56 protein-coding genes and 1 pseudogene are annotated in these 54221 nt (G+C 72.0%); 42 read left to right on the top strand and 15 right to left on the bottom strand.

Annotated features, from left to right (window positions below):
- Positions 1–12: 12 nt before the first annotated feature.
- From DMH08_RS40965 to DMH08_RS13045, 4 genes are all read right to left on the bottom strand, one after another.
- Positions 13–1941, bottom strand: a complete 1929-nt coding sequence (locus DMH08_RS40965) for a serine/threonine-protein kinase (protein ID WP_233617560.1) — start codon at positions 1939–1941, stop codon at positions 13–15.
- Positions 1942–2008: 67 nt separating this feature from the next.
- Entirely contained in the window at positions 2009–2680 is a 672-nt protein-coding gene (locus DMH08_RS13055) for a response regulator (protein ID WP_026403298.1), read from the bottom strand.
- On the bottom strand, positions 2677–3906 hold the full coding sequence (locus tag DMH08_RS13050) for a sensor histidine kinase (protein ID WP_084550519.1): 1230 nt from the start codon (positions 3904–3906) through the stop codon (positions 2677–2679). The genes DMH08_RS13055 and DMH08_RS13050 overlap by 4 nt, the downstream gene beginning before the upstream one ends.
- Positions 3903–4913: a DUF418 domain-containing protein gene (locus DMH08_RS13045; RefSeq protein WP_199747765.1), complete on the bottom strand. Its 1011-nt coding sequence runs from the start codon at positions 4911–4913 to the stop codon at positions 3903–3905. Before DMH08_RS13045 ends, DMH08_RS13050 begins: the two co-directional genes overlap by 4 nt.
- A 339-nt stretch (positions 4914–5252) precedes the next feature.
- Between DMH08_RS13045 and DMH08_RS13040 the strand changes: the two genes are divergently transcribed.
- From DMH08_RS13040 to DMH08_RS13010, 7 genes are all read left to right on the top strand, one after another.
- The gene (locus tag DMH08_RS13040) at positions 5253–5891 is read left to right on the top strand and encodes a histidine phosphatase family protein (RefSeq protein WP_034518663.1); all 639 of its coding nucleotides are present in this window, start codon (positions 5253–5255) and stop codon (positions 5889–5891) included.
- A 49-nt stretch (positions 5892–5940) separates the two neighbouring features.
- Positions 5941–6525, top strand: coding sequence for a TlpA family protein disulfide reductase (locus tag DMH08_RS13035; RefSeq protein ID WP_233617559.1), 585 nt, complete (start codon positions 5941–5943; stop codon positions 6523–6525).
- A gap of 14 nt (positions 6526–6539) precedes the next feature.
- The gene (locus tag DMH08_RS13030) at positions 6540–7274 is read left to right on the top strand and encodes a cytochrome c biogenesis CcdA family protein (protein ID WP_034518779.1); all 735 of its coding nucleotides are present in this window, start codon (positions 6540–6542) and stop codon (positions 7272–7274) included.
- A 1-nt stretch (position 7275) separates the two neighbouring features.
- On the top strand, positions 7276–8973 hold the full coding sequence (gene resB / locus DMH08_RS13025) for a cytochrome c biogenesis protein ResB (RefSeq protein ID WP_125614079.1): 1698 nt from the start codon (positions 7276–7278) through the stop codon (positions 8971–8973).
- Between the two features lie 5 nt (positions 8974–8978).
- The gene (gene ccsB / locus DMH08_RS13020; protein WP_125614077.1) at positions 8979–9956 is read left to right on the top strand and encodes a c-type cytochrome biogenesis protein CcsB; all 978 of its coding nucleotides are present in this window, start codon (positions 8979–8981) and stop codon (positions 9954–9956) included.
- A 166-nt stretch (positions 9957–10122) separates the two neighbouring features.
- Positions 10123–11157, top strand: coding sequence for a hypothetical protein (locus DMH08_RS13015; protein WP_125614074.1), 1035 nt, complete (start codon positions 10123–10125; stop codon positions 11155–11157).
- A 60-nt stretch (positions 11158–11217) separates the two neighbouring features.
- A complete protein-coding gene (locus tag DMH08_RS13010; RefSeq protein WP_026403304.1) occupies positions 11218–11484 on the top strand; it encodes a hypothetical protein in 267 nt (88 codons plus the stop codon).
- A 186-nt stretch (positions 11485–11670) separates the two neighbouring features.
- On the opposite strand, the gene DMH08_RS13005 is transcribed toward DMH08_RS13010, so the two are convergent.
- Positions 11671–11874, bottom strand: coding sequence for a BldC family transcriptional regulator (locus DMH08_RS13005; protein ID WP_125614071.1), 204 nt, complete (start codon positions 11872–11874; stop codon positions 11671–11673).
- A 237-nt stretch (positions 11875–12111) separates the two neighbouring features.
- Between DMH08_RS13005 and DMH08_RS13000 the strand changes: the two genes are divergently transcribed.
- The 19 genes from DMH08_RS13000 to DMH08_RS12910 all read left to right on the top strand — a co-directional run bounded on the left by DMH08_RS13000 (position 12112) and on the right by DMH08_RS12910 (position 32657).
- A complete protein-coding gene (locus DMH08_RS13000; protein WP_026403306.1) occupies positions 12112–13077 on the top strand; it encodes a threonine ammonia-lyase in 966 nt (321 codons plus the stop codon).
- An 87-nt stretch (positions 13078–13164) separates the two neighbouring features.
- Entirely contained in the window at positions 13165–13392 is a 228-nt protein-coding gene (locus tag DMH08_RS12995) for a DUF4229 domain-containing protein (RefSeq protein WP_034518670.1), read from the top strand.
- A gap of 79 nt (positions 13393–13471) precedes the next feature.
- Positions 13472–14173 carry a demethylmenaquinone methyltransferase gene (locus DMH08_RS12990; protein WP_125614068.1) on the top strand — a complete coding sequence of 234 codons (702 nt, stop codon included), beginning with the start codon at positions 13472–13474 and terminating at the stop codon, positions 14171–14173.
- 140 nt (positions 14174–14313) lie between these two features.
- Positions 14314–15570, top strand: coding sequence for a geranylgeranyl reductase family protein (locus DMH08_RS12985; RefSeq protein WP_026403308.1), 1257 nt, complete (start codon positions 14314–14316; stop codon positions 15568–15570).
- A gap of 199 nt (positions 15571–15769) precedes the next feature.
- Entirely contained in the window at positions 15770–16129 is a 360-nt protein-coding gene (locus tag DMH08_RS12980) for an NADH-quinone oxidoreductase subunit A (protein WP_026403309.1), read from the top strand.
- Position 16130: 1 nt separating this feature from the next.
- The gene (locus DMH08_RS12975; protein WP_026403310.1) at positions 16131–16676 is read left to right on the top strand and encodes a NuoB/complex I 20 kDa subunit family protein; all 546 of its coding nucleotides are present in this window, start codon (positions 16131–16133) and stop codon (positions 16674–16676) included.
- 3 nt (positions 16677–16679) lie between these two features.
- Positions 16680–17426: an NADH-quinone oxidoreductase subunit C gene (locus tag DMH08_RS12970; protein ID WP_026403311.1), complete on the top strand. Its 747-nt coding sequence runs from the start codon at positions 16680–16682 to the stop codon at positions 17424–17426.
- Positions 17427–17494: 68 nt separating this feature from the next.
- Complete coding sequence (locus DMH08_RS12965; protein WP_199747766.1) at positions 17495–18769, top strand: NADH-quinone oxidoreductase subunit D; 1275 nt, start codon at positions 17495–17497, stop codon at positions 18767–18769.
- Positions 18766–19548, top strand: a complete 783-nt coding sequence (nuoE, locus tag DMH08_RS12960) for an NADH-quinone oxidoreductase subunit NuoE (protein ID WP_125614065.1) — start codon at positions 18766–18768, stop codon at positions 19546–19548. Before DMH08_RS12965 ends, nuoE begins: the two co-directional genes overlap by 4 nt.
- Positions 19545–20855, top strand: coding sequence for an NADH-quinone oxidoreductase subunit NuoF (gene nuoF, locus DMH08_RS12955; protein WP_026403313.1), 1311 nt, complete (start codon positions 19545–19547; stop codon positions 20853–20855). The genes nuoE and nuoF overlap by 4 nt, the downstream gene beginning before the upstream one ends.
- Positions 20855–23308 carry an NADH-quinone oxidoreductase subunit G gene (locus DMH08_RS12950; protein WP_125614063.1) on the top strand — a complete coding sequence of 818 codons (2454 nt, stop codon included), beginning with the start codon at positions 20855–20857 and terminating at the stop codon, positions 23306–23308. Before nuoF ends, DMH08_RS12950 begins: the two co-directional genes overlap by 1 nt.
- Positions 23305–24705 (top strand): NADH-quinone oxidoreductase subunit NuoH, encoded by a 1401-nt coding sequence (nuoH, locus tag DMH08_RS12945; RefSeq protein WP_026403315.1) that lies wholly within the window; start codon positions 23305–23307, stop codon positions 24703–24705. Before DMH08_RS12950 ends, nuoH begins: the two co-directional genes overlap by 4 nt.
- Complete coding sequence (nuoI, locus tag DMH08_RS12940) at positions 24692–25318, top strand: NADH-quinone oxidoreductase subunit NuoI (protein WP_026403316.1); 627 nt, start codon at positions 24692–24694, stop codon at positions 25316–25318. Before nuoH ends, nuoI begins: the two co-directional genes overlap by 14 nt.
- Positions 25315–26256: an NADH-quinone oxidoreductase subunit J gene (locus tag DMH08_RS12935; protein ID WP_026403317.1), complete on the top strand. Its 942-nt coding sequence runs from the start codon at positions 25315–25317 to the stop codon at positions 26254–26256. Before nuoI ends, DMH08_RS12935 begins: the two co-directional genes overlap by 4 nt.
- Positions 26253–26552: an NADH-quinone oxidoreductase subunit NuoK gene (nuoK, locus tag DMH08_RS12930; RefSeq protein WP_125614060.1), complete on the top strand. Its 300-nt coding sequence runs from the start codon at positions 26253–26255 to the stop codon at positions 26550–26552. Before DMH08_RS12935 ends, nuoK begins: the two co-directional genes overlap by 4 nt.
- A gap of 10 nt (positions 26553–26562) precedes the next feature.
- Positions 26563–28479, top strand: coding sequence for an NADH-quinone oxidoreductase subunit L (gene nuoL, locus DMH08_RS12925; RefSeq protein ID WP_026403319.1), 1917 nt, complete (start codon positions 26563–26565; stop codon positions 28477–28479).
- On the top strand, positions 28476–30044 hold the full coding sequence (locus tag DMH08_RS12920) for an NADH-quinone oxidoreductase subunit M (protein ID WP_026403320.1): 1569 nt from the start codon (positions 28476–28478) through the stop codon (positions 30042–30044). The genes nuoL and DMH08_RS12920 overlap by 4 nt, the downstream gene beginning before the upstream one ends.
- Positions 30041–31606: an NADH-quinone oxidoreductase subunit NuoN gene (gene nuoN / locus DMH08_RS12915; protein ID WP_026403321.1), complete on the top strand. Its 1566-nt coding sequence runs from the start codon at positions 30041–30043 to the stop codon at positions 31604–31606. Before DMH08_RS12920 ends, nuoN begins: the two co-directional genes overlap by 4 nt.
- A gap of 10 nt (positions 31607–31616) precedes the next feature.
- Entirely contained in the window at positions 31617–32657 is a 1041-nt protein-coding gene (locus tag DMH08_RS12910; RefSeq protein ID WP_442778636.1) for a polyprenyl synthetase family protein, read from the top strand.
- Between the two features lie 386 nt (positions 32658–33043).
- On the opposite strand, the gene DMH08_RS12905 is transcribed toward DMH08_RS12910, so the two are convergent.
- The 5 genes from DMH08_RS12905 to DMH08_RS12880 form a co-directional block, all read right to left on the bottom strand.
- Complete coding sequence (locus DMH08_RS12905) at positions 33044–33643, bottom strand: GTP-binding protein (RefSeq protein WP_034518675.1); 600 nt, start codon at positions 33641–33643, stop codon at positions 33044–33046.
- On the bottom strand, positions 33624–34046 hold the full coding sequence (locus DMH08_RS12900; RefSeq protein ID WP_125614057.1) for a DUF742 domain-containing protein: 423 nt from the start codon (positions 34044–34046) through the stop codon (positions 33624–33626). The genes DMH08_RS12905 and DMH08_RS12900 overlap by 20 nt, the downstream gene beginning before the upstream one ends.
- Complete coding sequence (locus DMH08_RS12895) at positions 34046–34465, bottom strand: roadblock/LC7 domain-containing protein (RefSeq protein ID WP_125614055.1); 420 nt, start codon at positions 34463–34465, stop codon at positions 34046–34048. The genes DMH08_RS12900 and DMH08_RS12895 overlap by 1 nt, the downstream gene beginning before the upstream one ends.
- Positions 34462–34737: a hypothetical protein gene (locus tag DMH08_RS12890; RefSeq protein ID WP_026403326.1), complete on the bottom strand. Its 276-nt coding sequence runs from the start codon at positions 34735–34737 to the stop codon at positions 34462–34464. Before DMH08_RS12890 ends, DMH08_RS12895 begins: the two co-directional genes overlap by 4 nt.
- A 569-nt stretch (positions 34738–35306) precedes the next feature.
- Entirely contained in the window at positions 35307–36962 is a 1656-nt protein-coding gene (locus tag DMH08_RS12880) for a prenyltransferase/squalene oxidase repeat-containing protein (RefSeq protein WP_233617558.1), read from the bottom strand.
- 1111 nt (positions 36963–38073) lie between these two features.
- Here DMH08_RS12880 and DMH08_RS12875 point away from each other — a divergent pair.
- The 3 genes from DMH08_RS12875 to DMH08_RS12865 all read left to right on the top strand — a co-directional run bounded on the left by DMH08_RS12875 (position 38074) and on the right by DMH08_RS12865 (position 43117).
- On the top strand, positions 38074–39378 hold the full coding sequence (locus DMH08_RS12875) for a cytochrome P450 (protein ID WP_233617561.1): 1305 nt from the start codon (positions 38074–38076) through the stop codon (positions 39376–39378).
- 34 nt (positions 39379–39412) lie between these two features.
- Positions 39413–40336 carry a terpene synthase family protein gene (locus DMH08_RS12870; RefSeq protein ID WP_125614047.1) on the top strand — a complete coding sequence of 308 codons (924 nt, stop codon included), beginning with the start codon at positions 39413–39415 and terminating at the stop codon, positions 40334–40336.
- A gap of 363 nt (positions 40337–40699) precedes the next feature.
- Entirely contained in the window at positions 40700–43117 is a 2418-nt protein-coding gene (locus DMH08_RS12865; RefSeq protein WP_125614044.1) for a sensor histidine kinase, read from the top strand.
- Positions 43118–43142: 25 nt separating this feature from the next.
- Here DMH08_RS12865 and DMH08_RS12860 read toward each other — a convergent pair whose 3' ends face one another.
- Positions 43143–43490, bottom strand: coding sequence for a hypothetical protein (locus DMH08_RS12860; RefSeq protein ID WP_125614041.1), 348 nt, complete (start codon positions 43488–43490; stop codon positions 43143–43145).
- Positions 43491–43600: 110 nt separating this feature from the next.
- Here DMH08_RS12860 and msrA point away from each other — a divergent pair, with 110 nt between their 5' ends.
- The 4 genes and pseudogenes from msrA to DMH08_RS41590 all read left to right on the top strand — a co-directional run.
- Positions 43601–44257, top strand: coding sequence for a peptide-methionine (S)-S-oxide reductase MsrA (gene msrA, locus DMH08_RS12855; RefSeq protein WP_125614038.1), 657 nt, complete (start codon positions 43601–43603; stop codon positions 44255–44257).
- A gap of 45 nt (positions 44258–44302) precedes the next feature.
- On the top strand, positions 44303–44614 hold the full coding sequence (locus DMH08_RS12850) for a hypothetical protein (protein WP_125614034.1): 312 nt from the start codon (positions 44303–44305) through the stop codon (positions 44612–44614).
- Positions 44611–45006, top strand: coding sequence for a PIN domain-containing protein (locus DMH08_RS12845; protein WP_199747763.1), 396 nt, complete (start codon positions 44611–44613; stop codon positions 45004–45006). The genes DMH08_RS12850 and DMH08_RS12845 overlap by 4 nt, the downstream gene beginning before the upstream one ends.
- Before the next feature lie 47 nt (positions 45007–45053).
- A pseudogene (locus DMH08_RS41590) lies at positions 45054–45155 on the top strand (peptide-methionine (S)-S-oxide reductase MsrA); the annotation flags it as partial.
- Between the two features lies 1 nt (position 45156).
- On the opposite strand, the gene DMH08_RS12835 reads toward DMH08_RS41590, so the two are convergent.
- A complete protein-coding gene (locus DMH08_RS12835; protein WP_125614022.1) occupies positions 45157–45633 on the bottom strand; it encodes a hypothetical protein in 477 nt (158 codons plus the stop codon).
- 11 nt (positions 45634–45644) lie between these two features.
- On the bottom strand, positions 45645–46907 hold the full coding sequence (locus tag DMH08_RS12830; RefSeq protein ID WP_125614019.1) for a helix-turn-helix domain-containing protein: 1263 nt from the start codon (positions 46905–46907) through the stop codon (positions 45645–45647).
- Positions 46908–47053: 146 nt separating this feature from the next.
- Here DMH08_RS12830 and DMH08_RS12825 point away from each other — a divergent pair, with 146 nt between their 5' ends.
- Both DMH08_RS12825 and DMH08_RS12820 read left to right on the top strand, forming a co-directional pair.
- A complete protein-coding gene (locus DMH08_RS12825; RefSeq protein WP_125614016.1) occupies positions 47054–47446 on the top strand; it encodes an ATP-binding protein in 393 nt (130 codons plus the stop codon).
- Entirely contained in the window at positions 47422–47799 is a 378-nt protein-coding gene (locus DMH08_RS12820; protein WP_026403337.1) for a hypothetical protein, read from the top strand. The genes DMH08_RS12825 and DMH08_RS12820 overlap by 25 nt, the downstream gene beginning before the upstream one ends.
- A 214-nt stretch (positions 47800–48013) precedes the next feature.
- Here DMH08_RS12820 and DMH08_RS12815 read toward each other — a convergent pair whose 3' ends face one another.
- Positions 48014–48451, bottom strand: a complete 438-nt coding sequence (locus DMH08_RS12815) for an iron chaperone (RefSeq protein WP_125614014.1) — start codon at positions 48449–48451, stop codon at positions 48014–48016.
- Between the two features lie 828 nt (positions 48452–49279).
- Between DMH08_RS12815 and DMH08_RS12810 the strand changes: the two genes are divergently transcribed.
- From DMH08_RS12810 to DMH08_RS12790, 5 genes are all read left to right on the top strand, one after another.
- Positions 49280–49666 (top strand): helix-turn-helix transcriptional regulator, encoded by a 387-nt coding sequence (locus tag DMH08_RS12810; RefSeq protein ID WP_051301165.1) that lies wholly within the window; start codon positions 49280–49282, stop codon positions 49664–49666.
- A gap of 21 nt (positions 49667–49687) precedes the next feature.
- Positions 49688–50098, top strand: coding sequence for a VOC family protein (locus tag DMH08_RS12805; RefSeq protein ID WP_026404286.1), 411 nt, complete (start codon positions 49688–49690; stop codon positions 50096–50098).
- 51 nt (positions 50099–50149) lie between these two features.
- Positions 50150–50941, top strand: a complete 792-nt coding sequence (locus DMH08_RS12800) for a VOC family protein (RefSeq protein WP_125614011.1) — start codon at positions 50150–50152, stop codon at positions 50939–50941.
- A gap of 250 nt (positions 50942–51191) precedes the next feature.
- Positions 51192–51467 (top strand): hypothetical protein, encoded by a 276-nt coding sequence (locus tag DMH08_RS12795; RefSeq protein ID WP_199747762.1) that lies wholly within the window; start codon positions 51192–51194, stop codon positions 51465–51467.
- Positions 51464–51928 (top strand): hypothetical protein, encoded by a 465-nt coding sequence (locus DMH08_RS12790; RefSeq protein WP_125614004.1) that lies wholly within the window; start codon positions 51464–51466, stop codon positions 51926–51928. The genes DMH08_RS12795 and DMH08_RS12790 overlap by 4 nt, the downstream gene beginning before the upstream one ends.
- A 6-nt stretch (positions 51929–51934) precedes the next feature.
- On the opposite strand, the gene DMH08_RS12785 is transcribed toward DMH08_RS12790, so the two are convergent.
- Positions 51935–52525: a TetR/AcrR family transcriptional regulator gene (locus DMH08_RS12785; protein WP_125614001.1), complete on the bottom strand. Its 591-nt coding sequence runs from the start codon at positions 52523–52525 to the stop codon at positions 51935–51937.
- Between the two features lie 71 nt (positions 52526–52596).
- On the opposite strand from DMH08_RS12785, the gene DMH08_RS12780 reads away from it, so the two are divergent.
- Both DMH08_RS12780 and DMH08_RS12775 read left to right on the top strand, forming a co-directional pair.
- Complete coding sequence (locus DMH08_RS12780) at positions 52597–53436, top strand: SDR family oxidoreductase (protein WP_125613998.1); 840 nt, start codon at positions 52597–52599, stop codon at positions 53434–53436.
- 21 nt (positions 53437–53457) lie between these two features.
- Positions 53458–54123 (top strand): hypothetical protein, encoded by a 666-nt coding sequence (locus DMH08_RS12775; RefSeq protein ID WP_125613995.1) that lies wholly within the window; start codon positions 53458–53460, stop codon positions 54121–54123.
- The last annotated feature ends 98 nt before the right edge of the window (positions 54124–54221 follow it).

The raw sequence follows: 54221 nt of genomic DNA, 5'->3' as shown, positions 1-54221 counted from the left end.
GACGGGGTGGGGTCAGCGGCGGATGGTTTCTGTGAAGGCGGCGATTTGGGTGGACGCCTGGTCCAGGGCTTCGGCGGGGGGCTTGGCGGCGGCCGTCTCGCGGACGAGCCAGTACGTGAGGGCCGCGTTGCAGATGCCGCGGCGCTCCCAGGGCATGACGCAGTCGATCACCTTGAAGGGGGCCTCGGCGCCCGGCAGCACCGCGAGCGAGACGGCGACGTAGGGCGACGGCGGCGCGTCCGTCCCCATCGCGACCCCGGACGTCACGGCGGCCCTGGCCCCGAGGCCGGTCAGCTCCCGGCGGTGCTGCACGTCGGCGTCGCACTGCGGGACGGCCGCGCGCCGCTCCGCCGCGCGTTCGGTGTCCGGGAAGTACCGGCAGTGCATGGCCCCGACCGTTTCGGTCGCCCAGTTGAACGACTCGAACACCCCGCCGCCCGCGAGCGGGTCGCCGATCCGGTGGAGGCCGCTCGACGCCCCGATCTGGCCGTCGCACTCGACGTCCGCCGGACCGATGATGTGCCCGTCGCCGACGTAGTACACGGCCGCGCCGTCCGGCATGTCGACCACCGCGGGCAGTTCGACGGTCGACGCGGGCGGGGGCTCGGTGATCGGCGCCATCCCGTCCGGATCGTTGGCGTTCGGCGCCATCCGGGTGCAGCCCTGCACCGCCGCGACCGTGACCGTCCGCGACGGCGACGGGCTCGCCGCCGCCTCCGGGCCCGTCCGTCCGGGGTCGTCCCCCTGCTGCATGGCGACCACGGCGCCGCCGCCGATCACCACGGCCGTCCCGCACGCCGCCGCGCCGATCCCGAGCATCGTCTTCAGCCCGCCGGCCCCCGCCTTGGCCGCCCCCGCCTTGGCTGCGGCGGTCTTGCCGGCGCCCCCGGCCACCGCCTGGCCTGCGGCTTCGCCGGTGGCGTGGGCCAGGGTCTCGGCTGTTGCCTGGCCTGCGGCTTCGCCGGTGCCGTGGGCGAGGGTCTCGGCGGCGGTTTGGCCTCCTGCTTGGGCGGTGGCTTCTGCGGTGCCGTAGGCGACGGCTTGGCTCGCGGCGCCGGGGAAGAAGGCGGCCGCGACCGGGAAGAGGGACGCCAGCGCGGCGGCGGAGGCGGCGAGGGCGCGGACGCCCGTGTGCTCCCAGCCGGGGCCGTAGGCCGCGACGGCGACGGCCTCCAGTTCCTCGACGAACGCGGACGCGGCGGCGGGACGGTCCGCGGGGGACTTCGCCATGCCGCGGGCGACGAGGGGGCGGAGGGGTTCGGGGACGGCGCCGAGGGGGATCTCGCCCGTGCGGTGGGCGAGCATGAGCGCGGCGCGGTTCCCGGTGTACGGACGGCTGCCGGTGACGCACTCGACGAACACGCAGGTCGCGGCGTACACGTCGGTGGCGGGGGTGGCCGTGTGGCGGTCCCACTGCTCGGGCGCCATGTAGTACGGCGTGCCGGCGCCGCCCGCCTCCTGCCCGGCGGGGGCGGCGATGCCGAAGTCGACGAGGCGGCTCAGGCCGTCCGCGGGGACGACCACGTTCGCGGGCTTGTAGTCGCGGTGGACGACGCCCAGGGAGTGCGCGGCGGCGAGGCCGAGGAGGGAGCCCTTGAGGACGGCGAGGGACGCCTCGGGGCCGAGCGCGCCCTCGCGGGCGAGGATCTCCTTGAGCGCGACCCCGTCGATCGCCTCCATGATGATCGCGGCGCCGTCCGGTCCCTCGACGAGGCTGTAGAGGCGGGCGATGTGCGGGCTGTCCGCCCGGCCGAGCATCCGGGCCTCGTGCCGGAGCCGTTCACGGTCGGCCTCGTCCGCGCCGAGCAGGTACTTGATGGCCGCCGGGGCGCCCGACGCGTCGTGCCGCGCCAGGACGACCCGTCCCTGCGCGCCCGCGCCGAGTTCCCGAACCTCCGTGTAGCCGCTGACCGTCCACTCGGACACGTGCTCGCCTCCCACCAACGTGATCTTCGCTGGATTGGGACGACCGGAACCCGCCGCCGGTTCGGCCGCGGCGGCGGTGAGGTCACGGAGCCCCGCCGGGCTCGACCATTCCGTGCTCGTAGGCGTAGATGACGGCCTGCACCCGGTCCCGGCAGTCGATCTTCGCGAGCAGCCGGGCGACGTGGGTCTTCACCGTGGAGACGCTGAGGAACAGGGTCGCGGCGATCTCCGCGTTCGACAGCCCCCGCGCGATCAGCAGCAGCATGTCCCGCTCCCGTGCGGTGAGGTCGGGCACCGGGGGCGGGGCGGGCCGGGCCGCGCGGGACGCGCGGGCGTACTCCGCGATCAGCCGCCGGGTGACCGCCGGGGCGAGGAGCCCCTGGCCGGACACCACGACGCGGACGGCCTGCACCAGCTCGTCCGGCTCGATGTCCTTGAGCAGGAAGCCGCAGGCGCCGAAGCGGAGGGACTCGAAGACGTACTCGTCCAGGTCGAAGGTGGTGACGACGAGGACGGCGAGCGGGTCGTCGACGCCCGGGCCGGCCAGCCGCTCGGTCGCGGCGATGCCGTCCAGCACCGGCATCCGCACGTCCATCAGCACCAGGTCGGGCCGGTCCCGCCGGGCGAGCCGGACGGCGTCGGCGCCGTCCGCCGCCTCCCCGACGACCTCGATGTCGTCCTCGGCCTCCAGGATCGTGCGGAACCCGGCCCGGACGACGGCCTGGTCGTCGGCGATCAGGATGCGGATCGTCATCGCTCGCCCGCCTGGTCGAGGGGGAAGGTCGCGGCGACCTGCCAGCCGCCGTCGGGCCGCGGGCCCGTGCGCAGCTCCCCGCCCGCGTGCTGCACGCGCTCGCGCATCCCGAGGAGTCCGTGGCCGCGCCCGGGACCGGACGGGCCGGACGGGCGGTCGGGCTCGGCGTTGCGGACGGTGACGCGCAGCGAAGCGTCACCGAACGCCGTCTCCACGGTGACGGGCGCGCCCGGGGCGTGCTCCCGGGCGTTGGCCAGGGCTTCCTGGACGAGCCGGGAGACCGCCAGGTCGACGGTCAGGGGAAGGCGGCGCGGCGCGCCCGTCGTGCGGAACTCGACCGCCATCCCGGTGTCCCGGGACTGCCGGACGACCTCCTCCAGCCGGGCCGCCGTCGGCTGCGGCGCCCGGACGTCCGCGTCCCGATCGTGCTCGCGCATCAGGCCCACCATGGTGCGCAGGGCGGTCAGCGTGTCGCGGCCCTGCGCCCGGATGGACCGCAAGGTGGCGCGGACGGCCTCGGGGTCGCGGTCCAGCAGCCGGTCGGCGGCGCCCGCCTGGACCACGATCGCCGACAGGTCGTGCGCGGCGATGTCGTGCAGTTCCCGGGCGATCCTGGCGCGTTCCTCGGCGACCGCGGCCGCGGCCTGCTCCTCGCGGTCGCGCTCGATGCGGGCCGCGGTCTCGGCCCGGTGGACGCGGCGGGTCCGGACGGTCAGCCCCGCCATCGCGGGCACGAGGTACGCCGCGGCGGCCCCCGTCGCCATCGTCCAGGCGTCCCGGGGCGCGCCGCCCCAGAAGGCGACGAGGCCGTCCACCGAGCCGCCCGCGGCCACGGCGGCGAGCCCGCCCGCCAGGTGGGCCGCGCAGGCGGCGCCGACGATGGTCGCGGCCCGCGGCCAGGACGTCCGGACGGCGACGGTGTAGGCGCAGAACAGGATCCCGATGCCGATCAGCGCGGGCCGCACGGGCAGGGCGGCGGTCGCCAGGGGCGCCGCCGTCGCCGCGGCCAGGGCGGCCGCGGGATGGTACCGGCGCACCGCGATGGCCAGCAGGTCGACGCAGGCGAGCAGGTAGGCGAGCGCGATCGTCCAGTCCGGTTCCGCCGGGTGCAGCGACAGGACGTGGGGGATCCGTGCGAGGTTGGCGGACAGCAGCACGGCCGCGACGAGGACGTCGCCCCGCACCGCCGAGCGGAGCGGGACTTCGCGGCCTTCCCGTCCTGTCATGCCGTGCTGTGCTCTTCCCGGTCGCGGATCGGCAGCCACCGCCAGTAGGTGACGCAGCGCCAAGCCCACTCCAGCGGTCCGTAGCGGAAGCCCCGGAGCCACAGGTTACTGAACAGCGCCTGTGCGGCCAGGATCCCGAGCCCGAGCAGCGCCGCCGCCGTCCAGTCGGACGATCCCCGCAGGTCCATGGCCGCCCCGATCGGGACGAACAGCATCGCCGCGGTCATGTAGTTGGTGAGCGCCATGCGCCCCATGGGCCCCAGGACCCACGACAGCGCGGCCACGGCCGGCGTACGGAGCGCCAGCAGGAAGAGGACCACGTAGCCGGTGGCCATCGACAGCGAGAACATCAGCCCGAGCCGGATCTGGACGATGTCGTGCAGCTCCATCGCGATCAGCGTCCAGGCCAGCGATCCGGTCACGACCGCGGCGGCCCCGATCGCGACCAGCGCCCCCGCCGACCGCGTGAGCCTCGCGGGGACGTCCAGGTCGGCGAGCGCGAAGCCCAGCACGAACAGGCCCGGCAGGAGCCCGAGCCCTCCCACCCCGACCAGCACCCCGAGGACGGTCAGGACGCCGCCCGCCGTGAGCAGCGCCCGCCCCTCCAGGTAGCTGAACGGGAGCAGCACCAGCACGCCGGTCACGGCGAACGGCAGGAGCACCTCGCCGGGCTGGATCAGGTGGAGCAGCGCGCCCGCGAACCCCAGCGCCGCGAACCTCCGCAGGAACAGCGTCCGGGGGCGCGGCGAGCGCCGCCGCGCGGAGCGCAGGAAGATCCCGAACCCGATGCCGAACAGCAGGTAGAAGATCGGGTAGAAGCGGCCCAGGAAGAACACCCGCAGGACGTCGGGCAGCTGCCCGGCGTAGTCGAACATCTCCAGCGTCTGCGGGATGTTGATGAAGATGATCCCGCAGAGCGCGAAGCCTCGGAGGTCGTCCAGCGCGGCGATCCGCCGGTCCGGCCGGACCGGCGCGGCGACGGTCTCCGGTTCACTGATCGTGGTCATGCGAGCCATGCTCGCCCCGCCCGTCCGACCACCGCTTCGGCCGCAGGGACCTCCCCCGTTCCCCCTCAAGACCCAATGCGGGGACATCCCCCAGATCAGGACGACCGCCCCCGAAGAGGTGTGGGCAAGCCCACCTCAGCCCCGCCCCAGCCAGAGCGGACGGGAACCACTGCGATTGCGAGCGAAGCCAAGTTCGAGCTCAGCGAGAACTCGATCGCGCAGCGAGCCCCCGGGCGAGTCGGAGCGATGCAGCAATCGCCGCAAGGCCCGTTGAAGGAAGGCCGCCTCGCGCGGCCTGACGCCAAGGGCATTGCAATAAATAGGTACCCTGGCGACGCCATGACTGAGAAGACGATCGTTCACCTGCTGCGGCACGGTGAGGTGCACAATCCGGGCGGAATCCTCTACGGGCGGCTGCCCGGCTACCGGCTGAGCGAGGACGGTCTCCTCATGGCCAAGGCGGCCGCGAAGTGGTTCTCCGATCGGGACGTCACCGCGTTGTTCTCGTCGCCGATGCAGCGGGCGCTCGAGACGGCGGCGCCGCTGGCGGACGCGTTCGATCTGCCGGTGACGGTGGACGACCGGCTGACGGAGGCCGACAACCACTTCGAGGGGTTGACGTTCGGGGTGGGGGCGGGGTCGCTGCGGCGGCCGGAGCACTGGCGGTACCTGCTGAACCCGTTCAAGCCGTCGTGGGGCGAGCCGTACCGGGAGCTGGCGGCGCGGATGCGGGCGGCGGTGATCCGGGCGCGGGATTCGGCGCGCGGGCATGAGGCGGTGTGCGTGAGCCATCAGCTTCCGGTGTGGGTGCTGCGGCTGCACGCGGAGCGGCGCCGGCTGTGGCATCACCCGGTGAAGCGGGAGTGCGGGCTGGCGAGCGTGACGAGCCTGACGTTCGAGGGGAACCGGCTCGTCGAGGTGTCGTACTGCGAGCCCGCCGGCGGGCTGGGCGGGGAGCCCGGTGTCGCGGGCGCCTGAGAGCGCCGGTAGATTGTTGTACTACGACCTGTAGTAGTAGGAGGGGCCGTTGAACCCCCGTGTCTTCCGTGTGCGCGCCGTGGCGGCCGCCGTCGCCCTGTGCGGGCTGCTCGCGGGCTGTGCCGGGACGGACGCGTCGCAGGACGGGGCGGGCGAGAACCGGTTCGTGTCCGGCGACGGGAACGTGACGGAGTACACGCCGGGCGACCGCAAGGCGGTCGGGACGGTCGCGGGGGAGATGCTGGACGGGAAGGCGTTCCGGCTGGCGGACTACCGGGGCAAGGTCGTCGTGGTGAACTTCTGGGCGTCGTGGTGCGCGCCGTGCCGCGGTGAGGCGCCGTCGCTGGAGCAGGTGCACAAGGAGAACGAGGCGAAGGGCGCGGCGTTCGTCGGCGTCAACTTCAAGGACTCGAAGCCGAACGCGCGGGCGTTCGAGCGGAACTTCAAGGTGTCATATCCGAGCGTGTTCGACGCGGACGGGCGGGTGACGCTCGCGTTCCGCGAGGTGCCGCCGAACGCGATCCCGAGCACGCTCGTCCTGGACCGGCAGGGCCGGGTCGCCGCCCGGATCATCGGCGCGACGACGTACAGCAAGCTGAATCCGCTGGTCGCCGACGTGCTCGCCGAAAAGTGATCGCGGCGGCCGGGGTGGACCAGACGGTCGTCAGCGGGTCGCTGGTGGCCGCGGCGCCGCTGGCGGCGCTGGCCGGGCTGGTCTCGTTCGTCTCGCCGTGCGTGCTGCCGCTGGTGCCGGGCTACCTGTCGTACGTGACGGGCATGTCGGGCGCGGACCTGGCGGACGAGCGCAAGGGCCGGCTGCTCGCGGGCGTGGTGCTGTTCGTCGCGGGGTTCTCGGCGGTGTTCGTCAGCTACGGCGTGGTGTTCGGGGGCCTGGGCCGGTGGCTGCTGGAGTACCAGGAGACGATCACGCGGGTGCTCGGCGTCGTGACGATCGTGTTCGGGCTGGCGTTCATGGGGCTGATCCCGGGGCTCCAGCGGACGGTGAAGTCGGGACGGCTCCCTGCGGCGGGGCTCGCGGGGGCGCCGGTGCTGGGGGTGCTGTTCGGGCTGGGCTGGACGCCGTGCATCGGGCCGACGCTGGGCGCGGTGCAGAGCCTCGCGGTCACGGAGGCGAGCGCGGGGCGCGGCGCACTGCTGTCGCTCGCGTACTGTCTGGGGCTCGGACTGCCGTTCGTGGCGGCGGCGCTGGCGTACCGGCGGGCGCTGGGGGCGTTCGGCGCGGTGAAGCGGCACTACCCGCTGGTGATGCGGGTCGGCGGCGGCATGCTGGTGCTGCTCGGGGTGCTGCTGGTGAGCGGCCTGTGGGGGGACATGACCATCGAGCTGAGGTCGTGGATCAGCGGCTTCGAACCGGTTATCTGACATGAGCGACACTGAGACCGAGAGCGGGACGCGCCCGCCGGCGGCCCGGCAGGCGGCGCAGGACGCGCCGAAGCCGAAGGGGATCGGCCCGCTGGGCTGGCTGCGCTGGGCGTGGCGGCAGCTCACGACGATGCGGACGGCGCTGATCCTGCTGTTCCTGGTGGCGCTGGGCTCCGTGCCGGGGTCGGTGTTCCCGCAGCGGGGGCAGGCGCCGGAGGACGTCGCGGCGTACCTGGAGGAGCACAAGACGCTCGGGCCGTGGCTCGACAAGTTCTCGATGTTCGACGTGTTCGCGGCGCCGTGGTTCGCCGCGATCTACATCCTGCTGTTCGTGTCGCTGGCGGGGTGCGTGATCCCGCGCGCCGCGAAGCACTACCGGTCGATGCGGGCGCGGCCGCCGGCGGCGCCGCGCAACCTGAAGCGGCTGCCGCAGTCGGCGTCGTTCGAGACGGACGCCGCGGCGGAGGACGTCCTGGAGGACGCGCGCAGGGCGCTGCGCCGCAAGCGGTTCCGGGTGGACGCCGGCGGCGGCGCGGTGGCGGCGGAGAAGGGCTACCTGGGGGAGACCGGCAACCTGGTCTTCCACCTGGCGCTGCTGGCGCTGCTGTTCGCGCTCGGCCTCGGGAACCTGTTCGGCTACCGGGGCAACATCCTGCTGACCGAGGACGACACGTTCGCGAACTCGCTCAGCCTCTACGACCAGTTCGAGCCCGGACGGGTGTTCGACTCGGACGACCTTCCGCCGTTCACCGTCCGGCTGGAGGACTTCCAGGCCGAGTACGAAAAGGACGGGAAGAGCCGGGGGCAGGCGACCGACTTCACCGCGAAGGTCCACTACCGGGACGACCCGCAGGGCGCGGAGAAGGCGTACGACCTGAAGGTCAACCACCCGCTGATGGTGGGCGGCGCGAAGGTCTACCTGCTGAACCACGGGTACTCGCCGGTGTTCACGGTCAAGGACGCGGACGGGAACGTGGCGTTCCAGGACGCGGTGCCGTTCCTGCCGATGGAGACGCGGAACTACACGTCCGAGGGCGTCATCAAGGCGCCGGACGCGCAGCCGGAGCAGCTCGCGTTCTACGCGATCCTGTGGCCGACGGCGGTCACGACGGAGGACGGTGAGCAGATCGTCTCGGCGTTCCCGGCGCCGCTGCGGCCGGTCGTGACGATCAGCTCGTTCAAGGGCGACATCGGCCTGGACGACGGCACGCCGCAGTCGGTGTACAAGCTGGAGGGGATCGGCGAGACCCTCCAGCCGATCAAGGACGGGCAGAAGCTGCTGGAGCCCGGCGACACGTTCGAGCTGCCGAACGGGGCCGGATCGATCAAGTTCGAAGGCGTCCGGGAGTGGGCGAGCCTGTCGGTGAACCGCGACCCGGGGCGGATCCCCGCGCTGGTCGCGTCGATCCTCGCGGTCGCGGGCGTGGTGGCGTCCTTCATGGTGCGGCGGCGCAGGGTGTGGGTCCGTGCGGCCGGCGGGAAGGGCGGGCGTACGGTGGTCGAGGTCGGCGGCCTGACGCTGGGCGCCGCGACCTCGGAGTTCGATGACATCGTGGCCGCGCTGCGCGGTCCCGAGCGGGACGGGCCCGGTGCGGGCCCGGACGAGGGCGGACCCGACGCGGAGTCCGCCGACGACGGGCAGGGCGCCGAGCCCGGCGCCGGCCGGGAGACCGGTCCGGCGGACGAAGCGAAGGAGTGACGAGGGTGGGCGACGCCGACCTCGCGAATCTGAGCGACAAGCTCATGCTGACCACGGTGGTGCTGTACATCATCGCGATGGTCGCGTACGCGGCCGATCTCGGCTTCGGGCGCCGCCGGGCGAAGCTCGCCGCGGACGCCGAGGTCGAGGCGAAGGTGCTGGTCGGCGCGGCCGGGGCCGAGTCCGTGGACGCCGGGACGGCCGAGGCGTCCGGGGACGGCGCGGAACCGGAGCGCACGCAGATCGAGCCGGCGAAGCTGGCGATCCTGCTGAACGTCCTCGGCTGGGGCGCGCACCTCGGCGTGCTGGTGTCGCGGGGGCTGGCCGCGAACCGCTGGCCGTGGGCGAACATGTACGAGTTCCTCACCGCGATCGCGTTCGCCGCCGTCACCGCGTTCCTCGTCGTGATGCTGCGGTACCGGGCCCGCTACCTGGGCGCGTTCGTGATGGTCGCCGCGGTCGTCGCGCTGGGCGTCGCGAACATCTGGCTGTACGACGAGGTCGGTCCGGTCAGCCCCGCGCTCAACTCGTACTGGATCGCGATCCACGTCAGTGCGGCGATCGTCGCGACGGGCGCGTTCACGGTGGCGGGCGCCGCCACGATCCTGTACCTGGTCAAGTCCCGCGCCGAGGGCCGGGGGACGCTGCGCGAGCACGGCATCCTGGCCCGGATGCCGTCGTCGGACGGCCTGGACCGGCTCGCGAACGGCGTCACGATGTTCGCGTTCCCGATCTGGACGGCCGCGATCATCATGGGCGCGATCTGGGCGGACCAGGCGTGGGGCCGCTACTGGGGCTGGGACCCCAAGGAGATCTGGTCGTTCATCACCTGGGTCATCTACGCCGCGTACCTGCACGCGCGCGCCACGGCCGGGTGGAAGGGCCGCAAGGCGGCGGTCCTGGCGCTCATTGCGTTCGCTGCGCTGATGTTCAACTTCTTCGGCGTGAACTACATGTTCTCTGGCCTGCACTCTTACGCATGATGGCCAGGACGCCCGGTTTCGCCGGTAATTAGTCACCTGCGCCCACGTCATCCCTGAAAGTTTCCGTGACCGCCGGGGATGACGGGGTGTCGGGTTCCGGCTTACGCTTCCTCGGGGACCCCCGCCCGCCCCAGGTATCCGCGGGTCCCGTCGACAGAGGAGCCCGATGCGCTTCAAAGGCGTCCACCGCAAACCCCGGGAGTTCAGGGGGTTCTCCCGCGGCGGGCCGTTCCGCCCCGCCGACCGGGCCGCCGACCGGGCCGCCGACCCGGGGTACGCGCCGTCGCCGCCCGACACGGGGCGGCCGCCCCGCGACCAGCCCCGCGACCGGTTCGGCCGGTTCCGCAAGTCCGGCCGCGACGACGCCTTCACGCGGACGCCCGGCGGCGCGGCCCCCGTCGAGACCGGCGCGGGCCTCGACGCGGGCTCCGACGCGGGTGTCGACGCGGGCCCGGACCGGACGGCCGAGGGGTTCGGCGGCCGGTACGCGCGGCGGCGGCCGGGGGCCGGGCGCCGCGGCACCGGGGACCTGTCGTGGCGGGACTTCGAGCTCGACGACGCGCCGCCGCGGGTGGAGCCGCACCCGCCGGGCACGCCGCACGAGGCCGACGGGCGCAGGCACTGCGGCGTCCTGGAGCGGATCCTGCACCGGCAGTGGGACGTCCGGGACGGGCCGCCCACGCCCGAGGTGGTCCGCGCGGTCGAGAGCCTCGCCGGGCTGCCGGACGCGCTGAAGGAGCGGCTCGCGGCCGGGCTGGACGGCGTGTACGTGGGGCCGGGCGGCGTGCCGCAGCTCGACGACATGGGTCACCTGCGGGACCGTCCGCTGCCGTCGGGGCGGGCGACGTGGGACGTGTGCGCGGGGGCCTACGGCGACCGCAAGATCGTCGTGGGGGACCGGCCGTCCCCGACCCCCGACGTGATGCTGCACGAGGTGGGGCACGCCCTCGACGACATCGAGGGCGGCGCGGGCTGGACGTCCGACACGGCGGCGTTCCGCGCGCTGTACGCGCAGTGCCGCCCGCACCTGGCGAGCGACTTCCACCGGCAGCCGGACGCGCTGGGCCGCCGCGAGTTCTTCGCGGACGCCTTCGCGGCCATCTCCTCGCGGCAGCGGCCGGCGCTCGTCGACATGCTCGGCGGCGACATCCGCACCGCGCTGGAGGTCATGCTCTTCTTCAACCGCACCTTCGGGATCTAGGGTGTGTGTTCCGCGGCACACTTCAGAGGATCCCGTGATGGCAGGCGATGGTGATCGACGATGTACGTGATCCGGCTCCCCGACGGCACGCTCCGGGTCCCGCACAGCGTGCTCGCCGAACCCGGTGAGGACGGGGCGGGCGAGGGGCGCGTCATCGCCGACGCCTACGTGGAGGTCGGCCCGGACGACCCCGACTACGACCGGCTGCGCGCGCAGTCGCTGACCGAGGAGGAGCTGGCGGAGCGGCGGCGCGGCTGGCGGGAGGGCGACGCGGAGCTGCTGCGCAGGTTCGAGCAGTGGAAGGCGGGCGAGGCGGAGGAGGAGTAGGCCGCCCGCTCTGCCGGCCGGGGCCGGCGGGTGGAGCGTGCCGGGCGTGCGCGGGCGCCGGGCCGGCTCCGGAACCGGTTCCCCCGAGAACCGGTGTCGCGTGCCGGGCGGCGGGAGGGGCGACGGGCGCGGACCGCCGTCCCCCGCGCGGACTTCCCGGTCGAACGGACCTGGCCGGAGGCCGGGTCAGTGCGCGGGGTGGCTCCCCACCGGCTCTTCGCCCCGCAGCAGCGCGTGGACCTCGGACTCCCGGAAGCGGCGGTGCCCTCCGGGGGTCCGGATGCTGCTGATCCGGCCCGCCGCGGCCCAGCGGGTGACCGTTTTCGGATCGACCCGGAAGAGGGCGGCGACCTCTCCTGGGGTCAGCAGGCGCTCGCTCGTGCTCTCCACGTTTTCTCTCCCCCTTTGTCCCGCTCTCGGCGCGGGTGGACTGTTTACAGTGTGGCGGGTCAAGACCGATTTCTCCCTTGTTTTCGCAAAACATGACAGGCTGTAGTTCTGCGAGCTGGAGCGATGACGCTCGGTGACCACGTCATGGGTCACAGCCGCCACCCCGACCCCGGCTGACCTGCCGTGTCACGGCCGTGACGGCCGCGCGGACGGCGGCGACGCAATAGTCTCCGGAGCATGTCCGATCTTGTGACCTTGGCGGAGATCGAGCGGGCCGCCGAACGGCTCGCGGGCGTCGCCGTCCGTACCCCGCTCGTCCCGTTCCCGGGCGACCCCGGCGGCCCGGCTCTGCTGGTGAAGGCCGAGTCGCTGCAGCCGATCGGCGCGTTCAAGCTCCGCGGCGCCCACACCGCCATCGCGCAGCTCCCCGAGGCCGAACGCGCGCGCGGGGTGGTGACGCACTCTAGTGGCAACCACGCCCAGGCCGTGGCGTTCTCGGCGCGCGCGCTCGGAATCCGGGCCGTCCTGGTCATGCCGCACACCACTCCGGCCGTGAAGGTGGACGCGTGCGTCGCGCTCGGCGCCGAGATCGTGTACGTCGAGCCCAACTCGGCGGCGCGCGAGGAGACCGCCGCCCAGCTCGCCGCCGCGCACGGCTTCTCGCTCATCCCGCCCTACGACGACCCCCGGGTGATCGCGGGCCAGGGCACCTGCGGGCTCGAGATCGTCCGGGACCGCCCGGACGTCGACGTCGTGCTCGTCCCGGTGAGCGGCGGGGGCCTGCTCGCGGGCGTCGCGGCGGCGGTGAAGGCGGTGCGCCCGGAGGCGAAGGTGTTCGGCGTGGAGCCCGAGCTGGCGGCGGACGCGCGCGACTCGTTCCACGCGGGGCACCCCGTCGGCTGGGACGCCGAGGAGACCGGACGGACGATCGCCGACGCGCTGCGCGTCCAGCGGATCGGCGAGCTGCCGTTCGCGCACCTGCGCGAGCACGTGGACGGCGTCCTCACCGTCACCGAGGACGAGATCCGGCACGCGATGCGGCGGCTCGCCCGCGAGGCGCGGCTGATCGCCGAACCGGGCGGCGCGGTCGCGACCGCCGCGTACCTGTTCCACCGCGACGAGCTGCCCGGTGCGCGCACGTACGTCTCGATCCTGTCCGGCGGCAACGTCGACCCGGCGCTGTTCCGGGACATCTACGGCTGAGGCCCCGCCGCCCGTCCCGCCGCCCGCCGCCCGTCCCGCCCCACCTGCTGCGGGGCCACGGAAAGGGGCGGGTAGAGTCGAGGGGCCATGCGTTCCGTAATCCTTTACACCATCGCGCGGTTCGCGATCTTCGCGGCGACCGCCGGGGTGCTCGCGCTGTTCGGCGCCCGCGGTTTCCTGCTCCTGATGCTCGCGCTGCTGATCAGCGGGGTCATCAGCTACGTGCTGCTGTCCGCGCAGCGCGACCGGCTCTCGGCCGCGGTCGACGGCCGGTGGCGGAGGTTCCAGGCGAGCCGCACGAAGGAAGACGCGTAGCGGCCCCCCGCGGGGCCGCCTGAGCCCCTGGCGCCGAGGCGCCGCACGCCCTCTCGCCCCCGCCTCTTAGGCTGGGGCCATGACCCGCGCCTCACTGGATAAGAAGCCCGCCGACGTCGCGGCGATGTTCGACGGCACCGCCGAGCGGTACGACCTGCTCAACACGCTGATGACCGGCGGCCGGGACCGGCGGTGGCGGCGGGAGGCCGTCCGGGCGCTGGACGCGCGGCCGGGCGAGCGGGTCCTCGACCTCGCGGCCGGGACCGGGACGTCCTCGGTGCCGTTCGCCGACGCGGGCGCCTCCACCGTGGCCTGCGACTTCTCCCTCGGCATGCTGCGCGTCGGCGTGCGGCGGCAGGCGGGGACGGCGCGGCTGAGCTTCGTCGCCGGGGACGCGCTGCGCCTCCCTTTCGCGGACGGCGCGTTCGACGCCGTCACGATCTCGTTCGGCCTCCGCAACGTCGCCGACACCGTCCGCGCGCTGCGCGAGCTGCGCCGGGTGACGCGCCCCGGCGGGCGCCTCCTGGTGTGCGAGGTCAGCCACCCCCCGAACCCGCTGCTCGCGTTCGGGCACCGCGCCCACCTGAAGTTCGGGCTGCCGCTGCTCGCGCGGGTCAGCTCCAACCCCGACTCCTACCGGTACCTGGCCGAGTCGACGCTCGCCTGGCCGGACCAGGCGGCGCTGGCGCGGCTGCTCCAGGAGGCCGGCTGGGACGCGGTGCGCTGGCGGAACCTCACGTTCGGGGTGGCCGCGATGCACCACGCCACGAACCCGGGCTGACCGCCCCCGCGGCCCGGCGGTCCTGGGACCGGTCCAAAACGGGAACGGCCCAGAGGTACCCACTGACCGTGATAAAGGAATAGACTCCCCACCGGAACCTTGTGAAGTACTTCACAAGCGAACGAACGAAGAGGACCATCGTGACCGACTCCACCCGACACGCCGATGTCATCGTCGTCGGGGCGGGCCCCGCCGGATCGTCCACCGCGTACTGGCTCGCCCAAGCCGGCCTCGACGTGCTGCTGCTGGAGAAGGCCACGTTCCCCCGCGACAAGATCTGCGGCGACGGGCTCACGCCGCGGGCCGTCCGCGCCCTGATCGGCATGGGCGTCGACATCAACGACCCCGGCTGGGGGCGCAACAAGGGGCTGCGGATCTACGGCGGCGGCGTGAAGGTGGAGCTGCCGTGGCCGGAGCTCGCGAGCTTCCCCGACTACGGGCTCGTCCGGAAGCGCACCGACCTCGACCAGCTCCTCGCCGAGCACGCCGCGAAGGCCGGGGCCAAGCTGCTGACCGGCTGCAACGTCACCGGCCCGATCCTGGACGAGCGCACCGACCGGATCGCCGGCGTCACCGCGAAGTACGAGGGCGAGGAGACCGAGTTCCGCGCCCCGCTCGTCGTCGCCGCCGACGGCAACTCGACCCGGCTGTCGCTCGCGATGGGGCTGCGCCGCCGCGAGGACCGGCCGATGGGCGTCGCCGTCCGCCGCTACTTCGAGACCCCGCGCCACGACGACGAGTACATGGAGGCGTGGCTCGAACTGTGGGACGGCGAGCGCCTCCTGCCCGGCTACGGCTGGGTGTTCGGCGTGGGAGACGGGACGTCCAACGTCGGACTCGGCCTCCTCAACACGAGCAAGGCGTTCCAGAACGTCGACTACCGCGGCATGATGAAGCGCTGGTGCGCGCAGATGCCGGAGGAGTGGCGGTTCTCCGAGGAGCACGCCACCGGCCCGATCCGCGGCGCCGCGCTCCCGATGGGCTTCAACCGGCAGCCGCACTACACCCGCGGGATGCTGCTCGTCGGCGACGCCGGCGGCATGATCAACCCGTTCAACGGCGAGGGCATCGACTACGCGCTCGAGTCCGGGCGGCTGGCCGCCGACATCATGGTGCAGGCGCTGGCGCGCCGCACCCCCGCGCAGCGCGAGCGGACGCTGCACGAGTACCCGCGCATCCTGAAGGACGAGCACGGCGGGTACTTCACGCTGGCCCGCGTGTTCGTCCAGGCCATCGGGGACCCGCGCGTGATGAAGTTCCTCACCGCGCACGGCCTGCCCCACCCCACCCTGATGCGGTTCACCCTGAAGCTCCTCGCGAACCTCACCGACCCCAAGGGCGGCGACGCGATGGACCGGGTCATCAATGCGATGCAGAAGGTGGCGCCGGCGGCTTGAGGTATCCGAGGAGCGCTCCATGAGCGCAAAGTTTCGGCAGGTGAGCGGGTTGATTCGACGTACCCGACCCCCTGAGGGGAGTGCTATTGGTCACCTTGGCTAGGGTGGCGGACCGTGCTCGTGACAGATGTCACGAGCGTGTAAAGGGTCACGTCGCCCCGTACAGCGTCGTACGTTCCGAGGAGAGGCAGTAGAGACCATGGATCTCTATGTACCGATCATTGTGCTGGGGGTGCTCGCCGCCCTCTTCGCGGTCGGCTCAGTGGCGATGGCCTCGCTCACCGGCCCGAAGCGCTGGAACCGCGCCCGGCTGGACGCCTACGAGTGCGGCATCGAGCCGACCCCGCAGCCGGTGGGCGGGGGACGTTTCCCGATCAAGTACTACCTGACGGCAATGCTGTTCATCATCTTCGACATCGAGATCGTCTTCCTCTACCCCTGGGCCGTCGCTTTCGACCAGATGGGGATCTTCGCTCTCATCGAGATGGTGCTTTTCATCGTCACCTTGCTTGTGGCGTACGCCTACGTGTGGCGGCGCGGCGGTCTGGAGTGGGACTGACATGGGTCTTGAAGAGAAACTGCCCAGCGGGTTCCTGCTGACCACGGTCGAGCAGGTCGCGGGATGGGCACGGGCCAGTTCGATGTGGCCGGCGACGTTCGGCCTGGCGTGCTGCGCGATCGAGATGATGGCGGCCGGCGACCCCAAGCACGACTTCTCCCGCTGGGGCATGGAGCGCGCGTCGGCGACGCCGCGGCAGGCCGACCTGATGATCGTCGCGGGCCGGGTGAGCCAGAAGATGGCGCCGGTGCTGCGGCAGATCTACGACCAGATGACCGAGCCCAAGTGGGTCATCGCGATGGGCGTCTGCGCCTCGTCCGGCGGCATGTTCAACAACTACGCGATCGTGCAGGGCGTCGACCACATCGTCCCCGTGGACATCTACCTCCCCGGCTGCCCGCCGCGCCCGGAGATGCTCATCGACGCGATCCTCAAGCTGCACGACCAGGTGAACAACACCAAGCTGGGCCCGCAGCGCGCGAAGCAGATCGAGGAGCTGGAAGAGGCTAAGCGGCGACGGCTTCCGCTCCTGGGACAGGGGGCCTGATCGATGAGTTCGCAGAATCCCGAGCAGCAGGCCGAGCAGGCGGCGGACCGGCTGCCCGCGCAGGCCGAGGACGAGCGCCGCGAGCAGCCGGTCGTCCGGAAGGGGATGTTCGGCGCGAACACCACCGGCGACACCTCCGGGTACGGCGGCCTGGTCGTCCGGCAGTCGCCGAAGGTGTCGGCGCCGCGCCCGTACGGCGGGCCGGGCGGCACCGCCGAGGCCGGTGAGTTCGACGACGTCGCGGACGCTCTGGAACGCGCCTACCCGCGGTTCGGCGACGCGGTCGAGCGCGTCGTCGTCGACCGCGGCGAGCTGACGTTCCACGTGCGGCGCGACCACCTCCTGGAGCTCGCGCGGACGATGCGGGACGACCCCGCGCTCCGGTTCGAGCTCTGCTCGAGCGTCTCGGGCGTGCACTACCCCGACGACACGGGCGCCGAGCTGCACTCGGTCGTCCACCTGCTGTCGATCACGCACAACCGGCGCGTCCGGCTGGAGACGACCTGCCCCGACGCGGACCCGCACCTGCCGTCGCTCGTGCCGGTCTACCCGACGGCCGACTGGCACGAGCGGGAGACGTACGACTTCTTCGGCATCGTCTACGACGGGCATCCGGCGCTCACCCGCATCGAGATGCCCGACGACTGGGTCGGCCACCCGCAGCGCAAGGACTACCCCCTCGGCGGCATCCCCGTCGAGTACCGCGGAGCGGAGATCCCGCCTCCGGACGAGCGGAGGTCGTACACGTGAGCAGCACGAAGTACACCGAATACGACGCCTACGCCGCCGAGGAGGCGGCCGAGGGCCGCGTCTTCGACGTGGGCGGGCAGGACTGGGACAAGGTCGTGTCCGGTGCCGAGGACGGCGGCGACGAGCGCCTCGTCGTCAACATGGGGCCGCAGCACCCGTCCACGCACGGGGTGCTCCGGCTGATCCTGACCCTCGACGGTGAGACGGTCACCGAGTGCCGGGTGGGCATCGGGTACCTGCACACCGGCATCGAGAAGAACATGGAGTACCGCACCTGGACGCAGGGCACGACGTTCTGCACGCGCATGGACTACCTCGCGCCGATCTTCAACGAGACGGCGTACTGCATGAGCGTGGAGAAGCTGCTCGGCGTCACCGACCGGGTGCCGGAGCGGGCGCAGATCATCCGCGTGATGATGATGGAGCTCAACCGCATCTCCTCGCATCTCGTGGCGATCGCCACGTTCGGCCTGGAGCTGGGCGCGACGACGGTCATGCTCAACGGCTTCCTGGAGCGCGAGTACACCCTCGATCTCTTCGAGGAGATCACGGGCCTGCGCATGAACATGGCGTACGTCCGTCCGGGCGGCGTCGCCCAGGACCTTCCCAGCGGTGCGCTCAGCAAGATCCGCGACTATCTGGACCGGATGCCGAAGCGGATCCAGGCGCTGCGGAAGCTGATGGACGCCAACCCCGTCTACCTGGCGCGCACGAAGGACGTCGCGTACCTGGACCTTACCGGCTGCATGGCGCTCGGCATCACCGGGCCCGTGCTCCGCGCGACCGGCCTCCCGTGGGATCTTCGCAAGTCGCAGCCCTACTGCGGCTACGAGACGTACGACTTCGAGGTCGCCACGCAGGAGAGCGCGGACGTCTACGGGCGCTACCTCGTGCGCATGCAGGAGATGGAGGAGTCCCTCAAGATCGTCGAGCAGTGCTACGAGCGGCTGCAGTCGGTCAAGGGGCCCGTGATGATCGAGGACAAGAAGATCGGCTGGCCCGCGCAGCTGGCGATCGGCGCGGACGGCATGGGCAACTCGCCCCGCCACATCGCGCACATCATGGGCACCTCGATGGAGGCGCTGATCCACCACTTCAAGCTGGTGACGGAGGGCTTCCGGGTCCCGGCCGGGCAGGCGTACGCGCCGATCGAGTCGCCGCGCGGCGAGCTCGGGGCGCACGTGGTCAGCGACGGCGGCACCCGCCCGTACCGGGTGCACTTCCGCGAGCCGTCCTTCGTCAACCTGCAGGCGACGCCCGCGATGGCGGAGGGCGGCATGATCGCGGACGTCATCGCGGCCGTGGCGAGCATCGACCCGGTCATGGGGGGAGTGGACCGATGACGTACGAAACGGACGTGCGCGTCCGGCTCGAACGGGACGCCAAGGAGATCATCGCGCGGTACCCGAAGCCGCGGTCGGCGCTGCTGCCGCTGCTGCACCTGGTGCAGTCGGTGGACGGGCACGTCACGCAGGACGGCATCGAGTTCTGCGCCGAGCAGCTCGGGATCACGGCCGCGCAGGTGACCGGCGTCGCGACGTTCTACACGCAGTACAAGCACGCGCCGGTCGGCGAGTACCACGTCGGCGTGTGCATCAACACGCTGTGCGCGGTGATGGGCGGCGACCAGATCTGGGACGAGCTGTCCGAGCACGTCGGGGTGGGCCACGACGAGGCCACCCCGGACGGCAAGGTCAGCCTGGAGCGGATCGAGTGCAACGCGGCCTGCGACTTCGCGCCCGTGATGATGGTCAACTGGGAGTTCTTCGACAACATGACTCCCGCGAAGGCCAAGGAGCTGGTCGACGACCTGCGCTCCGGTAAGGAAGTCCTTCCTTCGCGCGGGCCGGGCAAGCTGTGCGGCTGGAAGGACGCGTCGCGCGTCCTCGCCGGGTTCCCCGACGGCCGCGCGGGCGAGGGCGTCCAGGCCGGACCGGAGTCGCTGCGCGGGCTGGAGCTGGCGAAGCGGCGCGGCTGGGCGGCCCCGCCGGCGGACGTCGAGGCGGCGCGGCCGGACGAGCCGGTGCGGCCGTCCGAGGTCACCGACCCGCCGCCGAACGAGCCCGGCAAGCCCATCGGCGGCGACGTGAAGCCGGGAACGCAGGAGGGGCGCAACAAGTGACCGCGCGACCAGGAACGACGCTCACCCCGATCCTCACGAAGAACTGGGATCAGGCCGACTCCTTCACCCGCGCCGGCTACGAGCGCGAGGGCGGCTACACGGCGCTGCGCAAGGCGCTGGGGATGGCCCCGGACGACATCGTCCAGCAGGTGAAGGACTCCGGCCTGCGCGGCCGCGGCGGCGCCGGGTTCCCCACCGGCATGAAGTGGGGCTTCCTGCCGCCGAGCAGCCCGAACCCGCGCTACCTGGTGGTGAACGCGGACGAGTCCGAGCCGGGCACGTGCAAGGACATCCCGCTGATGATGGCCAACCCGCACGTCCTCGTCGAGGGCGTCATCATCAGCTCGTACGCGATCAGGTCGAACCAGGCGTTCATCTACGTCCGCGGCGAGGTGCTGCACGTCATCCGGCGGCTGCACCAGGCCGTCGCGGAGGCGTACGAGGCGGGATACCTCGGCAAGGACATCCTCGGCTCCGGCTTCGATCTGGACGTCGTCGTCCACAGCGGCGCCGGCGCCTACATCTGCGGCGAGGAGACGGCGCTGCTGGACTCGCTGGAGGGGTTCCGCGGTCAGCCCAGGCTGAAGCCTCCCTTCCCGGCCGTGGCGGGCCTGTACGGCGGGCCCACCGTCATCAACAACGTCGAGTCGATCGCGTCGGTTCCCTCGATCGTCGGGAACGGGCCGGAATGGTTCGCCTCGATGGGCACCGAGAAGTCCCAGGGCTTCGGGATCTTCTCGCTGTCGGGGCACGTCACCCGGCCCGGCCAGTACGAGGCGCCGCTCGGCATCACGCTGCGCGAGCTCCTCGACATGGCGGGCGGGATCCGCGAGGGCCACCGGCTCAAGTTCTGGACGCCCGGCGGTTCGTCCACGCCGATCTTCACCGACGAGCACCTGGACGTCCCGCTGGACTTCGAGTCCGTCGGGGCCGCGGGGTCGATGCTCGGCACCCGCGCCCTGCAGATCTTCGACGAGACGACCTGCGTCGTCCGGGCCGTGCTGCGCTGGTCGGAGTTCTACGCGCACGAGTCGTGCGGCAAGTGCACGCCGTGCCGCGAGGGCACGTACTGGTACAAGCAGATGCTCAAGCGGCTGGAGGCCGGCAAGGGCGAGGAGGAGGACCTCGAGACCCTCCTCGACCTGTCCGACAACATCCTCGGCCGCTCGTTCTGCGCGCTCGGCGACGGCGCGACGAGCCCGGTCGTCTCGTCCATCAAGCTGTTCCGGGACGAGTACCTGCAGCACTTCGAGCAGGGCGGCTGCCCCTTCGACCCGGCCAAGTCCACCGTTTGGGCAGGTGCCTGATGACTGTTACCTCCGGCGACAAGCAGAACGTCGCCCCCGCCGAAGAGATGGTGCAGGTCACCATCGACGGCTTCGAGATCGAGGTGCCGAAGGGCACGCTCGTCATCCGGGCCGCCGAACTGCTCGGCATCCAGATCCCGCGGTTCTGCGACCACCCGCTGCTCGACCCGGTCGGCGCCTGCCGCCAGTGCCTGGTCGAGGTGCCGGACATGGGCAACGGGCGCGGCATGCCGAAGCCCGCGGCGTCCTGCACGACCACGGTCATGCCCGGCATGGTCGTCAAGACGCAGCTCACCTCGAAGGTCGCCGACAAGGCGCAGCACGGGGTCATGGAGCTGCTGCTGATCAACCACCCGCTGGACTGCCCGATCTGCGACAAGGGCGGCGAGTGCCCCCTGCAGAACCAGGCGATGTCCAACGGGCGCGGCGAGTCCCGGTTCACCGAGACCAAGCGGACGTTCCCCAAGCCGATCCCGCTGTCCAGCCAGGTGCTGCTCGACCGGGAGCGCTGCATCCAGTGCGCCCGCTGCACCCGGTTCTCCGACCAGATCGCCGGGGACGCGTTCATCGACCTGTTCGAGCGCGGCGCCAAGGAGCAGGTCGGCGCCGCGGACGGCAAGCCGTTCCAGTCGTACTTCTCCGGCAACACCGTGCAGATCTGCCCGGTCGGGGCGCTGACCGGCGCCGCCTACCGGTTCCGGTCGCGGCCGTTCGACCTCGTCTCGCAGCCGAGCACCTGCGAGCACTGCGCGTCCGGCTGCGCGCTGCGCACCGACCACCGGCGCGGGAAGATCACCCGCCGGCTGGCCGGGGACGACCCGCAGGTCAACGAGGAGTGGAACTGCGACAAGGGCCGCTGGGCGTTCACCTACGGCACCCAGCCGGACCGGCTCACGCACCCGCTCGTCCGGAACGAGGACGGGGAGCTGGAGGCCGCGTCCTGGCCGGAGGCGCTCACGATCGCGGCGCGCGGCCTCGCGGCGGCGCGCGGCTCGGCCGGGGTGCTGCCCGGCGGGCGCGGCACCCTTGAGGACGCCTACGCCTACGCCAAGTTCGCGCGGATCGCGCTCGGCACGAACGACGTCGACTTCCGGGCGCGCCCGATGTCGGCGGAAGAGGCCGACTTCCTCGCCTCGTCCGTCGCGGGCCGCTCGATCGAGGTCTCCTACGCCGACCTGGAGAAGGCGCCGGTCGTCCTGCTCGCCGGGTTCGAGCCCGAGGAGGAGTCGCCGATCGTCTTCCTGCGGCTCCGCAAGGCGTTCCGCAAGAAGAACCTGAAGGTGTACGCGGCGGCGCCGTTCGCGACCCGCGGCCTGGAGAAGGTCGGCGGGACGCTGCTGCCGACCCGCCCCGGGGCCGAGGCCGAGACGATCGGCGCGCTCATCTCCGACGACGCGTTCGCGGACGTCCGGGGGCTGCTGGAGACGCCCGGCGCGGTCGTCCTCGCCGGCGAGCGGCTCGCGGGCAGCCCCGGCGCCCTGTCGGCGGCGGTCCGGCTGGCCAAGGCCACCGGCGCCCGGCTCGCCTGGGTGCCGCGCCGGGCCGGGGAGCGCGGCGCGGTGGAGGCCGGGGCGCTGCCCGGGCTGCTGCCGATCGGCCGCCCGGTCGCCGACGGCGCCGCCCGCGCGGAGGTCGCGCGGGCGTGGGGCGTCGCCGAGCTGCCCGCGGCCCCGGGCCTGGACGCCGAGGCCGTCCTCGCGGCGGCGGCGCGCGGCGAGCGCCGCGCGCTGCTGGTCGGCGGCGTCGACCCCGGCGACCTCGCCGACCCGGAGGCCGCGCTCCGCGCGATCGAGGCCGTCCCGTTCGTGGTGAGCCTGGAGCAGCGGCCGAGCGCCGTCACCGACCGCGCCGACGTGGTGCTGCCCGTCGCGACCGTCGCGGAGAAGTCCGGGACGTTCGTCGACTGGGAGGGCCGCGGCCGCCCGTTCGACGTCGTGCTGAAGTCGGCGGGGACGCTGTCGGACCTGCGGGTGCTGAACGCGCTCGCCGACGAGATGGACGTCCACCTCGGGCTGCCCGGCCCGGAGGCGGCCCGCCGCGAGCTGACCGACCTCGGCGCGCACCGCGGCGAGCGGCCCGACGCCCCGAACGTCCCGCAGGCGGTCCCGGCCGAGCCGGGCCGCGGCGAGGCGGTCGTGGCGACGTGGCGGCTGCTGCTCGACCGGGGCCGGCTGCAGGACGGCGAGCCGTTCCTCGCCGGCACCGCGAAGGGCGCGGTGGCGCGGCTGTCGCCCGCGACGGCCGAGGAGATCGGCGCCCGTCCGGTCGACGGCGTCGGCTCCGTGACGGTCTCGACCGGCCGCGGGTCGGTCACGCTCCCGCTGGAGATCAGCGCCGACCTGCCCGACCGGGTGGTGTGGCTGCCGACGAACTCGGCCGGCTGCGCCCTCCACCGGGACCTCGGCGCGGTCGCGGGGAGCGTCGTGCAGATCAACGCTGGAGGCACCGAATGAGCCCGCTCGCGGCCGCGCCGCTCGCCGCGCCGGCCGATCCCACGCTCGCCGACTTCGGCAAGGACCCGTGGTGGCTGATCGGCGGCAAGGTCCTGGTCATCTTCGTCTTCCTGGTGCTGACCGTCCTGCTGTCGATGTGGGTCGAGCGGCGCGTCATCGGCCGGATGCAGCTGCGCGTCGGCCCGAACCGCGCCGGGCCCCAGGGCCTGCTGCAGGGCCTCGCCGACGGCATCAAGCTGGCGCTGAAGGAGGACATCGTCCCGCGCCAGGTCGACAAGGTCGTGTTCGTCCTGGCGCCGATCATGGCGGCGGTCCCGGCCTTCATCTCCTTCGCCATCATCCCGTTCGGGCCGACGGTGTCGGTGTTCGGCCACCAGACGCCGCTGCAGGGCACCGACCTCCCGGTCGCGGTCCTGCTGGTGCTGGCGATGGCGTCCATGGGCGTCTACGGCATCGTGCTGGCGGGCTGGTCGTCGATGTCGCCGTACTCGCTGCTCGGCGGGCTCCGCTCGTCCGCGCAGGTGATCTCCTACGAGATCGCGATGGCGCTGTCGTTCGTGGCCGTGTTCCTGTTCGCCGGGTCGATGTCCACGTCGGAGATCGTCGCGGCGCAGCACGACAAGTGGTTCGCGGTGCTGCTGCTGCCGTCGTTCATCGTCTACGTCATCACGATGATGGGCGAGTCGAACCGCATCCCGTTCGACCTCCCCGAGGGCGAGGGCGAGCTGGTCGGCGGCTTCCACACCGAGTACTCGTCGCTGAAGTTCGCGATGTTCTTCCTCGCCGAGTACATCAACCTCGCGACGCTGTCGGCGCTCGCCACCACGCTGTTCCTCGGCGGCTGGCGGGCCCCGGCGCCGATCTCCACGTTCTGGGCGGGCGCCAACTCCGGCTGGTGGCCGGTGCTGTGGTTCCTGGTCAAGGTCTGGCTGTTCATCTGGTTCTTCGTGTGGCTGCGGGCCTCGCTCCCGCGCGTCCGCTACGACCAGCTGATGAAGCTCGGGTGGAAGGTGCTGATGCCCTTCTCCATCGCCTGGATCGTGCTGGTCGCCACCATCCGCGGGCTCCGCAACGAGGGCTACGACATGCGGCAGATCGTGATCGCCGCCGCGGTGGCCGCCGCGATCGTCCTCGTCCTCACCGTGCTGTGGGAGATGATCCGCGGCGGTGACGACGACAAGGAGGCCGCGAAGCGCGGCGCCGGCGGCGCGGGCGGTCCCGCGGCGGGCGGCGCCTCCGCCGCGGGCGCGGGCGGCGCGGCGGAGGGCGGGTTCCCGGTGCCTCCGATGGACGCGCCGCACTACCACGGCCGGGGCGCCGCCGCGCGAGTCCAGACGCCGCCCGGGCCGTCCACGATCGACACCCCTCCTGAGGAGGTCACCAGTGGGACTCACTGATTTCCTGAATCCGGTCAAGGGGTTCGGGGTCTCGTTCCACCAGATGTTCAGCAAGAGCGAGACCGTTCAGTACCCCGAGGTGAAGCGGCCCACCGCGCCGCGCTTCCACGGCCGCCACCAGCTCAACCGGTGGCCGGACGGCCTGGAGAAGTGCGTCGGCTGCGAGCTGTGCGCCTGGGCGTGCCCGGCCGACGCGATCTTCGTGGAGGGGGCCGACAACACCGCCGACGAGCGCTACTCGCCCGGCGAGCGGTACGGCCGCGTCTACCAGATCAACTACCTGCGCTGCATCCTGTGCGGGCTCTGCATCGAGGCGTGCCCCACCCGGGCGCTGACGATGACGAACGAGTACGAGCTCGCCGACGACAGCCGCGAGAGCCTCATCTACACCAAGGACATGCTGCTGGCGCCGCTGCGCGAGGGCATGGAGCCGCCGCCGCACGAGATGCGGCTCGGCGACACCGAGGAGGACTACTACCGGCTCGGCCTGGAGGACTCCGAGGCCGCGTCCGCACCGACCGTCCCGTCCGAGGGCGGCGGACGGGCGAGCGCCGACCAGGCCGCGGCCGCCGAGAAGGGCAAGAAGGCGCGCAAGGGCGGTGACCGGAAGTGAACGGGCACGTCCTCGCGGCCGAGGCGCTCGCGGCGGAGGTCGCCGACAAGCAGGCGGGGGAGCCGTTCTTCTTCTGGCTCCTCGCCATCGTGTCGGTCGGCGCCGCACTCGGCATGATTTTCATGCGGCGGGCGGTGCACTCGGCGCTGCTGCTGGCGACCGTGATGCTCTCGCTCGCCGCGATCTACGCGCTGCAGCACGCGCCGTTCCTGGCGTTCGTCCAGGTGATCGTCTACACCGGCGCCGTGCTGATGCTGTTCCTGTTCGTGATGATGGTCGTCGGCGTCAGCTCGACCGACTCGCTCGTCGAGACGATCCGGGGGCAGCGCTTCTGGGCGGTGGTCGCCGCGCTCGGCTTCATCGGCCTGGTCGGCGCCGGGATCGGCAACGCCGCGCTGGGCGACTCCGCGGGGCTCGCCGCCGCGAACGCCGAGGGCAACATCGTCGGGCTGGCCCGGCTGCTGTTCTCCAAGTACGTGTTCGCGTTCGAGGCGACCAGCGCCCTGCTGATCACGGCGGCGCTCGGCGCGATGGTGCTGGCGCACCGCGAGCGCACCGAGCCGAAGCCGACGCAGCGGGACCTGTCCGAGCGCCGGTTCCGGACGGGCGAGCACCCGGGCCCGCTGCCCGGTCCGGGCACCTACGCCCGGCACAACGCCGTCGACATGCCGGCGCTGCTGCCCGACGGGACCCCGTCGGAACTGTCGGTCAACCCGGTCATCGCCGCCCGCACCGACACGGCGCAGCGGCACGCCGACCTGCACGGCGGGACCGAGACCGAGGCGGCCGAGGCGGACGTCGCCGCCGTGCGGGCCGCCACCCACGAGGCGGAGGACGCCGACGCCGAGTCGCGCGTCGTCAAGACGGGCTCCCCGGCCGCGGGCGGTCCCGCGGCCGGCGGGTCCGCGCAGGGCAACGAAGGCGAGGCCGGTAAATGAGCCCGGAGCACTACCTGGCGCTCTCGGCGGTCCTGTTCACCATCGGAGCGGTCGGCGTCCTCGTGCGGCGCAACGCGATCGTGGTGTTCATGTGCGTCGAGCTCATGCTGAACGCGACGAACCTCGCGTTCGTGTCGTTCTCCCGCATGCACGGCAACCTGGACGGCCAGATCATCGCCTTCTTCGTGATGGTGGTGGCCGCCGCGGAGGTCGTGGTGGGTCTGGCGATCATCATGACCATCTTCCGGACCCGCAGGTCCTCGTCGGTCGACGACGTGAACCTGCTGAAGTACTGAGAGGGCGGGGATGCAAGCCGAAGGCATCCAGGCCGCGGCCTGGCTCCTGATCGCGCTGCCGCTCGCGGGCGCCGCGATCCTCCTCCTCGGGGGGAGGCGCACCGACCGCTGGGGGCACCTGCTCGGCGTCGCCATGTCGGTCGGATCGTTCGTCGTCGGCGCGGCGATGTTCGCCCAGATGCTCGGATACGACGCCGAAGAGCGGCGCCGCACCCTGCACCTGTGGGACTTCATCGACGTCGGGGCGTTCAACGTCGGCATGGACCTGCTGGTGGACCCGCTGTCCATCAGCTTCGTCCTGCTGATCACCGGTGTGGGATCGCTGATCCACATCTACTCCATCGGCTACATGGAGCACGACCCCGACCGGCGCAGGTTCTTCGCGTACCTGAACCTGTTCGTGGCCGCGATGCTGCTGCTCGTCCTGGGCGGCAACTTCGTCGTGCTCTTCATCGGCTGGGAGGGCGTCGGCCTCGCCTCGTACCTGCTCATCGGGTTCTGGCAGCACAAGCCGACCGCCGCGACCGCCGCGAAGAAGGCGTTCGTCGTCAACCGCGTCGGCGACATGGGGCTGATCCTGGCGATCGCGCTGCTGTTCAGCGCGCTCGGCTCGGTCGACTTCACCGAGGTGCTCGGTGAGGGCGCCGAGCACGCCGGCCTCGCCGCCGAGCTGAGCACCGGGACGGCCACCGCCGTCGCGCTGCTGCTCCTGCTCGGCGCGTGCGGCAAGTCGGCGCAGCTCCCGCTGCAGTCCTGGCTGCTGGACGCCATGGAGGGCCCGACGCCCGTGTCGGCGCTCATCCACGCGGCGACGATGGTCACCGCGGGCGTCTACCTGATCGTCCGGTCCGGGCCGATCTTCGAGCTGTCGACCACCGCGCAGCTCGTCGTCACGATCGTCGGCGCCGCCACGCTGCTCGCCGGTGCGATCATCGGGTGCGGCAAGGACGACATCAAGAAGGCCCTCGCCGGGTCGACGATGTCGCAGATCGGCTACATGACGCTCGCCGCCGGGCTCGGCAAGGCCGGGTACGTCATCGCCATCGCGCACCTCATCGCGCACGGCTTCTTCAAGGCGGGCCTGTTCCTCGGCGCCGGCTCGGTCATGCACGGCACCAAGGACGACGTCAACATGCGCCACTACGGCGCGCTCCGCGGCGTCATGGCGATCACCTACGCGACCTTCGGGCTCGGCTACCTCGCGATCATCGGGTTCCCGGGCCTGTCCGGCTGGTTCACCAAGGACGTCATCATCGAGACGGCCCTGCACAAGGGCGGCACGTCCGGGTACATCCTCGGCGGCTGCGCGATGCTCGGCGCCGCGATCACCGCCTACTACATGTCCCGCGTCATGTTCATGACGTTCTTCGGCGAGAAGCGCTGGGCGGACGACGTCCACCCGCACGAGTCGCCGAAGGTCATGACCGTCCCGCTGATCCTGCTGTCCGTCGGCTCCCTGTTCGCGGGCGGGTTCCTGGTCCTCGGCGGGTTCGGGTCCTTCCTCGAGCCGGTCGTCGGCCACCCCGAGGAGGAGCACCACTTCCAGGCGCTCACCGGCCCCGGCATCGCCACGTTCGTGCTGGTGCTGCTCGGCGCGGCGATCGCCTGGCGGCAGTACGGCGCCCGCAAGGTGCCGCGCGAGCAGCCCGCCGGGTCGTTCCTCACCGTCGCGGCCCGCAAGGACCTGTACGGCGACGCCATCAACGAGTCGCTGCTGATGCGGCCCGGCCAGTGGCTGACCCGCCTCGCGGTCTGGTTCGACGGGCGCGGCGTCGACGGCGCCGTCAACGGCATCGCCGCCGGCATCGGCGGCGGCTCCGGCCGGCTCCGCCGGATCCAGACGGGCTTCGCCCGGTCCTACGCACTCTCGATGTTCGCGGGCGCCGCCGTCGTGGTGGCCGCCCTCCTGGTGGTGAACGTGTCATGAGCGACCTTCCCTGGCTGACCGTCCTCATCGCGCTGCCGCTGGTGGGCGCCGCCGTCCTCACGGCGCTGCCGTCGAGGGACGCGCTGGTCAAGCGGTTCGCGCTCGGGGTCTCGACCGTGGTCGGGGTGCTCACCCTGGTCATGGCGGCCTCGTTCGACCCGGGCGGCGCCCGGTTCCAGTTCGAGGAGAAGTACGACTGGATCCCGTCCTTCGGGGTCCACTGGGCGGTCGGCGTCGACGGCGTGGCCCTCACGCTGATCGTGCTGTCGGTGATCCTCGTCCCGCTCGTCATGCTGGCGTCCTGGAACGAGGACGACCGCTCCGGGGGCGTCGACGTCCCCGCCAAGCGGTCCGTCAAGACGTACTTCGCGCTGCTGCTGACGCTGGAAGCGGCCATGATCGGCGTCTTCGCGGCGACCGACGTGTTCCTCTTCTACGTCTTCTTCGAGGCGATGCTCATCCCGGTGTACTTCATCATCGGGTACTTCGGCGGCGCCCAGCGCTCCTACGCGGCGGTCAAGTTCCTGCTGTACTCGCTGTTCGGCGGGCTGATCATGCTCGTCGCGGTGATCTGGCTGTACCCGCTGTCGGCGAAGCCGGAAGCCGAGGGCGGGCTCGGGCAGGGGACGTTCCTGTTCTCCGAGCTGACGCAGCTGAACATCGACCCGACCACCGCGAAGTGGCTGTTCCTCGGCTTCTTCATCGCCTTCGCGATCAAGGCGCCGATGGTGCCGGTGCACACCTGGCTGCCGGACGCCGCGCAGCAGGCCCCGGCGGGCGCGCTCGTCCTCATCGTCGGCGTCCTCGACAAGGTCGGCACGTACGGGATGCTGCGGTTCTGCCTGGAGCTGTTCCCGGGCGCCGCCACGTGGGCCACCCCGGTGGTCCTCGGCTTCGCGGTCCTCAGCATCATCTACGGCGCGGTCCTCGCGATCGGGCAGGTCGACCTGAAGCGCCTCGTCGCCTACACCTCGGTCTCCCACTTCGGGTTCATCGTGCTCGGCATCTTCGCGATGACCTCGCAGGGGCAGTCCGGCGCCGCGCTCTACATGATCAACCACGGGTTCTCGACCGGTGCGCTGTTCCTGATCGTCGGCTTCATGATCGTCCGGCGGCGGTCGGCGCGGATCGGCGACTACGGCGGCGTGCAGAAGGCCGCGCCCGTCCTCGCCGGGGCGTTCCTCATCGCGGGCCTGTCCGGCCTGTCGCTGCCCGGCCTGTCCACGTTCGTGTCCGAGTTCCTCGTGATCGTCGGCACGTTCAGCCGGTACGAGTGGGCCGGGGCCCTCGCCGTCAGCGGCGTCGTCCTCGCCGCGATCTACATCCTGTGGACGTACCAGCGCACCATGGGCGGCCCCAAGGCCCCGGCGGTCGAGGGGATGAAGGACCTCACCGCCCGGGAGAAGTGGGCCATCGCGCCCATCCTCGCGATCATCGTCGCGATGGGCTTCTTCCCGCAGCCGGTGCTGAACGTCATCAACCCGTCCGTCGAACAGACGCTGGTGCGGGTCGACCAGCATGACCCCGCACCGACCAACGTCGCCGAGAACGGAGCCCGTCCATGAGCACCCTCGCGCAGGGCGCCGACATCCCGGCGCCGCACATCGAGTACGCGGAGATCGGCCCGCTGCTGATCGTCCTCGGCGTCGCCGTCCTCGGGGTGCTGGTCGAGGCGTTCGCCGGCCGCGCCTGGCGGCCCCGGCTCCAGGTCCCGCTCGCGTTCCTCGGCCTGCTCGGCGGGTTCGTCTGGACGGTCGCGCTGGCGTGGGACGGCGCCCCGCACCACGTCGTCGCCGAGGGGGCCCTCGGCGTCGACGGCACCACCCTGTTCCTGCAGGGCACCATCCTGGTGCTGGCGCTCGTCAGTCTCCTGCTGATCGCCGAGCGCGGCGGCGACCGCGCCGGCGGGGCGTTCGCCGCGCAGGCGTCCGCGCTGCCCGGCAGCGAGGCCGAGCAGCGCACGCAGTCGGCGGGCATCGTGCAGACCGAGGTCTACCCGCTGATGATGTTCGCCGTCGGCGGCATGCTGATCTTCCCGGCGTCCAACGACCTCCTGACCATGTTCATCGGCCTGGAGGTCATGTCCCTGCCGCTGTACCTCCTGTGCGGCCTCGCCCGGCGCCGCCGCCTCCTCTCCCAGGAAGCGGCGGTCAAGTACTTCCTGCTGGGCGCGTTCTCGTCGGCGTTCTTCCTGTACGGCATCGCCCTCCTCTACGGCTACGCCGGATCGGTCACGCTCGCCGCGATCTCGCAGGAGATCAGCCGGGACGCGGGCAGCGAGACGCTCCTCCTCGCGGGCGTCGCGCTCCTCACCGTCGGGCTGCTGTTCAAGCTCGGCGGCGTCCCGTTCCACATGTGGAAGCCGGACGTCTACCAGGGCGCGCCGACCCCGATCACCGCGCTCATGGCGTCCTGCACCCTCGTCTCGGCGTTCGGCGCGATCCTCCGCGTCTACTACGTCGCGTTCGGGACCCTCGAGTGGGACTGGGAGCCCGCCATGTGGGGTGTGGCGATTCTCACCATGGTCGTCGGCGCGATCATCGCGATCACGCAGACCGACATCAAGCGGATGCTCGCCTACTCGTCCATCGCGCACGCGGGCTTCCTGCTCATGGGCGTGATCGCCACCTCGCGGGAGGGCCTGTCGGGGTCGCTGTTCTACCTGGCGGCCTACGGGTTCACCACGATCGGCGCGTTCGCCGTCGTCACGATGGTGCGGGACGCGGGCGGCGAGGCGGCCCACCTGTCCCGCTGGGCCGGGCTCGGCAAGCGCTCCCCGGTCGTCGCCGGCGTCTTCTCGCTGTTCCTCCTGGCGTTCGCCGGCATCCCGCTGACCAGCGGCTTCACCGGCAAGTTCGCGGTGTTCAAGGCGGCCGTCGAGGGCGGGGCGACGCCCCTCGTCGTCGTCGGCGTCATCGCCTCCGCGGTCGCCGCGTTCTTCTACGTCCGCGTGATCGTCGTCATGTTCTTCAGCGAGCCGGACGCCGACGGCCCCGTCGTGGTGGCCCCACCGGCCACCGCGATCGTCGTCGCGGTCGGAGTGACGGCTACTGTGGTACTCGGCGTGCTCCCGCAGCCGATTCTGGACCTCGCGGGAGATGCCACCACGCAGATGTTCGTCCGGTAGGGAGTCTTGGGTGAGCAACGCCTTCGCTGAGGAGTCCGGCGGGCCGGCCGTGCAGGAGACCGGCCCGTTCGGGCTTCCCGTGGACTCGGCGCTCGCGGCCGAAAGCCGACGGTTCCTGGCCGCCGTCGAGGAACTGCTCCTCGACTCGGTCCGCAGCGACAACCCGTTGCTCAACGAGGCGTCCAAGCACCTCGTCGAGGCGGGCGGCAAGCGCTTCCGGCCCATGCTGGTGACGCTCGCCTCGCACTTCGGCGACCCGACCGCGGCCGGGCTCGTCCCGGCCGCGGTCGTCGTCGAGCTCACCCACCTCGGCACCCTGTACCACGACGACGTCATGGACGAGGCGACCGTCCGCCGCGGCCGCCAGTCCGCGAACGTCCGCTGGGACAACACCCGCGCGATCCTCACCGGCGACTACCTGTTCGCCCGCGCGTCCGACCTCCTCGCCGACCTCGGCACCGAGCCGGTCCGCATCCAGGCCCGCGCGTTCGCGCGCCTCGTCCGCGGCCAGATCGAGGAGACGACCGGCCCCGCCGAGGGCGCCGACCCCCTCAAGCACTACCTCCAGGTCCTCGCCGACAAGACGGCGTCCCTCATCGCGGTCTCGGGCCAGTTCGGCGCCCTCCTGTCCGGCGCCCCCGCCTCGACCGTCGACACGGTCACCTCCGCCTGCGAGAAGATCGGCATCGCCTTCCAGCTCTCGGACGACATCCTCGACATCGACTCCGAGACCGAGGAGTCCGGCAAGACCCCCGGCACCGACCTCCGCGAGGGCATCCGCACCCTCCCGATGCACCACGTCCTCGCCGGCGTCGGCTCCGGCCCCGACGACGCGCGCCTCCGCGACCTGCTCGTCCAGGACCTCACCGACGACGCCCTCCACGCCGAGGCCCTCGCCCTCCTGCGCGCCCACCCCGCGATGGACCGTGCCCGCGCCGACCTCCTCCGCGTCGCCGAGGACGCCCGCGCCGAACTGCTCACCCTCCCCGCCAACCCCGCCCGCGACGCCCTCACCGCCCTCTGCGACTACGTCGTCAGCCGCACGGGTTAGCTGGCGGCGCCCTCGGCGTCGGGCCCTGGGGGCCCTCCTTCAACGGGCGCCGCGTGCGATTGCTGCATCGCTCCGACTCACGTGCTTATTGCAAGACCCTCGGCGTCAGGCCCAAGGGGGCCTTCCTTCAACGGGCCTTGCCGCGATTGCTGCATCGCTCCGACTCGCCTAGGGGCTCGCTGCGCGATCAGGTTCTTGCTTCGCTCGAACCTGCCTTCGGACGCAATCGCAGTGTTTCCCGTTCGCTCTGGCTGGGGGCCGCCCGCGGCGGGATACGGGTGCCGATTCTTGGTGTGGGGCCACGGGCTTGCGGGTCGGGGAAAAGTCAGCGCCGGTTGTGGCCCGCCGACGGAGTCGGCGGGCCACAACCGGCGCTTCCGGGAGCCTCAGACCGGTTGTTCTTCGGTGAGGCCGCGGGCCTTCATGGCGTGCAGGACGAGGTCGATGAGGACCTCCTTGCACGAGGTGAGCTTGCGGGCGTCGCAGAGCATGACGGGAACCTTCGGGCCCAGGTTGAGGGCCATCTGGATCTCTTCGAGGTCGTACTGCTGGGCGCCCTCGAAGCAGTTGACGGCGACGATGAAGGGGGTGTTGCGGCGCTCGAAGTAGTCGACCGAGGGGAAGCAGTCGGACAGGCGGCGGGTGTCGGCGAGGACGACCGCGCCGAGCGCGCCGAGCGTGACCTCGTCCCACATGAACCAGAACCGCTGCTGCCCCGGCGTGCCGAACAGGTACAGGACGTACTCGTCCTGCATGGTGATGCGGCCGAAGTCCATCGCGACGGTCGTCGTCTGCTTGCGTTCGACGCCGGAGACGTCGTCGACGCCGATGCTCTCGTCGGTGAGGACCTCCTCCGTCCGCAGGGGGCGGGTCTCGGAGACGGTCCCGACCATCGTGGTCTTGCCGACCCCGAAACCGCCCGCGATGACGATCTTTACCGCGGTGGGCAGCCGACGCGCGCGCACACTAGAGGGCCCGGAGACCATCGATCACCGCCTTGTAGAGCCTGATGTCGTGCATGTCCGCCTCCGGCTCGGGCTCCTGCATCATGACGTACCCCTTGTCGAGGAGGTCGCCGAGCATGACCCGGACGGTCGCGACGGGAAGGTCGAGGTGGCCGGTGAGCTCCGCCACCGACATCACCGACTGGCACAGCCGGATGATCGCGAGGTGCTCGGGGCCGAGGCCGACGGCGCCCTCGGGTTCGGGGTTGGACGCCACCACCAGCGTGATGAGGTCGAACTTGCCGCGGGCGGGTTCCATCCGCCCGCTGGTCATCACGTACGGGCGCACCATGGGGCCCGCGCGGTCGTCGAGGGGCTCGTCTCCGGCGGGCGGCCGCGGCCCCGGCTCGTCCGGCCAGGGTTGAGGGCCTTCGGGCGGCATCATCAGGCCTTGTCCTCCGCGATCTCGGACCGCGACGGCGTCGTCAGGTGGTGGCCCATGGACGTGACCAGCATCGCCATCTCGTAGGCGATCAGGCCCACGTCGGCCTCCTCGCCGGCCAGGACCGCCAGGCACGCGCCCTTGCCGGCCACCGTGACCAGCAGGAACGCGGACTGCATCTCGATGATCGTCTGCCGGACCGGGCCGCCGCCGAAGCGCACTCCGGCGCCCTTCGCCAGGCTCTGCATGCCCGCCGCGACGGCGGCGAGGTGCTCGCCGTCGTCCTGCGTCACTCCCTCGGAGGAGGCCATGAGCAGCCCGTCGGCCGACAGGACGACCGCGCCACGGGCGTGCGGGAGCCTGCGGACGAGGTCGTCCAGCAGCCAGCCCAGGTCGGTTGCGGACCCCGTCTTCTGCGTCACTGCTCTTCCTCGCCTTTCGCTGCTGTAGTGCCGAGGTTCGCGGCCGCGTCGTCGCGACCGCGTCGACCGCCGCGCTGGTACGCCCCCATGATCCGCTTGATCTCTTCGGGGCTGCGGCCGGGGTCTGCGTCCTCGTCCGGCTGGGGAGCGGGGGCGGCTTCGTCGGTGCGCAGGGGCTCTGCAAGGTTCGCCTGCGGCACCCGGACGGGCAGTCCGGACGGTGTGGTGGGGATGTCGGGCACGGGTGGCAGGTCCTCCGGCTCGATGGTCACGGGACGCTTCCCGTCGCCCGGTGGAACGGCGCGCGGAGGAACCTCCGCTCGGGAGCGTGTCTCGGCCCTGAAGGCGGTCGTCGCGCGCGTCCGGGCGGGGCGGCGGTGCGCCCGTGACCGGCCGGACGCCGCGGGGCGCGGGCGCGCACCGGGGGTGCGTCCGGCGTGGGGCGCCTGCGGGGCCGCGCCGGTCGGTGCGTCGTGCCGGGGGGCGGTGCCGACGGCGGCTCGGACGGTGTCACCGCCCGGGGACGCGCGGGACGCGCGGCGCCGGAGTGCCGTGCCCGAAGGCAACGGTGTTCCGGGCGCCTTTTTCAAGCGCGAGTCGCGGAAGCGCATTACTATCGCCCCAACAATATGTGAATTGACCCGCAACCGCTTCCGCCAGGTTCAACGGCACGGTTCGCGTGTGGTCGGTGAGTGGTGCACAGGCGACCGCCAGCCGCCGTTCCATACGGCGTAGAAGACTAGCAACATGACCATACCCCCTCAAGGTGAACCGTCAACAACGACGGCAATGTCGCATTTGAGGGGTCCGTCTTGCGTGTCGTGTTGTGTCGTAATTCACGTTATCTAAAGTCGGTCGCCGCTCCCGCCAAGGCCAGCGCGGAGATGACCGCCGCGCGCACGATCGCGGCGGGGCGGTACAGATCCTTGTCGTGCCACATCGCCGGTTCCGCGTCGTCGTCCGGCGCGGCGAGAGAGCGCAGCAGGAGCGGGCAGGCCCGGCCGACCGCGCGCAGCGTCCCGGTGTCGGGAATGCCGCCCGTCAGCAGGAGCAGCTGCACCGCGTAGGCCGTCTCCTCGGCGGTGCCCTCCCAATGCCCCCAGGACCCGTCCTCCCGCTGGGCGTCGAGCACCCACCGGCGCGCCGCCGCGACCGCGCCGCCCGACTCCGGGCCGCCGAACCCGGCGAGCGCGACGGCCGCGCACGCCGTCGCGTAGAACGGGGACGCGTGCCAGCGGTCCAGCCAGCTCCCGTCCGGGGCCTGCTGCCCGCGCAGCCAGCGCGCCGCCTTGCGCGCGGACGCCGCGTACCGCGCCGCGTCCGCGCCGTCCAGGGCGTCCCCGCGCGCCGTCATGTACTGCCCGAACGCCTCCAGGACGTGCGCGTTCGTCGTGATCGACGCGCCGTCCTCGCCCTGCCAGGTGCAGAAATGGGCGTCCAGCTCGTAGGCGTGCAGCGCGTCGGGCGGATGGGGCGCGCCGAGCAGCGCCAGCGCGTACAGGGCGCCCGAGGTCGTGTCGGCGTCCGCCGGCAGGCCGTCCGCCGCGGAGGTGCCGAGCGGGCCGAGCGGCGTCGTCAGGCTGAGCACCAGTTCCGGCGGGACGGCGAACGGGACGTCCGCGCGCGCCAGCCACGCGAGCACCCACCCGCGCTCGAACACCGTCAGCGGGAAGCCGCACGGGACGGGCCCGCCGTGCTCGGCCACGACGGTCTCCAGGTACCAGCGGGCCGGGCTGCTCGGCTCGACCGGCCCGTGCCCGAGCCAGGCGGCGGTGGCGGCCGGGGACGCGCCGATCGTGCCGGTGGGCTCCGGGCTCAGGTCAGGCAGCCCGGCGGCCGCGGGCCCGGCGATCTCCAGCGCGTGCACGAGCTTCTGCGGGACGTCCGCCCCCGAGGCGAGGAGCGACCGGACGAGGTCGAGCTTGGCGGAGTCCATGCCCGCCGGGAGGGGCAGCGCGTACCCCGCCCATACCTCCAGGCCCGGCACCGGACGCTCGCGCAGGCTCTGCAGCGACGCGTTGATCCGCTCGACCAGCGCGGGGACGATCAGCTCGACGGCGGGCAGGTCGGGCAGGTCCAGGGCCGGGGCGGACGGGCCGCACATCCGGGCGGACACCGCCGCGAGGGCCCGCACCGCCGCGTGCGCGACTGCGGCGCCGTCCGCTCGGGCGCCGTCCGGCGCGGCCAGCACCGACAGCAGCGCCTCGGTCGCGCTCAGCGTCGGGACGATCGCGTACCCGTCGTCGGGCGCGCCCCACGCGCCGTCCGGTCGCTGGGTCTCCAGCAGGAAGCGGACGCGTTCCGCGTGACCGCTCAGCCAGGGCACGAACGTCACCAGGCGCCCGGTCTCGTACACCGACGGGGACGCCTGCCCCCACGGGCGGGCGACGAGGCCGTCGATCAGCTCCTCGGTGGCCGCGGCGAGACGCGGCCGGACGGCCGGGTCGCCGACGGCGGACAGGGCGGGGTCGGTCAGCGGATGGTCATCGATGCTCACGGCACATCCCGGAGGTCGGCGACGGGGAAGAGACCGGCGCAGGAGCGCCCTCGTACTGCATCGGACCGGGCGGGTCGCCGGTGGCGGCTGCCGCCGCCGGCGCGGCCGGTGAGGTCCACGGACAGGTCGTCCACGAGTCGGGTGTCCACGGAAGACGTCTGCGGGCACGGTGTCGGGAGGTTCGCGGGGTACCTGGGCTCGCGGGCCAGGATGTCCACGTCAACGGCCTTTCCGGCTGCCCTCGCTCTGGTGGAGCGGACCTGTGGCGACCCCCTCCGGGCGCGCGGCCGCCCACCCGGACGGCGCCAACCCTATTGGAGCGGTTTGTGCCATTCAGTCCAGCTCTGCAGGAGCTTGTGGCGATTTGCAACTTTCGTTGGGATTATCACAGAGCTAATTAACGTAAGCAAGGGTGGTATGCGAAGGAAGATGACCGGCTTTCGAGTGACGCTAATCACTCAATCCTGGCATCTCATCATGTGAGACGAGATGGGCGGACGCCCACGGCTGTCGGCGATGCGGGGGTTTCGGAGTCGATGTGCGCCCGCCCTGATGGTAGGCCAAGGAACGTGACAAAACGGACAAATAACTCGCACTGGAATGGTGACGGCCGGGTCAGATCAAGGGAAAAGTCGAGCTTTCAGACTCTGGACGCGATGTGTTCGACGTCACTCCGGGGCGGCTCGGCGTCCGCCGCCGGCGCCGTTCGCGCCTCCTCCGAGCATTGGGTGCGCCGGTCCTTACAAAGGCGCGCACTGGAGTGGAACTTACCTGTGAGGCGTGAAACAGTGGCGACTGACGATCTTGTACGGGTAGCGAGGGGTATGTGATACTTCGGGGCAAGATCACGTTGTTTGTCCCGATTGTGTTGCGTGCTCGCTGGGGAGGCCGCTGAGGCGAACTATGTGCCGATTGCCCGGTATATAGGGGTCTCGGGTGTCGGTCTCGGTGGTCCGAGCCGCCGGGCGGGCGACCCGCGTGCCCCGGCGTCCTCCGGTCCGAGCCGTCCGACCTTCACCGCCCGGGAGGGCATCGCGTCATGTCGATCACCACGGACTCCGCCCACGGTTCCCGTGCCTTCCAACCGGATCGTCCCGTCGTCAAGATGCCCATGCGCCGGGTGGCCGCACGACTGCGCCGCGGCGGCCCGCTGCACCTGCTCGACTCGATCGGACGGGACGCGGACGGGTCGATCACCCGCCTGAACCTGGGGCCGTTCCGGCCCTTCCTGGTCACCCACCCCGACGACCTGCAGCACATCCTGCGCGACCACCGGGACAACTACCCGCGCGGCGCGGCGATGTGGCGGGCGCTCGGCCGCCTCACCGGCGACGGCATCGGCGGCGAGGGCGAGCAGTGGGCGGCGTCCCGGGAGATCCTGCGCAACGCCTTCTCCGGCCGCTACCTCGCCGCGATGAGCGAGCAGATGATCTCCTCGATCGACGGCGCCGTCGAGGACCTCGGCCGCCGCAGCGGCCCCGGCCGTCCGGTCGACGCGGGCGTGGAGATGACCCGGGTCGTGCAGCGGGTCATCAACCCGGTCTTCTTCGGGTCGCTGGTGCCCGACGAGGAGGGCGACCGGCTCGGCGAGGCGATCGCCACCGCGATGGGCAGCCTGCTGTGGCGCATGGCGATGCCGTTCATGCCGCACGCGGTCCCGGTGCCGGGCGACCGCCGGTTCAACCGGGCGACGCGCACGGTCAACGAGATCCTCGGGCCCGTCGTGAGCTCCGCGCGGAACGGGCGGCTGGACGGCCGCGACGTGGTGACGCTGCTGCTGAACGGCACGGGCGCCGACGGGCGCCCGCTCACCGACGAGCAGGTGTGCCAGGACATCATCGCCCTGTTCGTCGCCGGGTCCGAGTCCAGCGCCATCGCGCTCACCTGGATCTGGGCCGCGCTGGCCCGGCACCCGCACGTCGCCGCGGCCGTCACCGACGAGGTCGACCGGGTGGTGGGCGGCGAGCCCCTGCGCCGCGAGCACATCCGGGCGCTGACCTACACGCAGCAGGTCCTGGACGAGGTGCTGCGCATCTACTCCGTCGGGTGGGCGGTGCCGCGGACGGCCCTGCGGGACGACGTCATCGGTGAGGTCGAGATCCCCGCGGGCTCCACGCTGGCGATCAGCCCCTACCTGACCCACCGGCTGGAGGAGTTCTGGGAACGGCCCCTCGAGTTCGACCCGGACCGGTTCGCCAAGGAGCGGGTCCGGGCGCGGCACCCGCTCGCCTACCTGCCGTTCGGCGACGGCGTCCACCAGTGCCTCGGGCAGGCGTTCTTCGCCCAGGAGGCGACGCTCATCGTGGCGAGCGTCCTGCGCCGCTACCGGGTGGCCGTCCAGGGGGACGTCGACCCGAAACTGAGCCTCACGCTCCAGCCGAGCGAGCCCGTCCAGCTCGTCCTCACCCCCCGCTGAAGCCCACGCCCCCACGTCGACGGAAAGGTGATCGGTGGAGATCACAGTGCGCGGCCGCCCGCTCGGCGCGGACCTGGCGCGGGACGCCGCCCGCCTCGCCCCCGAGGTCGAGCGGGACCTGAGCGCGCGCATGGCCGCCCACCCGGAGCTGTTCCCGGCGTCCCCGATGGGGCCGGTGGCCGGACGGCTCAGCAAGGCCATCGCGTACGGCGCGCCCTGGCACACGGCGGACGAACTGCGGACGTCCGCGCGGACCTCGCTGTGGATCTTCGCCGTGGACTGGCTGGTGGACCACCGGGCGACCGAGGCCGCCGAGGTCGCCGGCATCGTCGAGCGGTGCGCCGCGGTGGCCGACGGGCGCCCCCCGGTCGACCCCCTCACCCGGTTCCTCGCCGAGCTGCGCGACGACCTGGCGGCCTCGTCCCTCGCGTTCGCCGAGTACGAGCCGGTGTGGCGCGAGGAACTGCTGCGGATGCTCCAGGCGATGCGGCGCGAATGGCAGTGGAAGGCGCGCCTCGGGGCCGGGGGCGCGCCCCCGGCCGCGGCCGACGACGGCGACCCCGTCCCGACGACCCTCGACGGGTACCTCGCCATCGCGGACAACTTCGGGTCGGCCTGGGTGAACGCGGCGCACTGGATCGCCACCGGAGACGCCGCGGTCTTCGCGCATCTGGACGTCCTGCGGCGCGCCGGCCGGGTCGTCCAGTGCGCGCTGCGGCTCCTCAACGACCTGGCGACGGGCGACCGCGAGACCGTCTGGAACGACATCAACGCCGTGGCGCTCGGCGTCCCGGCGGAGGCCGTCAAGGCGCGCATCGGCGACCTCGCCGACGAGACCGAGCGGATCCTGGCGCCGCTGCGCCGGGACTGCCCGCAAGGTGCGAACTATCTGTCGCAGCAGTTCCAGTGGAGTCGCGACTTCTATGGGCGGGGGCACGACTACTGGGGCTCCCTGTGACACCGGAAGTCGTCACCGCGCATGCCGAGGCGGCGTGCCGGGGTGCCCTCGGCGATGCGCCGGCGAATTTCCGCGAACACGCAGATGTACGGCGCTGACCTGCCGATACTTGCCTTTTTCGCTATTTTTCCCGCGAAGCGGCGGGTGTGCCGAGCCCGCGGCCGTACGGCGCCGTCCGCACGCCGACAGACGGACGGACGGCGTTGCTGCGGACGTATCACCACAGAAGTGTGGTGATACGCGATTCCTCAGAAACCGTCCGTTGCTAAGGTGCTCTGCGTGCCAATCGTGGCCTGAGAGCCGCCCAGTCGCCGTGGACGGCGATATGGGGCGCCCCCCGAATCATCGTCTGAGGACTTCTTGATGCGTTTGAGCCTGCCGTTCGCCGCCCGCCGGGACCGGCCCCGCAACATCCGGCTGCGGGCCCGGATCGTGTTCATGATGAGTTCTCTGGTGGCGCTCTGGGTGTTCGCCGCGTGGGTGACCACCCAGGAGGGATACGACCTCCTGCAGACGGGGAAGCGCGACTCGACCGCGGGCCGTCCGACCAAGACGCTGATCAACGTCCTCCAGGACGAGCGGCGCGCCTCCATGGTCTTCCTCGGCAGCGGCAGGCAGGCCGCCGCGGCCGCCGAACTCCAGGAGCGCCGCGCCCACACCGACCGGACGGTCGAGCAGTGGCGCGAGACCGCGCCCGACGCGCCCGGCGACAAGATCAAGCAGTACGTCGCCGCCACCGGCCGCGAGCTGAACGCCCTCTCGGAGACGCGCGCCGCCATCGACGCGGGCACCGTCGACCGCGGCCCCGCCATGCGGTCCTTCAACGAGACGATCGACGCGGCGCTGCTCATCAACTCCGCCGCGGCCGAACTGTCCGACCCGGAGATCTCCGCGGACGGCCGCGCGCTGATCGAGCTGACCCGCGCCCGCGAGATGCTCGCCCGCGAGGACGCGATGCTGGGGGGCGTCCTCGCGGAGGGCCGGTTCCGCTCGTCCGGCGAGTTCATCGAGTTCGCCCAGGCCGTGTCGCTGCGGACGAACGCCGAGCAGCAGGCGTACCGGCAGCTTCCCGCGGGCGACCGCCGCAACCTCGACGGCCTGCGCGGCGGCGCCGCGTACGGCACGCTGCAGGAGCTCGAGAGCCAGGTGCTCCAGCGGCAGGGCGCCCGCGGCCGGGTGGGCGTCACCGCCCCGCAGTGGCGGGCCGCGACCAAGCCGGTGCTCACCCAGATCGACCAGGCCATCGACGTCGGCGGTGACGCGGTCGTCGAGCGCGCCGCCCCGATCGGCTACATGGTGGCGGGGCAGTGGGCGGGCGCCGCCGTCCTCGGCGCCCTGGCGGTCGCCGCCTGCCTCGCGCTGGCGTTCACCGCCGCCCGGCAGCTCCTGCAGCAGCTCAACCGGCTGCGGGACGCCGCCCAGGACCTCGCCGGGCAGCGGCTCCCCGACGTCATGGCGCGGCTGTCGGCCGGCGAGCAGGTGGACATCGCGGCCGAGGCGCCGCCGCTGCAGTTCGGCACCGACGAGATCGGCCAGGTCGGCCAGGCGTTCAACGCCGTCCAGGAAGCCGCGATCAGCGCCGCCGCGGGCCAGGCGGCGCAGCGGGAGGCGTCCCGGAAGATCCTGCTGAACCTGGCGCAGCGCACCCGCGTCATGATGGCGCAGCAGCTCAACCTGGTCGACGCCATGGAGAAGCGGCAGGACATCGACCTGCGGCAGCTGAAGGAGCTGTTCCAGCTCGACCAGCTCACCGTGCGGGGCCAGCGGTACGTCGACAACCTGATCGTCCTGGCCGGCGGCCGCACCGTGCAGCGCGCCCGCGCGTCGGCGCCGCTCATCGACGTCATCCGCGCCGCCGTCGGGCAGGTCGAGGGCTACGAGCGCGTCAACCTCCGGCGGATCAGCGCCCACCGCATCAGCGGCTACGCCATCGGCGACACCGTCAGCCTCTTCGCCGAGCTGATCGACAACGCGGTGAGCTACTCGCCGCACACCGTCGACATCGAGAGCGACGTCACCGCGCGGGGCATCGCGGTGACCATCGACGACCGCGGCCTCGGCCTCAGCGACGACCAGATCGAGCGCATCAACACCTTCCTCGCGCAGTCGCCCGAATTCCTCACCGCCCAGTTCAGCGCGGGCGAGCAGGCCCAGCTCGGCCACTTCGTCGTCGCGATCCGGGCCCGCCACCACGACATCACGGTCACGCTCAAGAAGAGCCCCTACGGGGGCGTGACGGCGGTCGTCCTCATCCCGAACAAGCTCCTGCACGAGCAGGACCCCGAGCAGCCCGACGAGGACACCCGCGACGCCACCCGCCCGGACCCCGTCCCCGTGGGGGCGCCCGCCGGTCCCGCCCCGGTGCGGGAGCCGCGCGGCAACGTGGCCCCGCTCCGCAAGGAGCGTCCCGGCCCGGCGCTCACCGCCGTCGTCGAGGAACCGCGCCCCGACGACGAGGCCGAGCGGCCGGCGGCCCCCGCGAACGGCACCGCCCCCGACGGGGACGACGCGCCGGACGGGCAGGCGGCCGAACCGTCGCAGACGCTCGAGATCGAGGCGACGCCCAACGGACTCCCCGTCCGCCGCCCCCAGGAGAACCTCGTCCCGGCCCTCCGCACCCCGGCGGCGCCCGCGGAAGAGCCGGTCCCGGACGCCGAACCGGCGGACATGCGCGACCCCGAGGACGTCCGCCGGATCTTCGGCTCCTACCAGCGCGGCACCCAGCAGGGCCGCGCCGACGCCGGCGGCACGCCGGACGCCGAGCCGGACGCGGAGGACTGACCGCGCGCCGCCGCTCCCGGGCCCGTCAGCGGCTCGGGAGCAGCGGCGGCCACGTGAGCCGGCTCGTCACCCGGAAGTCGCCGCCGTACGTCCGGTCGCCGCACCGCACCCGCACCGCGTGCGTGCCGGACTCGGCCCCCGCCCGCACGACCGCCGTCCCCGCGCCCTCGTCCAGCCGCACCTGAGCGAACGCCGGGGACGACACCGTCCCCCCGCCGCACCCGGGCACCGAGACCTTCACCTCGTCCCCGGGCCGCGCCATCCCGGGATCCACCGTCACGCCGCCGCGCTCACCGGTCGTGGCCTCGCCCGCGGCGGGCACCGCCAACCCCGCGGCGATGAGGGCGCCCCCCAGGACAGTGACGCTGAGCACGCGCAACGAAACTCCTCGGATCGAAATGTGACGCCCGGCACTTTAGCCGCTCGCGCGCATCCGCTCCAGAGGAGCCGCTGACCTCCGCTCCGAAGAGCTAACCTGAAAGCATGTTCGGCCTAGCCAAGACCCAGATGGTCACCCCGGAGAAGGCGCTGCCCGGCCGGGACGAGCCCATCCCGGTGCCGCCGCGCCACGACGTCCTGGACGCCCCCCTCGCCCCGCCCTACCCGGACGGCGTCGAGATCGCCGAGTTCGCCCTCGGCTGCTTCTGGGGCGCCGAACGCAAGTTCTGGCAGACCCCCGGCGTCGTCTCCACCGCCGCCGGCTACGAGGGCGGCTACACGCCCAACCCCACCTACGAAGAGGTCTGCAGCGGCCTCACCGGCCACACCGAGACCGTCCGCGTCGTCTACGACCCGTCCCAGATCACCTTCACCGAGCTCCTTCGCGTGTTCTGGGAGGCCCACGACCCCACCCAGGGCATGCGCCAGGGCAACGACGTCGGCACCCAGTACCGCTCCGCGATCTTCTACCGCGACGACGCCCAGCGCGCCGCCGCCGAAGCCTCCCGCGACGCCTACCAGCCCGTCCTCACGTCCGCCGGCTACGGCCCGATCACCACCGAGATCACCGCCGCGACCGACTTCTACTTCGCCGAGGACTACCACCAGCAGTACCTCTCGGACAGTAAGAACCCGAACGGCTACTGCGGCATCGGCGGAACCGGCCTGTCCTGCCCGGTGGGTGTAGCCCCCGCCGAGTGACGACGACCGCCCTCGGTTTGCTACTCGAGGTAGTAAACTGAGGGCATGGCTGCGGAGGAGAAGGAGTTCGGGCTGGGCGAAGGTCCGGCGGTGAAGGCGAGCGTCTCGCTGAGAGCCGGGAACATTCGCGCTGTCCGTGAACGGGTGGGAAGACGTGGGTTCTCCGCCTATGTCGATGCCGCAGTCGAGCGCCAGATAGAGCGGGACCTGCTCGAGGAGGCGCTCCAGGCCAATGAGAACGCTTCAGGACCGATCCCGCAGGCGCTGCGCGACGAAGCCGCAGATCTCTTCCGTGCCGTCAAGGCGGCGCCCGAGTTGCAGGAGGGCGCTGAGTGGGCCGGTCACGAAGCAGGTTGAGCGCGGGCACGCTCGTCCTCGACTGCGAAGGACTGGTCAAGTGGTGCCAGGCCGACCAACGCGTCACGGCTCTGGTCCGCGAAGCTCAGGAGAGCGACTTTCGCGTAGTGGTCAGTGCGCTCACTCCGATCGAAGCCCAGGACGTTCGGACCAGGCCGGACAGGCTTCGCTGGTATCTGTCCAGGCTCCGCATCGAACCGGTCACCGAAGAGATCAGCATGGCCGCCATCGACCTGCTTCGCGCTCACCGGCTTCACGGGCACAAGTACGCGATCGACGCGGTCGTCGCGTCCACAGCGCTCCAGGCTCCGAGGCCCGTGATCCTTCTGACTTCCGATGAGGATGACATGACGACCCTTTGCGGGAAGTCCGTCAAGGTGGTCGCCGTATGACTGGGCCAGTCCTTACCGTTCGGTCTCGGTCTATGTGTACTGACGACTACCACCAGCAGTACCTCTCGGACAGTAAGAACCCGAACGGCTACTGCGGTATCGGCGGAACCGGCCTGTCCTGCCCGGTGGGTGTGGCTCCGGTCGAGTAAGTCAGTCGCGCCGTGCCCCGTCCGGCCAGATGACCCGGACGGGGATGTCGCGTTCGCGGGCGTAGGCGACGACATCGGCCGTGCCGCCGTAGCCTCGTGCGGGCTGCCCGTCCCACACCGCCCACAGCTCGTCGGCGTGGTCGAGCATGTAGGCGCTTGCGGCCATGTGGGCTTCGGAGTCGGACTCGATGAAGTCGAGCCGGTGAACCTCGCGCGCGACCGACAGAACCCGGTCGTACTCCGCGTGGGCATCTGCGGGGAGTCCTTCCCGGTACTGCTGGGCGGGAATGATGACCTCGATGGCTCCGCCGTGGTCCAGGACGGCGCGGGCGAAGATCTGATCCGCTCCGTCCGCCAGACAGGACAGTCCGGTCGTGCCCTCCCCAAGCGGGACGAGCATCTCCCGGATGGCCTCGTCAACGAGGCGCTCGGTTTCGTTGGGCATGCCTCGGTGGCCGGAGATCGCGATGCGTGGCAAGGCTGGCTTCCTTAGATGAGGGTTGATCGTAGGTACCGGTCGAACTCGCGAACCTTGGCGGTCTGCGGGCCTCGGTAGTCGCGCCGGAACCTGCGGGCTCGCTGGATGACTCGTTCTGACGAGTACGTCGCGCCGATCTTCAGCGCGTCGCAGCCGAGCCGGAACGCCTCGTCCACCTGGCTCGCGTCGTGGTCGAGTTCTCCGCCTTGCCGGACGGCGGTGGCCACCTCCAGCATGACGGCGGCTCGCTGCTTGGGCGCTGGCTGCGCGCTGGTGAGGGACTCGGCGAATGCGGCCAGAGCGGGACTCGGCTGGTTGAGTCGTACGGAGACCAGAGCCCGGTATCCGGCGAGCTTCGCGTCATCGAACGGGAACACCCACGGCCAAGGCGGCGCGGACATGCCGTTCTTGCCGACGGCCTGATCCGCTGCCAACAGGGCTTCGGTGCTGCTGTCTTCCCGCTGCATGCTGGCGTGGGCGAGAGCCTCGATGGACGAGAGCCACGCGCGTGGTGTCGAGTGCGCACGCGGGCCGATCTGCTTGCGTGCCTCGGCGACGAGCGCAAGGCCGAGATCGGGGTCGTCGGCGTCGATCTCGAACGCTGCGAGGCTGCCGAGCATGTAGGCGCTGAGCAAGTCGTGTCCTGCTCGGCGGGCACGGTCGACGGCCATGCGGTAGTACGTCCGCGCGGTCCCGATGTCGTGCATGTCCGCATGCAGCCATGCGGCGAACCCGGCGGCCTCGCTGACTGCTGCGGCGATGTCGGTGGCGAACGGGGAACGTCCTGTCCGGCTGTAGCGCTGATCGGCCATCTCGACGTGGGCGACGACCCCACGAGCGAGTTCACGGGCGGGCGTCGTCGCGTCCAGGCGCCGCTGACTACCTGTGATCGCGGTCAACGTCGGCGCCGTGGTCTCGTCCGTCTCGGCGCGTGCGGGGATGGGAAGCATGGCAAGGGCGACTGCCTTGCCGAACTCTCGGCGGTCCGTGGGATCGTCACCTCCTCCGTCGCCGAACCGGAGTAGCTGAAGCGGGATTCCGAGTCGGCGCACTATCTCCCTGACCTGGTCGAGTGTGAGCGGCTGCGTGCGCCGGAGCACCTTCGATACCCAGCTTTGGGAGTAACCCACCGCCGTTGCCAAGTCCGCCTGCGTCCAGCCACGCGCACGGCGTACCTCGTCCAAGAGCGTGGGGATGTCGCAGCTCGCGAGAGCTGCCGCGACGGCAGGTGTGGACCAGAACGCCGGTGGGGGGCTCTGTTCTGTCTGATCCATGAATCTAGGCTACGCGCCGCGTTCGCGCCGCTCCGTATTCGTAACAGGACCGGCCTCAAGTCGCGTCGGTGGTACCGAGTCCACCGTCACGCTCCGTGCCCTCAGGATCGCTAATCACCAACCTTCACGTTCGAGAGGTCGTAGCGATGCCCATGTCAGCGCCCGAGATCCCGACTCTCATCCTCGAACCGACCGACCGCGCGCCGAGCCTGGCGCGGGCCTTCCTCGCCGAGCAGTTCCGCAACTGGGGCGCCGAATCCGACTACGTGGGGCGGCTCGTGGTCTGCGAGCTGGTCACCAACGCCTACCTGCACGGCGCCGGAAAAATCATCGTGCGGGTCTTCCCGGACGCCCGTGAGGGCCTGGCCGTGATCGAAGTGTGGGACCAGGGACCGGGCCTCCCGGCCGTCCAGCCGGAGAGCGCGGACCTGACCTCGGGACGTGGGTTGCTGCTGATGTCGGAGATGGTGCGGGCCTGGGGCACGCGCCCGATCACGGAAGGCGGGAAGATCGTATGGGCGGCCTGCGCCCTGTGGTGAACCGTGCGGAGAAGTACGTCTTGCGGTGGCGCACCCGGCGGGGCCATGCAATCGCGGTGCGGTACCTAGACCTCCTCGCCACCGCCTTGGAGCCTCGGGGGTGGCGCTTCGTCCGTCTGTATCGGCCTCAGGAGTTCCCGGTCCCCGTTCCGCTGCTGTGGATCTACGCGAGCGGTGCCGCGGATGACGTCGGCCTCGTGGTCAACGTGCTGGCGACTCCGCACGGGATGTGGGGCTATCACGAAGCTGCGCGGGGGCGGCATGGTTACCTGTTCCCCTGCGGAGATGCCAAGGCGGCGGCCGAACAGGTAGACAAGCTTCTCAAGCACCGGATGTTCCCCGACTGCTGGTAGCGCATCCGGATGAACGCTGCTCCTGCACCGAACTCATTCGAGGGCAACCCGGACCCGTACCGCAGGGCCGTTCACGGCCCGAGGAACGGAAGCGGGGGTGGCAGCAATAATCCCCCTCCCCGTGCTTTGGTGGCCGTTCGACTGCGATGAACGGGAGTGGGCGTCGTCGCCGTGTGACGCCGTCGGCGCGCGTGCGCCGGCGGGCTCGCACGTCTCAGCTCACGGCCCGCTTGACCAGGGCGGCGATCGCTTGCTCGGCCTGCTCTGTCGGCAGGGTGACGGCGTAGGAGGTGGGCCACAGGCCGTCGCCGTCGTCGAGGCCGGCTTCGGGGGTGAAGCCGAAGGTCGAGTAGCGCTCCTTGTCCACGTGCCCGCTGCGGAAGAAGCAGAGGACCTTCCCCTTCCGGGCGTAGGCCGGCTGCCCGTACCACAGCTTCGGCTTCAGCTCGGGGGCGTTGGCGGTGACGATGGCGTGGATGCGTTCGGCCGCCGCGCGATCGGACGCCTCCATCTCCGCGATCTTGGAGAGCACGTCGAGTTCCTCGGCGGCCGCCTTGTTGCCGCGCCCGCGCTCGGCCTCCTTCTTCAGTTCCGCCGCGCGCTGCTTCATGGCGGCGCGCTCTTGCTCGGAAAAGCCGTTGGTCACTGTCATTCCCCTGGTCGGATCGGTGCGTTGCGTTTCCGAGCCTGCCGCGCCCGGGGGGCCCGGCGCTTCTCGATTCGTGACCGTTCGCGCGTCCGCAGGGGAAGACCCCGCAGGGGGAAGGTCGTTTCGGCGCCTAGAAGAGGGACGTGAGCTGGGACGATAGCGTGACGAGCGGGTCCGGTCGGTCGGCTCGGCCGCCGGTGCCCGTCGCCGCATGCCCGCACCGACCTCGCGTAAGGGCCGATGACCATGCAGGACGAAGCGATCGTTCACCCGCCGGGCGGTACCGCGAACCCGTGCCCGGTGTGCGGTGCGGTGCCGCCCCTCCGGCGCACCGGCCGGCCCGCGACCTGGTGCTCCGGCTCGTGCCGGCAGGCCGCCTACCGGGCCCGCCGGACCGCGGCCCGGGCCCTGCGGTCCGCCGCCGACCTCCGCGACCGGGTCATCGGTGACGGCCACGGCGAGGTCCGGGCCGCCGAGAGCGCCCTCGCGGAGGCGGTGCTGGCGGTCGAGCAGTACGTCGCCGCGTCGGGTCACTGGGAGGACGAACTCGCCGCCAAGGCCCGGGCACTGGCCCGTGCCGCCGCCCAGATGGCCGAACTGGCCGATCGGCATGCCCGCGTCGCCGCCGACTACCGCGCCGCCCGCGCCACCTTTCGTCACCCGGACGCCGGGCTGGTCGCCTGCGACGAAACCGGTGAGCCTGACGTCGCCGAAACCCCGGCCCCGGCGCCGCCCCCGAGCCCGGATCTGCCGCGGGAGGAGGGTCCGCGGCCGCAGCCGCATGCGGGTTCCGGGCGCGCGGAGGCGCAGTCCCTGCGCGACATCGCCGCGATGCGCCGCGTCCGCGACCGGATCGACCGCGAGTACGCCAGACCGCTGAACGTGCAGGCGCTGGCCCGCGGAGCGCACATGTCGGTCGGGCACCTGAGCCGGGAGTTCCGCCGCGTCTACGGCGAGTCCCCGTACTCGTACCTGATGACCCGGCGCATCGAACGCGCGATGACGCTGCTGCGCCGCGGAGACCTCAGCGTCACCGACATCTGCTTCGCGGTCGGCTACGGCTCGCTGGGCACCTTCAGTACGAGGTTCACCGAGCTGGTCGGCGTCCCGCCCAGCGCCTACCGCCGCGACCACTCCCAGGCCGGAGCCGGGATCCCGCCGTGCCTGGCCAAGCAGGTGACCAGACCGGTCAAGAATCAAGAAGCCCGCGACCGGTAGCCCTGCGTAACGTGAACGGTCATGGACATCACCGTTCACCACGCCTTCCTCCCGCAGACCGACTTCGAGGCCGCACTGGTCTTCTACCGCGACATGCTGGGCTTGGAGGTCCGCAAGGACGTCGGGTACGAGGACATGCGGTGGATCACCGTCGGGCCGGCCGGCCGGCCCGGCACCTCCATCGTGCTGCACCCCCCGGCCGCCGACCCGGGCATCACCGACGAGGAGCGCGCCACCATCCTCGAGCTGATCGCCAAGGGCGTCTACACCGCCATCACGCTGGCCACCGACGACCTCGACGGGCTCTTCGACCGCGTCCAGGCCGCGGGGGCCGAGGTCGTCCAGGAACCCATCGACCAGGACTACGGCATCCGCGACTGCGCCTTCCGCGACCCCTCCGGCAACCTCATCCGCATCAACCAGCTCCCCTGACGTCCCGCTTCCCAGGCCGACCGGCCGCCGACGGCACGAAAGAGCAATCCCATGGCACTCTCGATCGACATCATCACCCTCGGTGTACCGGAGGTGGAGGCCGCCCAGGGCTTCTACGCCTCCGCGTTCTCCTGCCCGGCCCCCGGCGAAGGCCCCGCCGCCGGCCTGGACCTGCACGGCACCGGCCGGCTCGCGTTCCAACCCCTGGAAGCCATGGCCGGCGACACGGGCGCCGACCCGGCCGCCTCGGGCTTCCGCGGCTACGTCCTGTCGTCCATCGTCCAGCGGCCCGCCGAGGTCAGGGCCCTTCTGGACGCCGCCGCGGCTCGGGGCGCGACGGTCGTCAAGCCCGCCAAGAAGGCGCTGTTCGGCGAGTTCACCGCCGCCTACCAGGCACCCGACGGAGCCGTGTGGAAGCTGGCGGCCGCCACCAAGAAGGACACCGCTCCGGTGCCCGATCCCCCGGAGCCGACCGAGACCGCCGTCTACCTCGGCGTCGCCAAGCCCAAGGCGTCCAAGACGTTCTACGAGAAGCTGGGCATGAAGGCCGAGCACGACTACGGCGACAAGTTCATCGACTTCGCCGTCGCCGGCGGCGCGTGCCGGCTGGGCCTGCTGACCCGCAAGGCCCTGGCCGGTGACGTCGGCATCGACCAGCACGGCGACGGGTTCTCGGGCCTCGTGCTCACCCACACCGTCGCGTCCCCCGGCGAGGTCGACGCTCTCCTCGACGCCGCGCGCTCGGCGGGCGCCCAGGTCACCGCCCCGACGGACCAGGGCGAGTACGCCGGGCACTTCACCGACCCCGACGGCCACCACTGGAAGATCACCGCACGCCCGTGACCCCGCCCGGCGGCGAGGGCCGTGCGCCGCAGCACCGGCATCACCCCGCCCGAGCAGGAAAACCCGCCCTCGGTTTGCTGCCCGCAGCAAACCGAGGGCACGCCACAAAGAACAAGGAGCCCGGGCCCGTGATCGAAAGGGAGAATGGCCGGGGTGGCCGGGCAGGGTATGAGAAGGACGTTCGTGGATGGATAGGGCGGGTTGGTACGGGATTCGTTGCGTTTTTCGTTGGCGGCATCAGGACGACGCGTTGTACGAGGAGAACGTGACGGTCTGGCGGGCGGCGTCGTTCGATGAGGCCATCGCGAAGGCCGAGGCCCAGGCTCGGGAGTACGCCGAGGGGGCGGACGGGCGGTACCTCGACTTCGCCCAGGCGTACTACATCGGTGCCGAGGACGCGCTCGCGGAGGGCGCCGAGGTGTTCTCGTTGATGCGCGCCAGCGACCTCGGCTCCGGCGACTATCTCACCAGGTACTTCGATACCGGACGCGAGCGCCAGAACGGGTTCGAGGACGCCGGGTCGTGAGCGCGAGCCGGGACGAGGTGACTCGTCTGGTCCGGCTGCTCACCCTGGCGGACGTCCAGGGGATCGGGCTGCTCGATCTGCAGCAGCTCGCGCGGGAGAACGCCGACCGGAAACACCAGGCCGACGAGCCCGTCTACGGCGTCCTCAACTGCCTGCGCATGTGGGAGAACCTGATCCGGCGCATGGAGGACGGCTGGCGGCGGCAGGACTACTACATGGTGTACGAGTACCTGAACGTCCTCACCGTCAGGAACGCGATCGAGGACTTCCTCGACGCCATGTCGGCGGGCCTGCGCGCCAAGGTCGGGCGCTGCGTGGAGAGGCTCGACGGCCGCTACCGCGCGGTGACGTTCGACGACGGCGGGGAGGAGCTCGGCAAGTACTGGCGCTCGCTGGCCGAGGGGCGGGAGGCCCGCTGGTGGTGGACCCGGCGCCCCGCCGAGCTTCCGCCGGGGTGGTGAGCGCGGTCAGTCGGCCGGGGCGGGGAGCGTGTCGAGCCAGCGGGTGAGGCGGGCGCCCTCGCGGGTCATGATGCCGGGGTCGCGGAGCGCGTTGGCCAGGAGGGACATGCCCTGGTACCCGGCGACGAGCGTGACGGCGAGACCGGACGGGTCGGGCAGGCCGAGCTCGCGGAACTGGCGTTCGACCCAGTCGAGGAGGACGCGGACGGCCTTCGCGGCTTCGACGTCGAGTCCGCCTTCGGGGCGTTTGTCGAGTTCGGCGGCGAGGGTGCCGGTGGGGCAGCCGTAGCGGGCGGCGACGTCGCGGCGGCCGACCCACGCGTCGATCAGGCCCTTGAGGCGGTCGAGCGGGTCGGGCAGTCCGTCGAGCCGGTCGGTGAGCCGGGTCAGGTTCGCGGTGTGCTCGTGCAGGGCGGCCTGGACGAGGTCGTCCTTGGTCTTGAAGTAGTAGTACACGTTCCCGGTCGGGACGTCGGCGGCCTTCGCGATGTCGGCGATGGTGGTGCGCTCGACGCCCTGCTCGTGCAGGACGCGCGCGGCGGCGGCCGACAGCCGGCGGCGCTTGTCGCCCGCCCGGGACCTGGTCGAGTCAGTCACCCGACTAACCCTAGCCGGGGGAACGTGCTACGGTTCCGAGTTAGTTAGCCAACTGACTCAGAGGAGACGGCATGATCGTGGTGACCGGAGCGACCGGGAACGTCGGCGGGACCGTGGTGCGCCTGCTGACCGGGGCGGGCGAGAAGGTGACCGCCGTGTCGCGGCGCATCGCCGACGCGCCCGCGGGGGCCGTGGCGGTGCGGGCCGATCTGGCCGACGCCGAGACCCTCCGTCCCGCGCTGGACGGGGCCGGCGCGGTGTTCCTCTGCCCCGCCGGCGACCTGCTCGCCGGCGCCGGCGACCCGGGCGGGCTCGTCCGGACGATCGAGGCGGCGGGCGTGCGGCGCGTGGTGCTGCTGTCGTCGCAGGCGTCCGCGACCAGGCCGCGCGCGGCCTCGCACGCCCGGCTGCGCGAGTTCGAGCACGCCGTCCGCGACTCCGGGCTCGGCTGGACGATCCTGCGGCCGGGCGGCTTCGCGTCCAACACCCTCGTCCACATCCCGACCGTCCGCGCCGACCGGACGGTCGCGGCCCCGTTCGGCGACGTGGGGCTGCCGCTGGTCGACCCCGCCGACATCGCCGAGGTCGCGGTCGCCGCGCTGCGGGACGAGCGGCACGACGGGCGCACGTACGTCCTGACCGGCCCGGCGGCGGTCACCCCGCGGGAGCAGGCCGCGGCGATCGGCGCCGCCCTCGGCGTCGAGCTCGCCTTCACGGAGCTGACCCGCGCGCAGGCCGGGGCGCGGCTGGCGCAGGTCATGCCGGAGCCCGTCGCCGACGGCACCCTCGACATCCTGGGCGCGCCGACGGACGAGGAGCTCGCGATCAGCCCGCACGTCGCGGAGGTCCTCGGCCGCGCGCCGCGCTCCTTCGCCGCGTGGGCCGAGCGCAACGCGGCGGCCTTCCGCTGACCGAGGCGGCATGATGGCCCGGTGGGCTTCGGGACGTACGCGCGGCGGGTCCGCGACGAGGCGGCGGACCCGCGTGCCCGGCATGCCGCGCTCCGCTGCGCCGTCGGCCGCTACTGTCCACTGGGCTTCAACGCGACGTGGGCGTACGTCACGGCGGTCGCCCGCCCCCTGCCGGACGTCCGCCGCGACGTGCCCGCGCTGCTGCGGGCCCTCGACGTCCTGGAGGCGAGCCGGTCGGTGCTGCTGGCGGAGACGGCGGCGTTCGCGGCGGTCCGCCGCGCCGAGAAGGCCGCGGGCCGCCGGACGCCGCGGCCCGCCGACCTGGCGGCGTTCGCGACGCCGCGCTGGCCCGGCCGGACGGCGCCGTCCCGGCTGGGGCTCGTCGCGGCCGTGGCCGACCGGCACCGCTGGTTCCGGGGGCTGCCGTTCCCGGACGCGTCCCTGGCGGCGGACGAGCGGGCCCGCGACCTCGCCGACCTGCGCGACCGTCTCGGCGCGGCGGCCGGCGCGTACCTCGCGGGGCTCGGGGACCCGGACGGCGCCGTCCGGGCGTCCGCCGCCGATGCCCTGCGGGGGATCGACGCGTTCACCCGTCCCGGGTACGCGCCCCTGAACGCCTACGTGCTCCCGTGGCGCCGGTTCGCCGCCCTCCTCGCGTACGCGGCTCAGCCGAGGGACGCGACGTAGGCGAGGGCGCCGAGGGCGGCGAACCGGCGCCACGGGAGCACGTAGGCGTTCAGGGGCGCGTACCCGGGACGGGTGAACGCGTCGATCCCCCGCAGGGC

It is taken from the genome of Actinomadura sp. WAC 06369, from assembly GCF_003947565.1.
Lineage (GTDB): Bacteria > Actinomycetota > Actinomycetes > Streptosporangiales > Streptosporangiaceae > Spirillospora > Spirillospora rifamycini.
The sequence above is the reverse complement of the archived record's forward strand: the minus strand, read 5'-3'. Positions and strand labels throughout refer to the sequence as shown.

Coding starts and splice junctions, on each gene's coding strand:
- DMH08_RS13055 (WP_026403298.1), bottom strand. CDS start 2,680: ATGACGATCCGCATCCTGATCGCCGACGACCAGGCCGTCGTCCGGGCC.
- DMH08_RS13050 (WP_084550519.1), bottom strand. CDS start 3,906: ATGACAGGACGGGAAGGCCGCGAAGTCCCGCTCCGCTCGGCGGTGCGG.
- DMH08_RS13045 (WP_199747765.1), bottom strand. CDS start 4,913: ATGACCACGATCAGTGAACCGGAGACCGTCGCCGCGCCGGTCCGGCCG.
- DMH08_RS13040 (WP_034518663.1), top strand. CDS start 5,253: ATGACTGAGAAGACGATCGTTCACCTGCTGCGGCACGGTGAGGTGCAC.
- resB (WP_125614079.1), top strand. CDS start 7,276: ATGAGCGACACTGAGACCGAGAGCGGGACGCGCCCGCCGGCGGCCCGG.
- DMH08_RS13015 (WP_125614074.1), top strand. CDS start 10,123: ATGCGCTTCAAAGGCGTCCACCGCAAACCCCGGGAGTTCAGGGGGTTC.
- DMH08_RS13010 (WP_026403304.1), top strand. CDS start 11,218: ATGTACGTGATCCGGCTCCCCGACGGCACGCTCCGGGTCCCGCACAGC.
- DMH08_RS13000 (WP_026403306.1), top strand. CDS start 12,112: ATGTCCGATCTTGTGACCTTGGCGGAGATCGAGCGGGCCGCCGAACGG.
- DMH08_RS12995 (WP_034518670.1), top strand. CDS start 13,165: ATGCGTTCCGTAATCCTTTACACCATCGCGCGGTTCGCGATCTTCGCG.
- DMH08_RS12990 (WP_125614068.1), top strand. CDS start 13,472: ATGACCCGCGCCTCACTGGATAAGAAGCCCGCCGACGTCGCGGCGATG.
- DMH08_RS12980 (WP_026403309.1), top strand. CDS start 15,770: ATGGATCTCTATGTACCGATCATTGTGCTGGGGGTGCTCGCCGCCCTC.
- DMH08_RS12975 (WP_026403310.1), top strand. CDS start 16,131: ATGGGTCTTGAAGAGAAACTGCCCAGCGGGTTCCTGCTGACCACGGTC.
- DMH08_RS12970 (WP_026403311.1), top strand. CDS start 16,680: ATGAGTTCGCAGAATCCCGAGCAGCAGGCCGAGCAGGCGGCGGACCGG.
- nuoE (WP_125614065.1), top strand. CDS start 18,766: ATGACGTACGAAACGGACGTGCGCGTCCGGCTCGAACGGGACGCCAAG.
- DMH08_RS12950 (WP_125614063.1), top strand. CDS start 20,855: ATGACTGTTACCTCCGGCGACAAGCAGAACGTCGCCCCCGCCGAAGAG.
- nuoH (WP_026403315.1), top strand. CDS start 23,305: ATGAGCCCGCTCGCGGCCGCGCCGCTCGCCGCGCCGGCCGATCCCACG.
- nuoK (WP_125614060.1), top strand. CDS start 26,253: ATGAGCCCGGAGCACTACCTGGCGCTCTCGGCGGTCCTGTTCACCATC.
- nuoL (WP_026403319.1), top strand. CDS start 26,563: ATGCAAGCCGAAGGCATCCAGGCCGCGGCCTGGCTCCTGATCGCGCTG.
- DMH08_RS12920 (WP_026403320.1), top strand. CDS start 28,476: ATGAGCGACCTTCCCTGGCTGACCGTCCTCATCGCGCTGCCGCTGGTG.
- nuoN (WP_026403321.1), top strand. CDS start 30,041: ATGAGCACCCTCGCGCAGGGCGCCGACATCCCGGCGCCGCACATCGAG.
- DMH08_RS12905 (WP_034518675.1), bottom strand. CDS start 33,643: ATGGTCTCCGGGCCCTCTAGTGTGCGCGCGCGTCGGCTGCCCACCGCG.
- DMH08_RS12900 (WP_125614057.1), bottom strand. CDS start 34,046: ATGATGCCGCCCGAAGGCCCTCAACCCTGGCCGGACGAGCCGGGGCCG.
- DMH08_RS12875 (WP_233617561.1), top strand. CDS start 38,074: ATGCGCCGGGTGGCCGCACGACTGCGCCGCGGCGGCCCGCTGCACCTG.
- DMH08_RS12865 (WP_125614044.1), top strand. CDS start 40,700: ATGCGTTTGAGCCTGCCGTTCGCCGCCCGCCGGGACCGGCCCCGCAAC.
- msrA (WP_125614038.1), top strand. CDS start 43,601: ATGTTCGGCCTAGCCAAGACCCAGATGGTCACCCCGGAGAAGGCGCTG.
- DMH08_RS12850 (WP_125614034.1), top strand. CDS start 44,303: ATGGCTGCGGAGGAGAAGGAGTTCGGGCTGGGCGAAGGTCCGGCGGTG.
- DMH08_RS12830 (WP_125614019.1), bottom strand. CDS start 46,907: ATGGATCAGACAGAACAGAGCCCCCCACCGGCGTTCTGGTCCACACCT.
- DMH08_RS12825 (WP_125614016.1), top strand. CDS start 47,054: ATGCCCATGTCAGCGCCCGAGATCCCGACTCTCATCCTCGAACCGACC.
- DMH08_RS12820 (WP_026403337.1), top strand. CDS start 47,422: ATGGGCGGCCTGCGCCCTGTGGTGAACCGTGCGGAGAAGTACGTCTTG.
- DMH08_RS12815 (WP_125614014.1), bottom strand. CDS start 48,451: ATGACAGTGACCAACGGCTTTTCCGAGCAAGAGCGCGCCGCCATGAAG.
- DMH08_RS12810 (WP_051301165.1), top strand. CDS start 49,280: ATGCGCCGCGTCCGCGACCGGATCGACCGCGAGTACGCCAGACCGCTG.
- DMH08_RS12805 (WP_026404286.1), top strand. CDS start 49,688: ATGGACATCACCGTTCACCACGCCTTCCTCCCGCAGACCGACTTCGAG.
- DMH08_RS12800 (WP_125614011.1), top strand. CDS start 50,150: ATGGCACTCTCGATCGACATCATCACCCTCGGTGTACCGGAGGTGGAG.
- DMH08_RS12780 (WP_125613998.1), top strand. CDS start 52,597: ATGATCGTGGTGACCGGAGCGACCGGGAACGTCGGCGGGACCGTGGTG.